The sequence below is a fragment of the Sphingopyxis italica genome, assembly GCF_011926545.1.
Lineage (GTDB): Bacteria > Pseudomonadota > Alphaproteobacteria > Sphingomonadales > Sphingomonadaceae > Sphingopyxis > Sphingopyxis italica.
Map to the genome: position 1 here is coordinate 622783 of NZ_JAATIT010000002.1, position 56929 is coordinate 679711.

The 56929-nt window shown below is 64.3% G+C and carries 52 protein-coding genes, 1 tRNA gene and 1 pseudogene (1 of these 54 cut by a window edge); 26 read left to right on the forward strand and 28 right to left on the reverse strand.

Going from position 1 to position 56929, the window contains the following annotated elements:
* Positions 1-16: 16 nt before the first annotated feature.
* The gene (locus tag GGR90_RS10680; RefSeq protein ID WP_167921408.1) at positions 17-289 is read right to left on the reverse strand and encodes a hypothetical protein; all 273 of its coding nucleotides are present in this window, start codon (positions 287-289) and stop codon (positions 17-19) included.
* Between the two features lie 191 nt (positions 290-480).
* On the opposite strand from GGR90_RS10680, the gene GGR90_RS10685 reads away from it, so the two are divergent.
* The 5 genes from GGR90_RS10685 to GGR90_RS10705 all read left to right on the forward strand — a co-directional run bounded on the left by GGR90_RS10685 (position 481) and on the right by GGR90_RS10705 (position 4571).
* Positions 481-1122: a 50S ribosomal protein L25/general stress protein Ctc gene (locus tag GGR90_RS10685; protein WP_167921409.1), complete on the forward strand. Its 642-nt coding sequence runs from the start codon at positions 481-483 to the stop codon at positions 1120-1122.
* Positions 1123-1186: 64 nt separating this feature from the next.
* Entirely contained in the window at positions 1187-1756 is a 570-nt protein-coding gene (gene pth, locus GGR90_RS10690; protein ID WP_167921410.1) for an aminoacyl-tRNA hydrolase, read from the forward strand.
* Between the two features lie 85 nt (positions 1757-1841).
* Positions 1842-2198 (forward strand): hypothetical protein, encoded by a 357-nt coding sequence (locus tag GGR90_RS10695; protein WP_167921411.1) that lies wholly within the window; start codon positions 1842-1844, stop codon positions 2196-2198.
* 71 nt (positions 2199-2269) lie between these two features.
* Positions 2270-2533: a hypothetical protein gene (locus GGR90_RS10700; RefSeq protein WP_167921412.1), complete on the forward strand. Its 264-nt coding sequence runs from the start codon at positions 2270-2272 to the stop codon at positions 2531-2533.
* 163 nt (positions 2534-2696) lie between these two features.
* Entirely contained in the window at positions 2697-4571 is a 1875-nt protein-coding gene (locus tag GGR90_RS10705) for a PhoX family protein (RefSeq protein ID WP_167921413.1), read from the forward strand.
* Between the two features lie 147 nt (positions 4572-4718).
* Here GGR90_RS10705 and GGR90_RS10710 read toward each other — a convergent pair whose 3' ends face one another.
* Complete coding sequence (locus GGR90_RS10710; protein WP_167921414.1) at positions 4719-5366, reverse strand: CAP domain-containing protein; 648 nt, start codon at positions 5364-5366, stop codon at positions 4719-4721.
* 129 nt (positions 5367-5495) lie between these two features.
* On the opposite strand from GGR90_RS10710, the gene ychF reads away from it, so the two are divergent.
* Entirely contained in the window at positions 5496-6593 is a 1098-nt protein-coding gene (gene ychF / locus GGR90_RS10715) for a redox-regulated ATPase YchF (protein WP_167921415.1), read from the forward strand.
* Between the two features lie 119 nt (positions 6594-6712).
* Here ychF and GGR90_RS10720 read toward each other — a convergent pair whose 3' ends face one another.
* Positions 6713-7117, reverse strand: a complete 405-nt coding sequence (locus GGR90_RS10720; RefSeq protein WP_167921416.1) for a MerR family DNA-binding protein — start codon at positions 7115-7117, stop codon at positions 6713-6715.
* A 41-nt stretch (positions 7118-7158) separates the two neighbouring features.
* Between GGR90_RS10720 and GGR90_RS10725 the strand changes: the two genes are divergently transcribed.
* From GGR90_RS10725 to GGR90_RS10735, 3 genes are all read left to right on the forward strand, one after another.
* On the forward strand, positions 7159-7896 hold the full coding sequence (locus GGR90_RS10725) for a MauE/DoxX family redox-associated membrane protein (RefSeq protein ID WP_209023677.1): 738 nt from the start codon (positions 7159-7161) through the stop codon (positions 7894-7896).
* A 78-nt stretch (positions 7897-7974) separates the two neighbouring features.
* Complete coding sequence (locus GGR90_RS10730) at positions 7975-9543, forward strand: alkaline phosphatase D family protein (RefSeq protein WP_167921418.1); 1569 nt, start codon at positions 7975-7977, stop codon at positions 9541-9543.
* A gap of 42 nt (positions 9544-9585) precedes the next feature.
* A complete protein-coding gene (locus tag GGR90_RS10735; RefSeq protein WP_167921419.1) occupies positions 9586-10785 on the forward strand; it encodes an alkaline phosphatase family protein in 1200 nt (399 codons plus the stop codon).
* On the opposite strand, the gene GGR90_RS10740 is transcribed toward GGR90_RS10735, so the two are convergent.
* The gene (locus tag GGR90_RS10740; protein WP_167921420.1) at positions 10786-11298 is read right to left on the reverse strand and encodes a hypothetical protein; all 513 of its coding nucleotides are present in this window, start codon (positions 11296-11298) and stop codon (positions 10786-10788) included.
* A gap of 1 nt (position 11299) precedes the next feature.
* Positions 11300-13102 (reverse strand): DNA mismatch repair endonuclease MutL, encoded by a 1803-nt coding sequence (gene mutL, locus GGR90_RS10745; protein ID WP_167921421.1) that lies wholly within the window; start codon positions 13100-13102, stop codon positions 11300-11302.
* A gap of 194 nt (positions 13103-13296) precedes the next feature.
* Between mutL and GGR90_RS10750 the strand changes: the two genes are divergently transcribed.
* From GGR90_RS10750 to GGR90_RS10775, 6 genes are all read left to right on the forward strand, one after another.
* Entirely contained in the window at positions 13297-14343 is a 1047-nt protein-coding gene (locus tag GGR90_RS10750; RefSeq protein WP_167921422.1) for a rod shape-determining protein, read from the forward strand.
* Positions 14344-14360: 17 nt separating this feature from the next.
* Complete coding sequence (gene mreC, locus GGR90_RS10755) at positions 14361-15266, forward strand: rod shape-determining protein MreC (RefSeq protein ID WP_167921423.1); 906 nt, start codon at positions 14361-14363, stop codon at positions 15264-15266.
* A complete protein-coding gene (locus GGR90_RS10760) occupies positions 15263-15784 on the forward strand; it encodes a rod shape-determining protein MreD (protein WP_167921424.1) in 522 nt (173 codons plus the stop codon). The genes mreC and GGR90_RS10760 overlap by 4 nt, the downstream gene beginning before the upstream one ends.
* A gap of 18 nt (positions 15785-15802) precedes the next feature.
* Positions 15803-17710, forward strand: a complete 1908-nt coding sequence (mrdA, locus tag GGR90_RS10765) for a penicillin-binding protein 2 (RefSeq protein ID WP_167921425.1) — start codon at positions 15803-15805, stop codon at positions 17708-17710.
* Positions 17707-18813 (forward strand): rod shape-determining protein RodA, encoded by a 1107-nt coding sequence (rodA, locus tag GGR90_RS10770; RefSeq protein ID WP_167921426.1) that lies wholly within the window; start codon positions 17707-17709, stop codon positions 18811-18813. Before mrdA ends, rodA begins: the two co-directional genes overlap by 4 nt.
* Before the next feature lie 110 nt (positions 18814-18923).
* Positions 18924-18999, forward strand: a tRNA-Lys gene (locus GGR90_RS10775).
* Positions 19000-19420: 421 nt separating this feature from the next.
* Here the strand turns inward: GGR90_RS10775 and GGR90_RS19765 are convergent.
* The 3 genes from GGR90_RS19765 to GGR90_RS19480 all read right to left on the reverse strand — a co-directional run bounded on the left by GGR90_RS19765 (position 19421) and on the right by GGR90_RS19480 (position 20142).
* On the reverse strand, positions 19421-19651 hold the full coding sequence (locus GGR90_RS19765; RefSeq protein WP_167921427.1) for a DUF2274 domain-containing protein: 231 nt from the start codon (positions 19649-19651) through the stop codon (positions 19421-19423).
* A 96-nt stretch (positions 19652-19747) separates the two neighbouring features.
* Positions 19748-19903, reverse strand: coding sequence for a ribbon-helix-helix domain-containing protein (locus tag GGR90_RS19475; RefSeq protein WP_245198573.1), 156 nt, complete (start codon positions 19901-19903; stop codon positions 19748-19750).
* Positions 19900-20142, reverse strand: coding sequence for a hypothetical protein (locus tag GGR90_RS19480; protein ID WP_245198575.1), 243 nt, complete (start codon positions 20140-20142; stop codon positions 19900-19902). The genes GGR90_RS19475 and GGR90_RS19480 overlap by 4 nt, the downstream gene beginning before the upstream one ends.
* Before the next feature lie 328 nt (positions 20143-20470).
* Here GGR90_RS19480 and sciP point away from each other — a divergent pair, with 328 nt between their 5' ends.
* Entirely contained in the window at positions 20471-20749 is a 279-nt protein-coding gene (sciP, locus tag GGR90_RS10790; RefSeq protein ID WP_167921429.1) for a CtrA inhibitor SciP, read from the forward strand.
* Positions 20750-20835: 86 nt separating this feature from the next.
* Here sciP and GGR90_RS10795 read toward each other — a convergent pair whose 3' ends face one another.
* The 3 genes from GGR90_RS10795 to chrA all read right to left on the reverse strand — a co-directional run bounded on the left by GGR90_RS10795 (position 20836) and on the right by chrA (position 23939).
* A complete protein-coding gene (locus tag GGR90_RS10795) occupies positions 20836-21210 on the reverse strand; it encodes a glycine zipper 2TM domain-containing protein (RefSeq protein ID WP_167921430.1) in 375 nt (124 codons plus the stop codon).
* A gap of 100 nt (positions 21211-21310) precedes the next feature.
* On the reverse strand, positions 21311-22693 hold the full coding sequence (locus GGR90_RS10800) for an alkaline phosphatase PhoX (RefSeq protein WP_167921431.1): 1383 nt from the start codon (positions 22691-22693) through the stop codon (positions 21311-21313).
* A 34-nt stretch (positions 22694-22727) separates the two neighbouring features.
* On the reverse strand, positions 22728-23939 hold the full coding sequence (gene chrA / locus GGR90_RS10805; protein ID WP_167921432.1) for a chromate efflux transporter: 1212 nt from the start codon (positions 23937-23939) through the stop codon (positions 22728-22730).
* A 222-nt stretch (positions 23940-24161) separates the two neighbouring features.
* On the opposite strand from chrA, the gene GGR90_RS10810 reads away from it, so the two are divergent.
* The 4 genes from GGR90_RS10810 to arsH are packed head-to-tail and all read left to right on the forward strand — an operon-like array spanning position 24162 to position 26760.
* The gene (locus tag GGR90_RS10810) at positions 24162-24491 is read left to right on the forward strand and encodes an ArsR/SmtB family transcription factor (RefSeq protein WP_167921433.1); all 330 of its coding nucleotides are present in this window, start codon (positions 24162-24164) and stop codon (positions 24489-24491) included.
* Positions 24492-24504: 13 nt separating this feature from the next.
* Positions 24505-24933 carry an arsenate reductase (glutaredoxin) gene (arsC, locus tag GGR90_RS10815; RefSeq protein ID WP_167921434.1) on the forward strand — a complete coding sequence of 143 codons (429 nt, stop codon included), beginning with the start codon at positions 24505-24507 and terminating at the stop codon, positions 24931-24933.
* A gap of 3 nt (positions 24934-24936) precedes the next feature.
* Positions 24937-26001, forward strand: coding sequence for an ACR3 family arsenite efflux transporter (arsB, locus tag GGR90_RS10820; RefSeq protein WP_167921435.1), 1065 nt, complete (start codon positions 24937-24939; stop codon positions 25999-26001).
* Between the two features lie 3 nt (positions 26002-26004).
* Entirely contained in the window at positions 26005-26760 is a 756-nt protein-coding gene (arsH, locus tag GGR90_RS10825) for an arsenical resistance protein ArsH (RefSeq protein ID WP_167921436.1), read from the forward strand.
* A 309-nt stretch (positions 26761-27069) separates the two neighbouring features.
* Here the strand turns inward: arsH and GGR90_RS10830 are convergent, their stop codons facing one another.
* The 9 genes from GGR90_RS10830 to GGR90_RS10870 all read right to left on the reverse strand — a co-directional run bounded on the left by GGR90_RS10830 (position 27070) and on the right by GGR90_RS10870 (position 38757).
* Positions 27070-27720, reverse strand: coding sequence for a glutathione S-transferase (locus tag GGR90_RS10830; protein ID WP_167921437.1), 651 nt, complete (start codon positions 27718-27720; stop codon positions 27070-27072).
* Between the two features lie 168 nt (positions 27721-27888).
* Positions 27889-28887, reverse strand: coding sequence for a ribosome small subunit-dependent GTPase A (rsgA, locus tag GGR90_RS10835; RefSeq protein WP_167921438.1), 999 nt, complete (start codon positions 28885-28887; stop codon positions 27889-27891).
* Between the two features lie 355 nt (positions 28888-29242).
* Positions 29243-30913, reverse strand: a complete 1671-nt coding sequence (locus tag GGR90_RS10840; RefSeq protein WP_167921439.1) for a flavin-containing monooxygenase — start codon at positions 30911-30913, stop codon at positions 29243-29245.
* A gap of 31 nt (positions 30914-30944) precedes the next feature.
* A complete protein-coding gene (locus GGR90_RS10845; RefSeq protein ID WP_209023679.1) occupies positions 30945-32102 on the reverse strand; it encodes a CaiB/BaiF CoA transferase family protein in 1158 nt (385 codons plus the stop codon).
* A 295-nt stretch (positions 32103-32397) separates the two neighbouring features.
* Positions 32398-33102, reverse strand: coding sequence for a TetR/AcrR family transcriptional regulator (locus GGR90_RS10850; RefSeq protein WP_209023680.1), 705 nt, complete (start codon positions 33100-33102; stop codon positions 32398-32400).
* Positions 33099-34730 (reverse strand): long-chain-fatty-acid--CoA ligase, encoded by a 1632-nt coding sequence (locus GGR90_RS10855; RefSeq protein WP_167921440.1) that lies wholly within the window; start codon positions 34728-34730, stop codon positions 33099-33101. Before GGR90_RS10855 ends, GGR90_RS10850 begins: the two co-directional genes overlap by 4 nt.
* Positions 34730-35761, reverse strand: coding sequence for a phosphotransferase family protein (locus GGR90_RS10860; RefSeq protein WP_167921441.1), 1032 nt, complete (start codon positions 35759-35761; stop codon positions 34730-34732). Before GGR90_RS10860 ends, GGR90_RS10855 begins: the two co-directional genes overlap by 1 nt.
* A complete protein-coding gene (locus tag GGR90_RS10865) occupies positions 35749-36483 on the reverse strand; it encodes an SDR family NAD(P)-dependent oxidoreductase (protein WP_167921442.1) in 735 nt (244 codons plus the stop codon). The genes GGR90_RS10860 and GGR90_RS10865 overlap by 13 nt, the downstream gene beginning before the upstream one ends.
* A 12-nt stretch (positions 36484-36495) precedes the next feature.
* Complete coding sequence (locus tag GGR90_RS10870) at positions 36496-38757, reverse strand: TonB-dependent receptor (protein ID WP_167921443.1); 2262 nt, start codon at positions 38755-38757, stop codon at positions 36496-36498.
* Between the two features lie 275 nt (positions 38758-39032).
* Between GGR90_RS10870 and GGR90_RS10875 the strand changes: the two genes are divergently transcribed.
* The 5 genes from GGR90_RS10875 to GGR90_RS10895 are packed head-to-tail and all read left to right on the forward strand — an operon-like array spanning position 39033 to position 43552.
* Entirely contained in the window at positions 39033-39785 is a 753-nt protein-coding gene (locus GGR90_RS10875) for a glucose 1-dehydrogenase (RefSeq protein WP_167921444.1), read from the forward strand.
* A 31-nt stretch (positions 39786-39816) separates the two neighbouring features.
* Positions 39817-41109, forward strand: coding sequence for an acyl-CoA dehydrogenase family protein (locus GGR90_RS10880; protein ID WP_167921445.1), 1293 nt, complete (start codon positions 39817-39819; stop codon positions 41107-41109).
* 24 nt (positions 41110-41133) lie between these two features.
* Positions 41134-41595, forward strand: a complete 462-nt coding sequence (locus tag GGR90_RS10885) for a nuclear transport factor 2 family protein (protein WP_167921446.1) — start codon at positions 41134-41136, stop codon at positions 41593-41595.
* 8 nt (positions 41596-41603) lie between these two features.
* Positions 41604-42407, forward strand: coding sequence for an alpha/beta fold hydrolase (locus GGR90_RS10890; protein WP_167921447.1), 804 nt, complete (start codon positions 41604-41606; stop codon positions 42405-42407).
* Positions 42407-43552 carry an oxidoreductase gene (locus GGR90_RS10895; protein WP_167921448.1) on the forward strand — a complete coding sequence of 382 codons (1146 nt, stop codon included), beginning with the start codon at positions 42407-42409 and terminating at the stop codon, positions 43550-43552. Before GGR90_RS10890 ends, GGR90_RS10895 begins: the two co-directional genes overlap by 1 nt.
* Before the next feature lie 125 nt (positions 43553-43677).
* On the opposite strand, the pseudogene GGR90_RS10900 reads toward GGR90_RS10895, so the two are convergent.
* The 4 genes and pseudogenes from GGR90_RS10900 to GGR90_RS10915 all read right to left on the reverse strand — a co-directional run.
* Positions 43678-44031 (reverse strand): annotated as a pseudogene (locus tag GGR90_RS10900) (IS3 family transposase); the annotation flags it as partial.
* A gap of 291 nt (positions 44032-44322) precedes the next feature.
* Entirely contained in the window at positions 44323-45483 is a 1161-nt protein-coding gene (locus GGR90_RS10905) for a pyridoxal phosphate-dependent aminotransferase (protein WP_245198576.1), read from the reverse strand.
* Between the two features lie 72 nt (positions 45484-45555).
* Complete coding sequence (locus GGR90_RS10910) at positions 45556-47760, reverse strand: TonB-dependent receptor (RefSeq protein ID WP_167921450.1); 2205 nt, start codon at positions 47758-47760, stop codon at positions 45556-45558.
* A gap of 217 nt (positions 47761-47977) precedes the next feature.
* Complete coding sequence (locus GGR90_RS10915) at positions 47978-49312, reverse strand: D-serine ammonia-lyase (protein WP_209023681.1); 1335 nt, start codon at positions 49310-49312, stop codon at positions 47978-47980.
* Between the two features lie 5 nt (positions 49313-49317).
* On the opposite strand from GGR90_RS10915, the gene GGR90_RS10920 reads away from it, so the two are divergent.
* The gene (locus tag GGR90_RS10920; protein WP_167921451.1) at positions 49318-51303 is read left to right on the forward strand and encodes a DUF885 domain-containing protein; all 1986 of its coding nucleotides are present in this window, start codon (positions 49318-49320) and stop codon (positions 51301-51303) included.
* Here GGR90_RS10920 and GGR90_RS10925 read toward each other — a convergent pair.
* The 4 genes from GGR90_RS10925 to GGR90_RS10940 form a co-directional block, all read right to left on the reverse strand.
* Positions 51300-52652 (reverse strand): MFS transporter, encoded by a 1353-nt coding sequence (locus GGR90_RS10925; RefSeq protein WP_167921452.1) that lies wholly within the window; start codon positions 52650-52652, stop codon positions 51300-51302. The genes GGR90_RS10920 and GGR90_RS10925 overlap by 4 nt on opposite strands.
* A gap of 26 nt (positions 52653-52678) precedes the next feature.
* Entirely contained in the window at positions 52679-54676 is a 1998-nt protein-coding gene (locus GGR90_RS10930) for a prolyl oligopeptidase family serine peptidase (RefSeq protein ID WP_167921453.1), read from the reverse strand.
* A gap of 107 nt (positions 54677-54783) precedes the next feature.
* A complete protein-coding gene (locus GGR90_RS10935; RefSeq protein ID WP_167921454.1) occupies positions 54784-56310 on the reverse strand; it encodes a serine hydrolase in 1527 nt (508 codons plus the stop codon).
* Positions 56310-56929: the 3' portion of an amidohydrolase family protein gene (locus GGR90_RS10940; RefSeq protein ID WP_167921455.1), read on the reverse strand. It continues 349 nt past the right edge of the window; the window shows 620 of its 969 coding nt (coding positions 350-969); the start codon falls outside the window, past its right edge — the gene reads right to left on this strand; the stop codon is at positions 56310-56312. The genes GGR90_RS10935 and GGR90_RS10940 overlap by 1 nt, the downstream gene beginning before the upstream one ends.

A 56929-nucleotide genomic window follows, 5' to 3' on the forward strand; every position in this document is an offset into this window, starting at 1 on the left:
GGGTGGGGAGCGGACGTTATGGACGAGCGCGTTGCTCCATCCAACGCTCAAGATAGTGGACGATAACAGAGCCGAAAAATAGTTGAGCTGCGGGAGCAAAAGACAAGTTCAAGATCGCCAGCGAGGCAGCGGCCCACCCCGCCTGTTCCGAGAGCGACGGTCCGCTCATCCCAAAGTTGCCAAAAGCGTAGATCGCATAGACCACCCCCCACACGACCATCACCAAGGAAGCGGCGAATAACAGTCTTGATGCGACGCCAATAGCTCTCTGAAATATCCGTTCGAACATGTTGCGCTTCCCCCTGATGCCACAGGTTACCGCCTCCGACGAATGTCCGCAATCGGTCGAAACCCGTCGCCTCCCCTACCCGCCGACCAACGCTTGCAATTCCGCCGCTTCCCGGCTAAGCGCCGCGGCTTCCGTCATGGTCATCCCTGGAGGCGTGGCGGAACTGTGTAACTGTTTCTCGGAGAAATATTATGAGCGATCAGCTGGTGCTGACGGCCGAGACGCGTGAACGGGGAGGCAAGGGAGCCTCGCGTGAACTGCGTCGCAATGGCCGCGTCCCCGCCGTTGTCTATGGCGGCAAAGAAGAACCCCTGATGATCCATGTCGAAGAAAAGCTGCTGATGAAGCAGCTGATGTCGGGTCACTTCATGAACTCGATCGTGATGGTCGAGGTCGATGGCAAGCAGGTGCGGACCCTGCCGAAGGACGTCGCTTTCCACCCGGTCAAGGATCGCCCGATCCACGCCGACTTCCTGCGCATCAGCAAGGATGCCAAGGTCAACGTCGCAGTCCCCGTGGTGTTCATCAACGAAGAAGCCTCGCCGGGCCTGAAGCGCGGCGGCGTGCTGAACATCGTTCGCCACGAGCTTGAGCTGATCTGCGATTCGGACAAGATGCCCGACGACATCCAGATCGACGTCACCGGCTATGATGTCGGCGATTCGATCCACATCAGCAACGTCACCCTGCCCAAGGGCAGCGAAAGCGCGATCACCGATCGCGATTTCACCATCGCGACGATCGTCGCCCCCTCGGCGATGAAGTCGAGCGAAGGCGATACGACCGTCGATAGCGGCGAAGAAGCTGCCGCCGAAGGCGCAGAAGAAGCCTGAATATTCGGAATGCCCCTCCCCTTGCGGGAGGGGCGTTTCCATCAGACCCGGGAAAGGCAGTATCATGCAGCTCTGGGTCGGCCTCGGTAATCCCGGGCCCAAATATGCGATGAACCGTCACAATGTCGGCTTCATGGCCGCCGACGTCATCGCCGACTTTTACGACTTCCCCGCTCCGGCGAAGAAATTCCAGGGCTGGATCCAGGAAGGCCGCATCGGATCGCAGCGCATCCTGCTGCTCAAGCCCGGCACCTTTATGAACGAAAGCGGCCGCAGCGTGCGCGCCGCGCTCGATTTCTACAAATTGACGCCGCAGGACGTCACCGCCTTTTACGACGAGCTCGACCTCGCCCCGATGAAGGTGAAGGCGAAGCAGGGCGGCGGCGCGGCGGGCCACAACGGCATCCGCAGCATGATCAGCCACATCGGCGAGGATTTCCGCCGCATACGCATCGGCATCGGCCATCCCGGGCACAAGGACCGCGTGACGGGCCATGTCCTCGGCAATTATCACAAGAGCGAGATGGAGCCGCTGATCGACCTGCTCGGCGCGATCGCCGCGGAGGCGAAATGGCTGGCGGATGGCGACGAGGTGCGTTTTCAGAGTGACTTGGCGCTGCGCTTGCAGCCATAGCGGCGCGGCGCTCGGCGCGGCCGGCATTTATACAAAATCAATCCATGCTCCCCATACCGCCGAGGCTGCGGAATAAGGGGGCATCATGCGCGTATATTTCCTTCTGGCGATGGCCGGTTCGCTGGTCAGCTGCGCGCCACCAAAAAGCGAAGCCGCCGAGCGCGCTGAAATTCTCGCGGCCAGCGTGAATGCCATTACACCCAAGGATCTCGGCGACGGCGTGACCATGGCCTCGGCTGACGCCGACGGAGAGACGGTCAAGCTGACGTTCAGCGGCATCCCCGCCGCTGAGTTCGAATTACCCGATTTCGACCGGCAACTGGCGACCACCGTCTGCAACGACCCGGGATTTCGGAGCGTGATCGACAGGGACGTCGATCTCAGAATCGAATTCGCCGGTGCTGGCGGAGATGCGGGCGTGAGCATCAAGGATTGCCCGTGACACGCGTTCGATCGGCCATAGCGTTCCTCCTGTTCGCATCGCTGGCGGCTTGCAGCAGTCCCGAAGATCAGGTGGCGCGTACCGCCGAAATGATGGACAAGGTCAAGATCGGCACCGTCGATTCCGTGCGCGCCGAAGGCAACCGGCTGATCATCCGCCACAAGGATGTAAAGACGGGTGGCCTCACCGATAGTGAGCTGACGCGCATGATGACCGCCGGGTTGTGCAAAGCGCCCGGGATCGCGGACCTTGTTCGCGACGGAGCTGTTGTCAGCATCGAACTGCCCCGAAATTTCGACTATCTGACCATCGACATCGACCGCTGCAGTGCGTGACCATCAATACTCCACGCCCGACCGCCGTCACATGACCGTCACATAAGTCATTGCATACCGACGCGTTCGAGCAACGCGGCTGACATCATCCTCTGCAATCGGTGCGCCACCTCCCAACCGGGACAATCGAGTCCCGGGGCCAACCGAAAAACAGGGGAACTGCATGTCACATCTTACCGACAAAGCCCGCGCGCCTTATCGCGGCGAAGCCGGCGGCCTTCCCGGCCCCGACAGCCTCGAGGCGATCGTGGCCGAGAATCCGACGCGCCGCACGCTGCTGCGGAACGGCCTGTTCGGCCTGTCCGTTATCCCCGCGATGGCGCTCGCGGCGTGCGACGACGACGGCAACCCGATCGTGACGGTCCCGCCGACGCCGACGCCGTCGCCGACCCCCACCCCGACCCCGCCGCCAAGTTTCGCCATCAGCTTTGCTGCGGTCGCCGCGAACCAGGACGACCGGGTGACGGTGCCCGACGGCTATACCGCCGACGTGCTGCTGAAGGCCGGCGATTCGGTCGAAGCCGGGACGCCCTATTCGGGCAGTTTTCCCGCGAGCCCCGCGGTCGCCGAAAAATGGGCGGGCGGCGGCCATGACGGCATGGAATATTTCGCGCTCCCCGAGGTCGATGCCAACACGCGCGGCCTGCTGGCGATGAATTATGAATATCCCGATTTCAACATCCTGATGGCGGGCGATTACGATCCCGCGGCGGCAAGCGCCGACCAGAAGGCGATTGCGCTGTCGGCGGTCGGCATCGGCGTCGTCGAGATCGCCAAGGGCGGCGACGGCAAATGGACGGTCCAGGCGGGATCGACCTATAACCGCCGCTACACCGGCAACAGCAGTTATCGCGCCGGCGGTCCCGCCGCGGGCCTGCTCTCGGGAAGCATCAAGGGCATGCTCAACAATTGTTCGAGCGGGCGGACGCCGTGGAACACCTACCTCACCTGCGAAGAGACGATGGACAATTATCTCGATCCGGCGCAGCCCGAAACCAACTATGGTTGGGTGGTCGAGATCGACCCGCTGCGCGAACTCGCGGTTCCGACCAAGCGGACCGCGATGGGCCGCTTCAACCACGAGAATGTGGCCTTCATGGCGAGTACCGATCGCCGCGTCGCATTCTATATGGGCGACGATACGACGCCGGGGTGCATCTATAAATTCGTCCCCGACCGCGCCTATAGCGACACGAACCGCGCGGCGAACACCGACCTGCTCGACTACGGCACGCTCTATGTCGCGCGCTTCAACGGCGACGGCACGGGCGAATGGCGCGCGCTGGTCGTCGGCGAGAACGGGCTGACCGCGGGCGCGTTGGATCCGGGCAACACCAGCCAGAGCACGACGCCGCCGACGCCGACGACGGTCGACTTCAACAACCAGGCAGACGTGCTGATCAAATGCCAGCAGGCGGCGCGCGTCGCCGGCGGCACGGTGATGGACCGCCCCGAATGGCTGACCGTCGCGCCCGACAACAGCGCGATCTTCTGCACGCTGACCAACAACAGCGGCCGCCGCGTCGCCGATCCCGCCAACCCGCGGATCCGCAACCTGCACGGCCATATCCTGAAGTTCAGCGAAGAAGGCGATTCGCCGCTGGCGACCAAGTTCAGCTGGGAAATCTTCCTGAGCGCCGGCGATCCCGCGCTGGCGGCGGGCGGCAGCAATCTCGTCGGCGACATCGAAGGCGACACCTTCTCCAGCCCCGACGGGCTGCGCATCGACCCGCAGGGCCGCATGTGGGTGCAGACCGATCACAGCGTTCCGGGCAGTTCGGGCGTCGACGGCACGACGATCGACGGCACCTTCGGCCACAATGCGATGTTCTATGTCGATCAGCAGAACAAGCAGTCGAAACGCTTCCTCGTCGGGCCGCTCGGCTGCGAGATCACGGGTCTGGCCTATACGCCCGACCTCACGACCTTCTTCGTCAACATCCAGCACCCGACCGGCGACTGGCCGGTCGCGGGCGAAGCGCCGCGATCGTCGACGATCGTGGTGCGGCGGACCGACAGCCAGCCGGTCGGCAACTGATTGTCGGATCGAATATCTGGAGTGAAAAAGCCGTGTGCTTCCGCAAAGGCGGGAGCCCATCACCGGCCGGTGCCATTTCGGGCCGGCGGGTGATGGGTCCCCGCCTTCGCGGGGACACATGCTGGGAGCTAGCCTCGCGCTGACTTCCTATTTTCGCTTCGGCGGCGGTGGCGCGGAGCCATCGCGCGTCTGCGACATCAAAGTCACGCACATCGTCCGGTGCACCGGATGCCGGCCGCAGGCGATCCCGGCATAGCGGTGCGCCGGGCGCAGCAGGCTGTGGCGATGACCGCGCCCCGGGACGCCGTCGTCGATCAACAACTGGTCGACGACACCTTCGGGCGTGTGGTGGCCATAGGTGATGACTTCACTGACATAGGGGCCGCCGCCGCGGGCTTTCATCCGTTCGCCTGGGCCGCGCCCCTTGGTATAGTGACCCACCGCGCCCGAGCGCGACTGGACCGCGACATGATCCGCCGCGGCGCGGGCGAGCGGATTGCTCCAGGCGAGCGTCGGGAGCGGTTTTTCGCGGCGGAGGTCGCGGATCGCCTCGTCGACCGCCGCGACGCCTTCGCGCGTCATGATGTCGATCTCGCGATCGTCATTGCCGATGAGGAGCTTGCCCTCGAAACGCGGGCGATAATCGCTGAGATAGTCGGCGTAGCCTGCGGGGTCGCTGCGGAAGCGGTTGAGTTCGGCGAAGACGCCTTCCTCGAACCGGCTCTGCGCGGCAACGGCGGCGGTCACCCCGAAGGTCAGCAGGACGCCGGCGGCGAGAAGGCGGGCTTTGTTCATAGCTCGCGCGATAAAGCCGCAAGTCTGAACGGCGCGCAACGGCAAAGACTGGCATCGGGCGCGACTTGGCGCTAGGGGCGCTGCGACACCGGCGCTCTTTCAACCGCGGCCGGCCCTCACGGAGTATTTATGGGTTTCAAATGCGGGATCGTCGGCCTGCCCAACGTCGGCAAGTCCACCCTGTTCAACGCGCTGACCGAGACCGCGGCGGCGCAGGCGGCCAACTATCCCTTCTGCACGATCGAGCCGAATATCGGCAACGTCGCGGTGCCCGACGCGCGGCTCGAAAAGCTCGCCGCCATCGCGAGCAGCAAGAAGATCATCGCGACGCAGCTCGCCTTCGTCGACATCGCCGGCCTCGTGCGCGGCGCGTCGAAGGGCGAAGGGCTCGGAAACCAGTTCCTCGGCAACATCCGCGAGGTCGATGCGATCGTCCATGTGCTGCGCTGTTTCGAGGATGACGACATCCAGCATGTCGAGAACAAGGTCGATCCCGTCGCCGACGCCGAGACGGTCGAGACCGAATTGTTGCTCTCCGACCTCGAAAGCCTCGAAAAGCGCGTTCCCGCCTTCGCCAAGAAGGCGGCGCAGGGCGACAAGGAAGCGAAGATCGCTGCGTCGGTGCTCGGCCAGGCGCTCGACCTGCTCCGCGACGGCAAGCCCGCGCGCCTCGTCGAACCGAAGGATGACGAGGAAGCCCGCGTGCTGCGCACCGCGCAGCTGCTGACCTCGAAGCCCGTCCTCTATGTCTGCAACGTCGACGAAGGCAGCGCCGCGAACGGCAACGCCTTCTCCGAAAAGGTCTTCGCCAAGGCGGCGGCCGAAGGCGCGCAGGCGGTGGTCGTCTCGGCGGCGATCGAAAGCGAGCTGGTGACGATGGACATGGCCGACCGGCTCGAGTTCCTCGAAGAAATGGGCCTCCACGAAACCGGCCTCGCGCGCGTCATCCGCGCGGGTTACGAGTTGCTCCACCTGATCACCTTCTTCACCGTCGGCCCGCAAGAAGCGCGCGCGTGGACCGTCCACACCGGCGCCACCGCGCCCGAAGCCGCGGGCGAAATCCACAGCGATTTCCAGAAGGGCTTCATCCGCGCCGAAACGATCGCCTATGACGATTATGTCGCGCTCGGCGGCGAAGCGCGGGCGCGCGAAGCGGGCAAGCTGCGCGCGGAAGGCAAGGCCTATGTCGTCCATGACGGCGACGTGATGCACTTCCTGCATAGTTGAACCTCTCCCCTCCCGCTTGCGGGAGGGGTCGGGGGAGGGCCTGTGACGTCACCCCCTCCCCGCTGCGACTAGCGAGCAAGCTCGCAAGTCTCGCTGCCCCTCCCACAAGCGGAAGGGGTTCAGTTTGCCTCGAACGCCGCCAATATCGGGCACGGCCCCTTGTCGCTCGCCGCGCATTGGTCGGCGAGGCGCGCGAGAGCGGCGCGGGTTGCGGTCATCTGTGCGATCTTTTCGTCGAGAAGTTCGATCCGCTGACGCGCGAGATCGCGCACGCGGACGCGGTCGTCGCCGGCCTCGAGCGCGAGCAGTTCGCCGATCTCGTCGAGCGTGAAGCCCGCCCCCTGCGCCGCGCGGATGAATTTCAGGCGCCGAAGATCGTCCTCGTCATAGCGGCGCACACCACCGCCCCAGCCGTCACCGCCGCTGCGCGCGGGCGTGCCCATCAGGCCGCGGCGCTGGTAATAGCGCACCGTCTCGACCCCGACGTCACCCGCCGCCGCCAATTTTCCGATCGTCAATTGCATCGCTTGACTCCGTACTATGGTACGGAGCCTATATGGGGTGCATGACGAAACAGGCAATCCTCCATCGCATGGTCATGCCCGGGCACGTCTGCCCCTATGGCCTCAAGGCAAAACATCTGCTCGAAAGCCGCGGCTTTGCGGTCAACGACCGCTGGCTGACAACGCGCGAGGAAACCGACGCGTTCAAGGCCGAGCATGGCGTCAAGACAACGCCGCAGACCTTCATCGATGGTGCGCGCATCGGCGGCCATGACGATCTGCGCCGTCATTTCGGGCTGAAGGTCGCCGACCCCGACGCGACCAGCTATACGCCCGTCATCGCGCTGTTCGCGATGACCGCTCTGATGGCGCTCGCGGCGAGTTTCGCGGCCTATGGCAACGTCTTCACGCTGCACGCCGCCGAATGGTTCATCTCGTTCAGCATGATCGTGCTCGCGCTGCTGAAATTGCAGGACGTCGACAAATTCGCGACGATGTTCCTGAACTATGACCTGCTCGCAAAACGCTGGGTGCCCTATGCGAGCATCTATCCCTTTGCCGAAGGGCTCGCGGGCGTGTTGATGACCGCGCACGCGCTCGACTGGCTGTCGATCCCGGTCGCGCTGTTCATCGGCGGCATCGGCGCGGTATCGGTGTTCAAGGCGGTCTATATCGACAAGCGCGACATCAAATGCGCGTGCGTCGGCGGCAGCAGCAAGGTGCCCCTGGGCTTCGTCTCGCTCACCGAGAATGTGATGATGGTCGCGATGGCGCTGTGGATGGCGCGAATGTGGTTCTGAGGCGCGGCGCCATCGGCCATTGATGAAACATATAGCTGGTCTATCAGGGGCGGTGATTCGTCCCCGGGGAGCCCAGCCATGTTCGATCGCCGCCATTTCCTTGCCGGGGCAACCCTCGCCGGCCTTGCCGCCCCCGCGATCCTGCGCGCCGAGGGCGGCATCTTTCGCGAATTTCCGTTCAGCCTCGGCATCGCGGCGGGCGATCCGGCGAGCGACGGTTTCGTCATCTGGACGCGCCTCGCGCCCGAACCGATGGAGCGCCACGGCGGGATGCCGCTGGCGGCCTTCCCGGTCGACTGGGAGGTGTCCAGCGATACGGGCTTTCGCGACGTCGTCGCCAAGGGAACCGCACTCGCGCGCCCCGAACTCGCGCACAGCGTCCATGTCGAGGTCGCGGGGCTGCAACCCGACCGTCCCTATTATTACCGCTTCACCGCCGGCGGCGAGCGCAGCTTGCGCGGACGTGCACGCACCTTGCCCGCACCGGGAACCAAAACCGACGCGCTGAAATTCGGTGTCGCTGGCTGCCAGCATTTCGAAAGCGGATTTTTCGGCGCCTATCGCCACCTCGCGCGCGAAGACCTCGCCTTCGTCTATCATTATGGCGACTTCATCTATGAATATAGCCAGGATTATCTGTTCGACGCGGGCCTTCCAACCCGCCCGGTGCGTAAACACGCCTTCCGCAATCTGATCGACGTCAATGATTTCCGGCAGGCCTATGCGCAGCAGCTCGGCGACATCGACCTGCAGGCGGCGCGCTGCACCCACGCCTTTCTTTCGAGCTTCGACGATCACGAAATTCGCAACGACTGGGTTTCGGACATCGACAATTGGAAGCTCGGACTCGACGGCAACGACCCCGAAGCGGCCCCGCCCGAAGTCTTCATGCTCAAGAAGCAGGCGGCGATGCAGGCGTGGTACGAACATATGCCGGTGCGCCGCTCGATGCTGCCGCGCGGCGGGATGGTCGCGCTGAACCGCGAGCTTCGCTATGGCGACCTCATGGCGATGCAGTTGCTCGACACGCGCCAATATCGCGACGACCAGCCGTGCGAGGATGGTTTCAAACCCGCCTGCGCCGGCGTCTTCGCCAAAGACAAGCAGGTGCTCGGCAAGGCGCAGGAGGAATGGCTGAACCGCAATCTGGGCGAAGGCGGCGCGACCTGGAACGCGCTGGCGCAGCAGGTGACGATGATGTCGCTCGACCGGCGGCGGCGCCCCGACGAACCGGAGAAGATCCTCAACCTCGACAGCTGGGCGGGGTATGAAGCGCCGCGCGAACGCATGCTGTCGCGGCTCGGCGGGCTTGAGAATGTCGTCGTGCTGACCGGCGACGAGCATCAGAATTTCTGCGGCGATCTCGTCCTCAAGGACAAGGTCGTCGGTGCCGAATTCGTCGCGACCTCGATTTCGAGCGGCGGCGACGGCAGCGATCAGCGCAATGGCACCGACGTCTTCCTGCGCCAGAACCCCGAGCTTAAATTCGCCAACGACCAGCGCGGCTATGTCGTCTGCGAGGTCAATCGCGAAGCCTGGCAGACGCACTTCATGGTGGTCGACAAGGTGACGACGCCGGTGAACAGCCTGTCGAAGCGCGCGACAGGCGTCGTCGAACGCGACGTCGCCGGGATCAAGATGGCGTGATGTGTCGCCGGACGGTCACATAAGGCCCATAACGGAGCGCGCATGAACCGCTTTCTCTCGCTGCTGCTGCTCGCCCTGCTTATTCCGTTCGCCGCGCAGGCGCAGGAAGCCGGCAAACGCGAGCCCGTCACCGTCCTGATCTCGATCGACGGCTTTCGTGCCGACTATCTGGGTCGCGGCATCACGCCGAACCTGTCGCGGCTGGCGGACGAAGGCGCGCATGGCAAGCTGCGCCCATCCTTCCCGACCAAGACCTTTCCCAACCATTATGCGATGGTCACCGGCAAACGTCCCGACACCAACGGGATCGTCGGCAACAATATGATCGACCCGCGGCGCCCGGGGGTGAAATTCAGCCTCGGCGATCCGAAGCAGTCGCTCGATCCCTTCTGGTGGGATCAGGCCGAGCCGGCGTGGGCCACCGCGGGCAAGGCGGGCGTGCGGAGCGCGACCATGTTCTGGCCGGGAAGCGAAGTCGCGATCGGCGAGCAGCGCCCGCCCGACTGGCTGCGCTACGACAGGCATGTCGGCTATGCGCAGCGCGTCAACGCGGTCCTCGACTGGATGCGCCGCCCCGCCGATATCCGCCCGGCGTTCGTTACCCTCTATTTCGAGACGGTCGACGATGCGGGGCACCGGTTCGGCCCCGACAGCGCCGAAGTGAACGCCGCGATTTCCGAGGTCGATGCACGCATCGGTGAGCTGACGGCGGGCCTTGCTGCGATGGAGCAGCCCGCGCGCCTGCTGGTGGTCGCCGACCACGGGATGCGCGCGATCGACGAGAGCCGCGTGATCCAGCTGGCCGACCTGATCGATCTGCCGAGCATCATCGCGGTCGAGACCGGGCCCTATGCGGCGATCGAGCCCGCCGCGGGGACCGACGACCGCGTTTATGACGCGCTCTTGAAACCGCACGACCATATGAGTTGCAACCGCCGCGAGGAGCTGCCGAAGCGGCTGCACTATGGCCGCAATCCGCGCGTCGCGGCGATCATTTGTATTGCCGAGCCCGGCTGGTCGATCATTGCGGGAACGCCGGCATGGCCGGTCAAGGGCGGGGCACACGGCTACGACAATCAGGATCCCGAGATGCTCGCGCTGTTCGTCGCGAGCGGCACGGGGCTGAAGGGCGACGTCGGAACGATCGACAATATCGAGGTCTATCCGCTGCTGATGCGGCTGATCGGCGTCGCGCCGCTGCCCAGCGATGCCAGCGGCGTGCTGGTGAAACGCCTGCCCTGATCAGTCGCGCAGCACCGCCATCGCGTGGATCGAGGCGGTCGGCGCGTTGACGATCTGGAGCTGATAGCGCCCCGGCGCCACGTCATATTCGATCATCTTGCGGATGCCCGAGCAGGCGGGACCGTGGCCGTGCGCGACCGATTTCGCGACCGCGCCGTCGCGGACGAGGTCGATCCACGCGCCCGCGTCGAGCGCGACGATCAGCCGCCCCGCCTTCTTCACGTCGATCGGGATCATTCCGCCGAATTTATGGACGTCGGGCTTGCGTCCGGGCGCGACGCCGTAGCGCAGGCTTTCGAACCTGTGCAGCGGCAATTCGGTCCGCGCCGCGCCGAGCGGCGACCAGCCGGCGCCGAGGTCGTCGCCATAGGCGTAGATCGTCTTGCCGAACGCGTTGCGTGCCCAGCCGGCGAGTTCGGGCGGCAGGACCGGCGCTGCGGGACAGGCGGGCGCGGCGTAGACCGTCACGGGCAAGGCCGCGGCGAGCGACATGGCGACGATCCGGAACCCCATCCTATTTCCTCCCGAACAGTTTTTCGACATCGTCCATCGCGAGCTTCACCCATGTCGGCCGCCCGTGGTTGCACTGGCCCGAATGCGGCGTGACCTCCATCGTGCGGAGCAGCGCGTTCATTTCGGCGACGCTCAGCGTCCGCCCTGCCCGCACCGATCCATGGCACGCCATCGTCGCGGCGACCAGTTCGAGCCGTTCGTTGAGGCCGAGCGCCGCATCATAGCCCGCGAGATCGTCGGCGATGTCGGTGACGAGCTTGTGGCAATCGATCGCGCCCAGCATCGCCGGAGTCGCGCGCACCATCACCGCGGCGGGGCCGAAGCGTTCGAGTTCGACCCCGAGCGCGGCGAGCTGCGGCGCGGCGGCTTCGAGCCGGTCGCACGCGGGTTCGTCGAGTTCGACGACCTCGGGCAGCAGCAAGCCCTGCGACGGCACCGCCTGCCCGCCCATGCCGCGGCGGAGTTGCTCGAGCACCAGCCGTTCGTGCGCCGCATGCTGATCAACGATGACGAGGCCATCCTCGGCTTCGGCGACGATATAGGTCTTCGCAATCTGGCCGCGCGCGATGCCGAGCGGGTGCGCTTCGGCCCCCGGGACCGGCATGGTCGCGGGTTCGGCGCGTCCCATCGGCAGCGCATCGCGCGGCGGCGCGAAATCGACGATGCGGTCGTGCAGCAACGCGGTGGTCCCCGCGTCGACGGCGCCGAACATCGGCGCAGGCGGGCTTTGCGAATGCGCGAACAGGGTCGGCGGCGGCGGCGCGACGGGTTCCTGCTGCCATGCAGCGAGCGCGGCTTCGGCGGGTCGCTGGACGCTGCGGAAGCCATGTTCGTCGAGGGCGCGGCGGAGGCCCCCGACGATCATCCCGCGAATGAGCTGCGGATCGCGGAAGCGCACCTCGGTCTTCGCCGGATGGACGTTCACGTCGACCTCGCTCGTCGGCACGTCGAGGAACAGCGCGACGACCGGATGGCGATCGCGCGCGAGCAGGTCGGCATAGGCACCGCGCAGTGCCCCGACGAGCAGCCGGTCCTTCACCGGGCGCCCGTTGACGAACAGATATTGATGATCGGCGATGCCGCGATTGTAGGTCGGCAGGCTGATCACACCGCCGAGATGCACGTCAGCGCGGTCGATATCGATCCCGATGCTGTTCGCGGCGAGATCGCGCTGGGTCAGCGCCGCGACGCGCGTCAACTGGTCCTGCCCGCCCTGCACATCGAGCACGCGGCGCCCGTCATGCTCGACGGTGAAACCGATGTCGGGGCGCGCCATCGCCAGCCGCTTCACGACGTCGAGGCAGGCGGCATATTCGCTGCGCGGGCTGCGCAGGAATTTGCGCCGCGCCGGCACGCGCGCGAACAGATCCTCGACCATCACGCGCGTGCCGTTCGCCAGCGCCGCGGGCCCTTCGGCCGCCACCACGCCATTATCGACGACGCGTTTCCAGCCGTCGCCGCCCGCGACGCGGCTTTCGAGCGTCAGCCGTGCGACGCTCGCGATCGAGGGCAGCGCCTCGCCGCGAAAACCCATCGTTATGACGTCTTCGATGGCGTCGGTCGGCAGCTTCGACGTCGCGTGGCGTTCGAGCGCGAGCGCCATGTCGGCGGCGGTTATCCCGCACCCATCGTCCTCGACCTCGATCCGCGAAATCCCGCCCTCGGCGATTCGCACCGAAATGCGAGTCGAACCGGCGTCGATGGCGTTTTCAACCAGTTCCTTGAGCGCAGCGGCGGGTCTTTCAACCACTTCACCGGCCGCGATCCGATTTACGAGCTTTTCCGGCAGGCGACGTATTGACATGGCCGCTCTCCTAGCGCAGTCGAACGCAAATCGCGACCCATCCGCACAGCCCTGATCATTTTGTCCAGCCACCCCCTGTGGACGAGCCGGAATCTCCCCCTGATTGCAGCTGTCGCCGACCGGACGCGCGGGTGAAATCACGACAGGGGGCGTGGTCCGACGGGCCGCGGCTTCGATGACAGGAAGCAGTATCGATGTCCTTCTTTTCTCGCTGGCTTAAATTCAACTCCCAAGACATGGCTATCGACCTCGGCACCGCGAACACCGTGGTGTACGTGCGCGGCAAGGGTATCGTGCTGAACGAGCCCTCGGTCGTCGCGGTCGAGACGCTGAACGGGATCAAGCGGGTGAAGGCGGTCGGCGACGACGCCAAGCTGATGATGGGCAAGACCCCCGACAGCATCGAGGCGATCCGCCCGCTGCGCGACGGCGTCATCGCCGACATCGACGTCGCCGAACAGATGATCAAGCACTTCATCACCAAGGTCCACGGCGGCAAGCCCAACGCGTTCCGCAGCCCCGAAATCGTGATCTGCGTCCCCTCGGGCTCGACCAGCGTCGAACGCCGCGCGATCCGCGACGCCGCGTCGAACGCCGGCGCGAGCGAAGTGTGGCTGATCGAGGAGCCGATGGCTGCCGCGATCGGCGCCGACATGCCCGTCACCGAACCGATCGGTTCGATGGTCGTCGACATCGGCGGCGGCACCACCGAAGTCGCGGTGCTCAGCTTACGCGGTCTCGCCTACACCACGTCGGTTCGCGCCGGCGGCGACAAGATGGACGAAGCGATCGTCTCTTACGTTCGCCGGCACCATAATCTGCTGATCGGCGAAGCCACGGCCGAACGGATCAAGAAGGATTTCGGGATCGCGCGCATCCCCGCCGACGGCGTTGGATTGACGATCCACATCAAGGGCCGCGACCTCGTCAACGGCGTGCCCAAGGAAATTTCGATCAACCAGGCGCAGATTGCCGAGGCGCTGTCCGAACCGATCGGCACGATCGTCGAGGGCGTCCGCATCGCACTGGAAAACACCGCCCCCGAACTCGCCGCCGACATCGTCGACCAGGGCATCGTCCTGACCGGCGGCGGCGCGCTGATCGCCGAGCTCGACGAGCTGCTCAAGGATGCGACCGGCCTGCCGGTCACGGTCGCGGACGACCCGCTGACCTGCGTCGCGATCGGCACCGGCCGCGCGATGGAAGACCCCGCCTTCCGCGGCGTGTTGCAGCAAGCCTGATACCAAGGCGCTGAACCATGGTCCGCCCGGCACATCGGCGTCCGGGGCAATCCCGAAAGGCCCAATATGGCCTGTTCGCTGCCTATGTCATTGCGGTGACGGGGGCGGTGGCGGGTCTGTTGTTGGCGATCCTGTCGGTCGTTGACCCCATCGGCTTCGCCCAGCTGCGTGTGGCGAGCCAGGAAATCACCGCGCCGATCGCGCGCGTGACGCGTTCGGTGACCGGATCGCTCTCGGGCATCGACGACACGGTAGGCGCCTATGTCGGCGCGGGCACGCAAAACCGGCGGCTGCGCAAGGAACTCGCCGATACGCGCCGCCAGCTGGTCGCGACCAGCTCGCTGCAAGAAGAAAATCGCCAGCTCAAAGCACTGCTCAAATTGCAGGAAACCGACAAGACCGCGCTCGCCAACGGCTATCTGCTCACCTCGACCTCGACGAGCGCCAAGCGCATCGCGCTACTCAGCATCGGACGCAATCTGGGCGTCGCCGCGGGCCAGCCGGTGCGCGGCGCCGACGGGCTGATCGGTCGCATATTGTCGAGCGGACCGTCGGTGTCGCAGGTGCTGCTGCTCACCGACGTCGACAATATCGTGCCCGTCCGGCGCGCGCGCGACGGCCTGCCCGCGCTCGCCAGCGGGCGCGGCAACGGCGACCTCGACGTCCGCACGCTCAACATCGCGAACAACCCGTTCAAGCCGGGCGACATCCTCGTGACGTCGGGCACCGGCGGGCTTTATCCGCCGAATATCCCCGTCGCGATCGTCGTGCGTCGCCAGCACGACGGCGCGCTCGCGCGCCCGCTCGCCGATCCGGGCAAGGTCGATGCGGTGGCGGTGCTGCGCCCCTATACCCCCGACAATATCGAGGCCCAGGGACGCCCGGCGCCCGCACCCCTCCCTGCCCCCACCGGCGCGCCATGAACCAGAAGGGGCCGCGCCTCGGCGAACCGGCATCGCTGTGGCGGATGCGCGTCATACCGATCGCGAGCGTGATGTTCGCTTCGGCCTTGCCGCTGATGCTGCCGCTCATCGCCAACTCGCCGGTGCTGCCGCCGCTCGGCCTGCTGTTTTTCCTGTGCTGGCAGTTGCTCCGCTCCGAAATGTGGCCGGTGTGGATCGGCCTGCCGCTCGGCCTGTGGGACGATCTGTTCAGCGGCGCGCCGATCGGCACCGCGGTCGGGCTGTGGACGCTCGCGAGTATCGCGATCGCCTATTCGTCGCAGCGCATCTATTGGCGCGGCTTTTTCCACGATTGGGCGATCGCCGCGCTGCTGGTCGCGATCATCCAGTCGCTCGCCGCGCTGATCACCCATCCGCAGGCGGAGCCCGGCAAAGTGCTCGCCCTCGTTCTGCCGCAGATCATCATCTCGGCGCTGCTCGTGCCGCTGTTCATGCGCCTGACCGGCAAGTTTGACAATTTCCGCCTGAAACGCCGATAAACTGGTCCCAATCCCCTGATGCCGAAGAAGAAGAGTCCGCCGATCACCGAAGCCTGGAGGGGCATAACCTTCACCCGCCGTGCGCTCGTCGTCGGCGGGGCGCAGGCGGCGGTCGGCGTCGCGCTCGCGGCGCGCATGGCCTATATTTCGGTGGTCGACAATGATCGCTACGTCCTCGAATCGGAAAGCAACCGCGTCAATCTGACGCTCGTGCCCCCGCGCCGCGGCTGGATCGTCGACCGCCATGGCAAGGCGCTCGCGAACAATCGCGTTTCGCTTCGCATCGACCTCATTCCCGACCGGCTGCACAACAAGGAAATGATACTCGGGCAGCTCCAGACGCTGCTCCGGCTCGATGGCGACGCGATGGAGCGGATCAACCGCGACCTGAAGGCGGCATCGGGATTCCAGCCGGTCGCGGTCAAGGAAGACATGACCGAGGCCGAATATAGCTCGATCCTCGTCCGCCTGCCCGAACTGCCCGGCATCGCGCCGCAGCGCGGCTTTGCGCGCAACTATCCGACCGGCGCGGCGGTCGGCCATTTGATCGGCTATGTCGGCGCCCCGAACGCAGAGGAATATCAGAAGGTCAAGGATCCGCTGTACATCACGCCCGGCTACAAGATCGGCAAGGACGGGCTGGAGAAATATTTCCAGGAGATGCTGAAAGGCGAGCCCGGCGCGCGGCGCGTCGAGGTGACCGCACGCGGCAAGGTCGTTCGCGATCTTTCCACCCAGCCCGACATGCAGGGCAAAACCGTTCATCTGACGATCGACGCCGGCCTGCAGGAATATGTCGCGCGGCGCATGGGGCGCGAATCGGGCGCGGCGGTGGTCATCGACTGCCACAATGGCGACATCCTCGCCTTTGTATCGATGCCGAGCTTCGACCCGAACAGCTTCTCCGACGGCATCAGCACCAGCGAATATGCCTGGCTGCGCGCCGACGATCACCAGCCGCTGATCAACAAGGCGACGCGCGGCCTCTATCCGCCCGGATCGACGCTGAAACCGATGGCGGCGATCGCGGCGATCGAGCATGGCGTCGATCCGAGCGAGCGCCATACCTGCATCGGGGGCTATCGCCTCGGCAATCGCTTTTTCCGCTGCCTCGGCACCCATGGCAGCCTCGACATGCCGTCGGCGATCATGAAAAGCTGCAACAGCTATTTCTACTGGCTCGCGCACCGGCTCGGCTATGACGCGATGGCTCCCACCGCCCGGCTCCTCGGGCTCGGCGAGGAATTCCGGCTGGCGGGGAGCAACCAACGCTATGGGACCATCCCCGACAGCGCGTGGAAGATGCGGAAATACGACCAGCGATGGACCGCGTCGGACTCGCTTAACGCGGTCATCGGACAGGGCTATGTCAGCGTCAATCCGCTCCAGCTCGCGGTGATGGCGGCGCGGATCGCCTCGGGGCGCAGCCTCTATCCGCGCCTCGTCAACCGCCAATTCCGGAACGAACCGCTGCCCTTCTCGCCCGAAGCCCTCGCCGTCGCGCGCCAGGGCATGGACCTCGTCGTCAATGGCGCGGGCACCGCGGTGCGCAGCCGCCTGCCGCTCGACGGCATCACCATGGCGGGCAAGACGGGGACCGCGCAGGTGCGCGGGCTCCGCACCGGCAACGGTCAAAGCGGAACATGGAAATTTCGCGATCACGGGCTGTTCGTCGGCTTCGCGCCGGTCGTGAACCCGCGCTACGCCACCGGAATCGTCATCGAGCATGGCATGGGGGGCAGCCGCGCCGCGGCGCCCGTCGCCCGCGATTTCATGACCTATTTGTTCGACCGCGAAAAGGGCATGGAGGCGCTCGAAACGCTCGAGGCCGGGTGGGGCGGCTCGATCAAGGAACGCATGGACCGCGACTATGCCGCGTGGAAATCGGGCGCGTCGAGCGACCCCGACCCCGGAGTGCCGCAATGATCCCCGTCCCCCCCGCGATCCAGCGCATCCCGTGGAAACTGATCGCCATCCTCGCCGGGATCACCGGCTTTGGCCTGCTCGTCCTCTATTCTGCCGCGGGCGGCAGCTGGTCGCCCTGGGCGTGGCAACAGGGCGTGCGCTTCCTCGTCTTCCTCGGCGTCGCGCTGGTGATCGGGCGCTTCCCGATCCGCATCTTCGAGGATTTCGCCTATATCGCCTATATCGGCGTACTGGTCCTGCTCCTCGCGGTCGAACTGCTGGGCTTCGTCGGCGGGGGGAGCCAGCGATGGCTGAATCTGGGCATCATCAACCTCCAGCCGTCCGAACTGATGAAGGTCACGATCGTCATCGCCCTGGCGCGTTTCTACGCCCAGTTGCCGCCCGGAAACACGCGGACTTTCACGGCGCTCTGGCCCGCACTGGTGATGATCGGGCTGCCCGCCGGGCTCGTGATGCTGCAACCCGACCTCGGCACCGCGCTTGCCATCTCGATCGGCGGGGTGGTGGTGATGTTCGTCGCGGGCCTGCCCTTCTGGTGGTTCGGCAGCACCGCGGCGGCGGGCATCGCCGCCTTGCCCATCTTCTTCTCCTTCCTGCACGATTATCAGCAGAAACGCGTGCTGATCTTCCTCGACCCCGAAAGCGATCCCTTGGGCGCCGGCTATCACATCAGCCAGTCGAAGATCGCGATCGGGTCGGGCGGCATCGGCGGCAAGGGCTTCCTCAACGGTTCGCAAAGCCACCTCGATTATCTGCCCGAAGGCCACACCGACTTCATCTTCGCGACGATGGCGGAGGAATGGGGGCTGATCGGCGGGCTCGCGCTCCTGTTCGGCTTTTTCCTGCTGCTACGCTGGTCGACGCGCGTCGCGCTCAAGGCCCGGACGCGCTTTGGTCAGCTGACCGCCGCAGGGCTCACGATGACGATCTTCTTCTATATCGCGATCAACCTGATGATGGTGATGGGGCTGGCGCCCGTCGTCGGCATTCCGCTGCCGCTCTTCTCCTATGGCGGCTCGTCGATGCTGACGATCATGACGTGCGTCGGGATCATTCTCGCGATCGAAAACGACAGCAAAACGGGCAGCCGCCGCTTTCATTGATAAAAAATTCGGCAAGACCATTGCCAAGGGTTCCGCACCATGATAGCGGGCCGCTCTCTTCACGACGCGGGGGACTTTCCCCGGTTTCGTGAGTGCCGGAAACCGGCAGTGGACGCATAGCTCAGTTGGTAGAGCAGCTGACTCTTAATCAGCGGGTCCTAGGTTCGAGCCCTAGTGCGTCCACCACACTTCCCCGTGAAATCACTGACAAATTCCCAAACCCGGTCCGTCGTACCGTTCTAAAATCCGAATCAGAACGGTAATTAGAACGGTAAAAGAAATCACTCGGTCTGAATTTGCCGTAGCACGCTACGGCACGCTTTGATGAGATTCGTTCGGTCCGGCACACGCTGGTGAGCTTCAGCTTCCAAAGCCCTTCGCATGAACGTCTCTGCACAGGCCATTCGCCCGAGCAGCGTTCGGACGATCGCAAGCAGGCGGACGTCCCTCCTGCGATTGCTGAAGCCTTGTGCTTTGGATCGGGCTCGGCCAATCGAACAACCGCCTGCCGAGCGAAGATCGATTCTTCCCTCGCCACACGGCAATGGTCCCGCCCAGGGATTGCTCCTCTCCAAGGCGGGACCATTTTTAGACAATGCTCTGGCAATCAGGATCGGCGTCGAAGCTTTGCAAACTCTCGATCGGTTGCCATGAAGCGTTCGACCATCGGGCACACGAGCTTCTCGGGCGGCATGGGGTCCCCGCGCAGCCCATCGAGCACGATGCGGATATTGTCCTCGGCCGAGAAGTGCCGACGCGTCGCTCGCCGGATATCCTTCACCACCCGCTCTGCACGGGCCTTCAGCGGCGAATTTTTCAAGGAGGGTTTGGGCTTCATCTTCGTTCCTTCGTCACTACGACGAAGCCCAAACCCTCCTTAATTTACAACCTCAAATCTGTGCCATTGGCGCTGACGGGGAACATGAAACATCACTCAGGTTCGCCGCACGTCGGCCAACGCTTCATCGAGAAGCAATTCCATGTCGGCTTCGGACAGGCCGGAGAATCCGGCGTAGGCCTGCTCCAGCGTCAGATCGAGCAGGCGCAATTTCACGGCATCCTCGACGAAGCGCGATAAATTGCCTTTCATGCCGCGCCGCGCGAGACAGGCGCGGACCTCGACCCACCCGCAAGCTGGATGCGCGCCATCAGCTTCAGCGCGGCGACATTGTCCGGATGCGTCTTCAGAAAATTCATCAATTCGACGCGCGCGTCGCCCCATCGCCCGTCGGCATAATGGCGCTGCGCCTCGGCGAGGCCCCCTCGCTCCGGCTGGCATCCAGCGAGAAGCGCGAACGCGGGCAAAACCAGCAAAAATGGACGGCGCATTTCGGCAGAAGCTCCCAACAGTGGCGAGTGAATCTAATGGCGAAAAATCACCGGTGCGTTAAGGGCTTGCACAGGGCGGTAGGTAGTCCGTTCCTGCAATCGATAGCTGAGATCAGCAAAGAGGGGCCACACCATTTCAGCTCGGAACTTGTAAAGCAGGTGATGCTTCGCGGGCGCCGGGCTGGCAGCAGGGCCCGGGAACGGAATGTTGCGCGAGCAGGCCCGGAACAGGATCGGGTGCGAGCGCAAGCTTTTGTTAACCTGATTCGGGCAGATTTGCTTTGGGGGGCACATGGCGGCTTAGGCCCATGCGAATGGAGTATTCGCGGTGCTCGAAACGACAAGACCAAGGTCGGTCATGGGGCCGTTGGGTCCGCTGACAATGGAAGATTTGCCGGCTTCGGCAACCACCTATTGGGTGAGCCGGCGCAAGGCCGAGGTGCTGGCTGCGATCGACGGCGGGCTGCTAAGCGTCGATGACGCCTGCGAGCGATATCGGTTGAGCCTCGAAGAACTTGGCGCCTGGCGCCGATCGGTCGATCGCGCCGGGATTGCGGGGCTTCGGATCACCAAGGTCCAGCGCTACCGCGACCATGTGACAGGCTGACAAAATGTGACCGTGCCACCCCCACAGGGCATGGTCTCGCCAGGACGGCGCGAGATAATTGGTCCTTCTCGCGCCGTCCGTTTCTTCTAGCGGCATTTAAGCTCGCCGCGGTCGATGGCGCGGCCAAGAAGACCGCCACCTGCGGCACCGATGATCGTTCCCACCGTCCGGTCGCGGCCACCATCGAGCTCACGGCCGACGAGCGCACCGACCGCCGCGCCGATGATGAGACCTGTGGTGCCGTTATCGCGGCGGCAATAATAGCGGCCGTCCTTGGCACGCCAGATACGGTCGTTATGCGAGAGGCGCCGCGGTTCATAATAGCGGCCGTAGCTGTCGTAGAGGCCGCGATCCTTTGCACGCTTGCCATGCGCCGGAGCCCAGGGCGGCGGATCGGCAAGCGCCGGTGCAGCGGGTATCGCGAGAGCCGCAAAAAGCGCGGCGGCAAGAAGTTTCTTCACGACCGATCTCCTCCAATGTGAGCAGAAGGTAAACCGGTCTGTCCGAACAACCGATGAACGAAGATACCCCCGCGTTTGTGCAGCGAATAGCCGCGCAGGGCTACGTTCGCACCCTCCCCCACGGGCCCGAAATCGCCAGCGTCTTCGCGGGACTATAAATGTTCACGAACATCGTCCGGCCGTCCGGGGAGAAGCATGCGCCGGCAAGTTCCGTCTGCGCGTGCAAGCGGGCAAAGGCATAGACCTGCCCGTCAGGCGTGATTCCGCGCAGATGATTGTCGACGGTCTCGGTATATTGATCCTCGCAAATGATCAGATGCCCTGTCGGCGCGATGGTGATGTTGTCGCCGAAATTGAGCATCGCCTTATCGGTGGATTCGACGAATAGCTGAAGCCGGCCCGGGCTCGTGGTCTCGCCTTCCTGGCCCTCGTGCGGCGAGGGACGGTAGCGCATGACCTGGCTGAGCTTCGCGGCACCGCCCGATGTGCAGCAGAAATAGAGTTCCCTGTCGCCGAAGTGGATGCCCTCGCCGCGTGCGAACCGCACCGCTCCGTGCGCATGGCCGCGATGACGCAGGTCGTCGTTCGCGCTGTCGACGCCATCGAGATCGATCCACCGCGCCGCGATCCACTCGCCTGTGGCGAGATCCGGGGCCATCCAGTTGCGGCTGTCGGTGCCGCGATCCCGATCGGCGAAGGCGAGCGCCTGGAGCCGGCCGCCGCGTACAAGTTCGCCGTGCCGCTCGGGAAGGAAACGGTAAAAGAGGCTGTCGTCGCGGTCCTCGGTCAGATAGACGATACCGGTTCGCGGATCGACGGCGGCGGCTTCATGGTTGAAGCGGCCCATGGCGCGCAGCGGCACAGCGTCGACGAGGCCGGGATGGGCCGCCGGAACCTCGAAGACCCAGCCATGATCCTGCGTCAGCCCATTACCCGCGCGCGAGACATCCTCCTCGCAGCTGAGCCAGCTCCCCCACGGCGTGACGCCGCCCGCGCAATTGCGGATCGTGCCGACGAGACTGAGATGCTGCCGCTCGACCCGTCCGCTGCGCTGATCATAGACCAGGGTCGTCGTGCCGCCGGGCAACCAGCCGCCATCGGCTCCCCGGCCGAACCCGCGGCCCGTCCGCGAAGGCGACGCGAAAGGGCCGACCCCCGCATGTTTCGGTTGCAGCTCATGGTTGCGGACGAGCGCGACCCGATGCCTGTCGATATAGAATGCCCCCATGCCGTCGGCACGGTCGGGAACGCGCAGGCCATCGTCCATCCGTTCACCAAGCTGCGAAATGACCCGGTAAGAAAAACCGCGCGGCAAGTCGAGCAGTCCGCCGGAGTCCGGCTCGAGCGCGCCATAACCCGGCGCCCTTGCCGAGCGCGGTGCGCCCGACGTCGCGCAGCCGCTCAATGCCAGTCCCGAGAAAGCCAGCGAGGTGAGACCGAAGGTGAAGGCCCGTCGATCGACGGCAGCGGATAATTTCAGCATCGGCGGCCCCTAGCCCGGAAAAAGGACATTCCTGTTACGGTCCCGCAAGCACGGCAGCGCCGATCGAGGCTGCCACGGATCCGAGGACGACCGCAAGCGGCGGCACTTGGAGCCGGACGAGCAGCCCAAACCCTGCAATCGCGATCATCGCATCGGGAGGCGACAATATGCCGCTCGTCCATAAGGGGTCGTAGAGCGCGGCCGCCAGGATCCCGACGACTGCGGCGTTCACGCCGGAGATCGCGGCGCGCGCCGTCGCGCTCTGGGCGATCGCGGCGCGGAACGGCATCGCGCCTGCGGTCAGCAGCAGTCCCGGCAGGAAGATCATCGTAAGAGCTGTCAGCGCACCTGCTACCGGAGCATCGGGCTCGGCGAGCGCGCCGAGATAGGCCGAAAGCGTGAAGAGCGGTCCCGGCACAGCCTGCGCTGCGCCATAGCCCGCGAGGAACTGGCCATCGTTCATCCAGCCGGGCACCAGTCCCTCCCGCAACAAGGGCAGAACCACATGCCCGCCGCCGAATACGAGCGCGCCGGCGCGATAGAAGATGTCGGCGAGCGCGAACGATCCTTGCCAGCTCGACGCCAGCGGCAAGAGCGACAGGAGGCCTGCGAACAGCGCAAGGCAGGCGAAGCCGGTCCGCCGGCGCGGAGCCCAACCGATCGGTGCTTGCAGCTCGACCTTACCGGCCTTGCCGAAGCCGACGCCCGCGAGCGCGCCGACAAGGATGACCGCGATCTGCGCCGCCGGAGCTGCGGCGATCAACATCGCGACCATGGCCGCGGCGGCGAGCGAAAGCCGGGGAAGATCGGGTGTGAGCGTGCGCGCCATTCCGACGAGCGCCTGCGCGACGACCGCGACTGCGGCGATCTTGAGGCCGTGGATTGCGGCAGCGGCGAGAGGACCCGAGAGATCGGCTGCGACTAGCGCGAAGCCGAACATCAGGATCGCCGATGGCAGGGTGAACGCCGTCCAGGCTGCTAAGCCGCCGAGCGGCCCCGCCCGCATCAGCCCAAGCGCAAAGCCGGCCTGACTCGACGCAGGACCCGGGAGAAACTGGCAAAGCCCGACGAGTTCGGCATAGGCGTGGTCGTCGAGCCATCGCCGCCGCGCGACCAGTTCGTCGCGGAAATAGCCGAGATGCGCGATCGGGCCCCCGAACGACGTGCAGCCAAGCTTCAGGAACGCACCGAATACCTCGCCGGCTGTCCCCGTCTCTGCGTCGTCGTGCTTGCTCGTACAGGCCATCTCATCCTTTCAAGCTAGTGCGGAAGGAGGTTGCCCAAATGCCATAATGTCTCCGATTCCGCGCCGAGCCATTCTTCAACAGCCGGATACGCGGATATCGACTGAGCGGGCAGCCCATGATTGTGGCGGTTATATATTTTGAAGCGGCGACGAAACAGTTACTTCCATCGGGAATATGCGATGCGTATTGACGGGAGCCCATGCATCGAATAATCCCGATGCATGACCAATGACGCTGCCCTGCTCGCCCTCGCCGCGCTCGCGCACCCGACCAGGCTCGATGCCTTCCGGCAACTCGTCCAGCATGAGCCCGAGGGGCTTTCGACAGGGCAGCTCGTGGACCTTTCGGGCCTGACGCAGAGCACCTTCTCCACGCATCTGGCGGTGCTCGCCAAGGCGGGGCTCTTGCAGACGGAAAAGCGTGGGCGCCGATTCATCCAGCGCGCCGACATCGATGCGCTTCGAGCCCTGATGCTCTTCCTCGCCAGGGATTGCTGCCAGGGCCGCGCCGAACTCTGCGAGCCGCTGCTCGCCGAACTCGCCTGCTGTTGATCGGAGCGAAGCCGTGACCGACATCATCATCTACCACAACCCCGCCTGCGCCACCTCGCGCAATACGCTTGGCCTCATCCGCAACGCGGGGATCGAACCACATGTCGTCGAATATCTGAAGACGCCGCCTTCGCGCCCGCTGCTCGAACAGTTGATCGCGCGCGCCGGGATAATTCCGCGCGATCTCCTCCGCGAAAAAGGCACCCCCTATGCCGAACTCGGCCTCGACGATCCCGCGCTTGGCGATGCGGAGCTCGTCGACACGATGATGGCGCATCCCATTCTGATCAACCGCCCGCTCGTCGTATCGCCGCTCGGGGTGAGGCTCTGCCGCCCCTCCGAAGCCGTACTCGACATCCTTCCGGCGAGGCAGCTCGGCGCCTTCGCCAAGGAGGACGGCGAGCTCGTCGTCGATGCCGCCGGCAATCGCAAAAGCGACTGAGCGATGTCCGCGACCAAGCCCGAACGGCTGTCGTTCCTCGACCGCTACCTGACGCTCTGGATCTTCCTCGCGATGGCGTTCGGCGTCTTTCTCGGAAGCATCTTCGAAGGCCTGCCAGGCGCAATCGACGACCTGTCGATCGGCACCACCAACATCCCGATCGCGATCGGCCTCATATTGATGATGTACCCGCCGCTGGCGCGTGTCCGCTATGACGAGCTACCGCGCGTGTTCGACGACAAGCGCGTGCTTGCGATCTCGCTCATCCAGAACTGGATCATCGGCCCCGTGCTGATGTTTGCGCTCGCGGTCATTTTCCTGGCCGACAAGCCCGAATATATGACCGGCCTGATCCTAATCGGCCTCGCCCGCTGTATCGCGATGGTGATCGTCTGGAACCAGCTCGCCAAGGGCGACAATCAATATGTCGCGGCGCTCGTCGCGTTCAACTCGATCTTCCAGATCCTCTTATTCAGCGTCTACGCTTGGCTTTTCCTCGCCGTCCTGCCGCCGCTGTTCGGGCTCGAAGGCAGCGTCATCGACGTGAGCTTCACGACAATTGCCGAGGCGGTGCTCGTCTATCTGGGCATCCCGTTCCTCGCAGGGTTTCTCACCCGCAAGATACTCACCCGCGCGAAGGGCAATGACTGGTACGAGACGCGCTTTCTGCCGCGCATCGCGCCGATCACCCTCGTCGCGCTGCTCTTCACCATCGTCGCCATGTTCAGCCTGAAGGGCGGCGAGATCGTCACCATTCCCGGCGACGTGATCCGCATCGCCATCCCGCTCAGCATCTACTTCGTCGTACAGTTCCTGATCAGCTTCTGGATGGGCAAGCTCATCGACGCCGACTATCCGCGCACGACCGCGGTCGCCTTCACCGCCGCAGGCAATAATTTCGAACTCGCGATCGCGGTCGCGATTGCCGCCTTCGGCCTCGCCTCACCCGTCGCCTTCGCGGCGGTGATCGGCCCGCTCGTCGAGGTGCCCGTCCTCATCCTTCTCGTCGGCGTCGCGTTTCGCCTCGGACGCCGCTGGTTCCCCGAAAGCACTCCCACGGCAGGATAGGTAATGACAGACCCAGCTTTCACACGCCTCCGCCCGCTCACCAATGCAAACCATCTTCCGGCGCTCAGCCCCGAATATCTGCGCGCCCAGCCGGCGCTCGGTCTCGGCCCGGTCGAGCCGCCGCCGCGTATCCTGCTCCTTTACGGTTCACTGCGCGAGCGCTCCTACTCACGCCTCGTCGTCGAAGAGACTGCGCGCCTGCTCCAGCTCTTCGGGTGCGAGACACGCATTTTCGATCCCTCCGACCTGCCGCTGCCCGATCAGGTGGCCGATGACGATCATCCGGCGGTCGAGGAACTGCGCCAGCATTCACTCTGGTCCGAAGGCCAGGTCTGGTGCAGCCCCGAGCGTCATGGCCAGATCACCGGAATCATGAAGGCGCAGATCGACCATTTGCCCCTCGCCTACAAGGGCCTCCGTCCGACGCAAGGCCGTACGCTGGCGGTGATGCAGGTATCCGCGGGATCGCAATCGTTCAACAGCGTCAACACGCTGCGCATCCTCGGCCGCTGGATGCGGATGATCACCATCCCCAACCAGTCGAGCGTCGCCAAGGCGTATCAGGAGTTCGACGAGGCCGGCCGTATGCTGCCGTCGAGCTATTATGACCGGATCGTCGATGTCGCCGAGGAACTTGTGCGCTTCACCGTGCTCATGCGCGGCCATGCCGAACAGCTCGTCGACCGCTATTCGGAGCGCAAGGACCGGAACGAACCGGTTGTCACGCCTGCACAGCTCGCGGGAATTCCGGGCGCGTAATATGGAGTGGCCGATCGCGGACTGGCATCTGTGGATGGCTCCCGCGTTGCAAGTGTAAAGTGATGATCTGGCCGTTGGCCGGGTGCAGTCGTCTGTCCGGCCTGTTGATGCAGTCGGTGTATGGGTGCCCGCGATGCCGATTGTAAGGGCTCGCCCCCTCCGCACACGGCCAGCACGTCCACGGCATATGGTCCTTATCCGGCATATTACCCGCATTTATTTTTCAGTCGACGCCGAGAGAAGCTCCCCGAGTGAGCGCTGAGGTGGCACGTAAATGGCCGTTTAGAGACTATCCGCTGCTCCGTAAACCTAGCGAGAAGCCGACGTCGGCATGAGATCTTCGTCGGCTCCATCTTGGTCCTGAACCCAAGTTGGGAATCGAACCATCGCCCGTTCAAACAGGGCTGACGTGACCAGTCTCCACAGCCAGTCGCGCAGGCTTGGGGACGCATGCTCTCCGAACCAATCCGCATCGACGGCGGCAAACTGCCGCACGAAGGGAAATATCGCGACATCGGTGAAACCTCTCTCCGTTCCGCCGAGATATTTCCGGCGGGTCAGCCGCGCTCCAAGATCCGCCAGGATCGCCAGTCCTGCGGCGCAGTGAACAAACGGATCGACATCATATCTTTCGGCATATTTATACCGGTCGAGATGATGTTTGAACGGGCCATCGAATTCCGCGACCAATGCTTCGTCATGGCGTGCGAGCCAGTTCTCGGGGTCGTGCTGCGCCAGTCCCCAGTGCATTATGTCGATGCTTTCGTCGATCACCGTCCCGCCCGGCAGAACGAGCACCGGCACGGTCCCCTTGAGCGAAACATCCAGCATAGCGCGGGGCTTGTCGCGCAGCACGATCTCACGATGCACATAGGGGGTCCCGCTCGCCTGCAATGCCATGCGTGCACGCATTGCATAAGGGCAACGGCGGAAGCTGTAGAGGATCGGGGCATCGCACATGGCTCAGTCATAGCCCGCGGCACATGTACTGCCAAATCGAGGCAATGCCCCGATGGGCGCCAATGCTCGGCTGCCCGGCTGAACCATTTGCGGTTCGCAGAGCTTCCGACGCGGCTCCATTCAAGCCTCCCGCGATATCAGTGCTGAGGCCGGCCATAGGATCGGCCGTCATCCGCCTCTTCGCCTCATAGGATATGCGGCTTTGGCGGTCTCGTCGGCTGCCAGCTTGCGCCAGCGATCAAACCGCACCGATGTCAACGTGCCCGCGGCAATCGCGGCTCGAACAGCGCAGCCCGGTTCGTTGCCATGCGCGCAGTCGGAGAAGCGGCACCCATGCGCCGCGATAATGAAGTCGTCGAAGACCTCTGATATTCCATCGCCGGCGTTGGACAGTTGCAGTTCGCGCATTCCGGGCGTGTCCAGCAACCAGCCCCCCTGATCGAGCCGATGCATTTCTCGCACGGTGGTCGTGTGACGCCCCGTATCATCGCGCGCCCGGATCGCTTGGGTCGCGATGCTGTCCGATCCTCGCAAGGTGTTGACGAGCGTCGATTTGCCAACGCCCGACGATCCTAATAGTGCAACGGTCTCACCTTTGCCGCACCATCGCGCAAGCCCAGCGACGCTGGCGGGATCTTTGCCGTTGACGGTTTCGACACGCAATCCCGGCGCGATTGCGCGTGCGGCCGTCTCGAATTTCTCCGAGGTGTCTGTCAAATCGGTCTTAGTCAGCACCACGACCGGATTCACCGCCACCTCGCGCGCCAGAACCAGATATCGCTCCAGCCGCGCGACGCTGAAATCCTGATTGCACGAGGCAACGATGAACAGCGTATCGACATTCGCGGCGATCATTTGCTCTTTGCGCGGATCACCGGGCGCGCGACGTTTGAACAGGTTCATGCGAGGAAGGACGCGCAACGGCTGCAGCGTTTGGCAGTCGACAAGCAGCCAGTCACCGACCGTCGGATGGTCATCGGACGGCGCAGCGCCTTGAATATAGGGAGTGATGAAGCGCGGCGGCCCCGCGCCCGCAACGGCGATCTTGCCGCGATGCACGGCCGTCACCCGGACCGGATAATACTGCCCGACTTCGTCGCTCGTCATATGCTCGCTGAAAAATTCCCTCCAGCCCAGCTCTTCCAAAGTCTCATTGGTGGATGTCATAAAGCCGCAGACGGATCTTTCCTTTTGACTGACAGCGCTGCTTCCCTGCGCCGGGCCAGCATATCGCCCTCGGTGATCTCGGTATCACATAGTTATCCGGAACATAAAATATAACGACCGCAAGGGGGCTGGCGCCCGACGATCTTACCAAGGACGCCTGACAACAGAACCGAGGTGCGCGATTATCTTGAACCATATGGTTCCACTGGCTGGTTTGAGACAGTCAGCTTGGGAGCATGAATCGTGAAAAGCGGACAATGTCGCGCCGATCAATTGGCTGGCGGGTTGACGAACGCGGCGCGGATCATTGTGTTAGCGAAACCGCCGCACGGCCAATGGATATGATCGCGATGACTCAACTCGCTGCGACAGCGCATATGTCGGCTGACAACTTCTTGAACTCCAGTTCTGGAAAGCCTTCGGCCGCCGATTTGTCGAGCGCGTCATAATAGAGATTGGCGCCGCCGAAATAGATCAGGACGCGCGCGCCCTTGTCGTCGCGGTTGGCACCCATCATCCACGAGTTGACCTTGTCGCCTTCGTTCATCAGCGTCTGGCCGTGGATGTCCGCGGTCGCGGCGGTCCATTCGCGCTCGGCCTCTTCGCGCGGTTCGAAAATATCCATCCCCTCGCGTTCCATCTTGCCGATGCAGCGCGAGATCCAGATGGCGTTCTGTTCGATCGAGGTCGGCAGGTTGGCGAAGGGCGCCTGCGGCCCGGTGACGGTGAACATATTGGGGAAGCCCGCGACGCAGACCCCCATGATGCACGCTGATTGCTCCTGCCATTTTTCGCGGAGCGCCTGCCCGCCGTTGCCACGGATCGGAAAGGCTTCGAGCGCGCCGGTATAGGCCTTGAAGCCGGTCGCCAGCACGATGATGTCGAACTCATGGTCGGCTTGCGTCGTGCGCACCCCGGTTTCGGTGATCTCGACCAGCGGCTCCTGCTTCCTGATGTCGACAAGATGCACATTGTCACGGTTGAAGGCTTCAAAATAACCGTGGTCGAGCGGCGGGCGCTTGGCGAACAACGGATAGTCATCGAAGCTTGGCGTCAGCAGGTCGGCGAGTGCGGGGTCGTTAACGCGCTCGCGCATCTTGGCAGCGATGAAGTCGCCCGCGATCCGGTTGGCCTCGGGGCTGGCGAGCAGATCGTCGAACGTCTCGAACACCCAGCGGAAGCTCCCGGTCCAGTTTTCCTCGAAGATGCGCTGCCGCTCCTCGGGCGGCGTGTCCATCACATTGCGGCCCACCGGGCTGTCGAAGGCCATGCCGAAAACATGGTTGCGGCACTTCGCGACGATCGCGGGGTAATTGTTCTTGATCTCCTTCTCCCACTCCGGGGTCATCTCTTTCTGCATCGCGGGCAGGACATAATTGGGCGTGCGCTGGAACACCGTCACGCTGCCTGCGGTTTCGGCGACGACGGGCAGCATCTGCACCGTGGTCGCGCCGGCGCCGATGATGCCGACCTTCTTGCCAGCATAGTCCAACCCTTCGTGCGGCCAGCGCGAGGAATGGAAGATGGGTCCCTTGAAACGATCCATGCCGGGGATCTTCGGGATCATCGGCTCCGAAATCATGCCCATGCCGCTGATGAAATATTTGCTGGTAAAGATGTCGCCGTCGCCCGTCGTGACCTGCCAGCATCCGCGCTCCGCCAGATATTCCGCCTCGACGATCTCGGTATCGAGCTGGATGTGCGGCCACATGTCGCACTTGTCGGCGACGAAGCGCATGTAATTCTGGGTTTCCTCGCGGCCGGGATAGCGCTTCGTCCACGACCATTCCTGCAGCAGCTCGGGCGAGAAGGTAAGGCAATAATAATAGCTCTCGCTGTCGGTCGCGGCGCCCGGGTAGCGGTTCCAGGTCCACGTGCCGCCGATATCCGACGCCCGGTCGAATACGCGGACGGAGAGGCCCAACTCGCGGATATAATGGATCAGCGCAAGGCCCGCAAAACCGGCCCCGATCACGATCGCGTCATAGTCCCCAGCGGTCCCGCTCGCCTTGTCGTTCGTAGTCATCTGTCACACTCTCCACAAATCCGACGGCGCCTTATCCGGCGCTCGTCCTGTTCTTCCAAAGTTCTTGTCCCGCCGCCACGCGATCGGGGTCCACCGCTCCGATCTCGGCGAGGATCGCCGCGCGATCGGAATCGCGTCGCCACATTTTGGGCGCGACGATGTCGGTGTCCGCGAAGCGCGGCGCGGGGCGCGGCTGCGTCCAGCCGTCGGCCTCGACATAGCTGCCCCGCGCGCGACTGTGTTCGTGCGCCGGCGCGTCGTCCATCGTCAGCACTTCGCTGTAACAACAATCGCGCTGTTGCAGCCGCGCGGTCCAGGTCGCGCGGGGTCCGCTGGCGAAAATCCCGGCGAGCCGCGCCTTCATCGCGGGCCATTGCGACTGGTCGTGCTGCGCGACGAAGAGTGGATCGCCAGCCAGCCCCAGCGCGTCAACGAGCCGCGCATAGAATTGCGCCTCGATCGCGCCGATCGCGATAAAGCGGCCGTCGGCGCAGGCATAGCAGGCGTAAAAGGGGGCGCCGCCGTCGAGCAGATTCCGGCCACGTCCGTGGCTCCACATGCCATTGTGCCGCAGCGACCACATGCCCGCCATCAACGCCGCAGCGCCGTCGGCCATGCTGCAATCTATCACACGCCCCGCGCCGCTCCGCCGCGCCGCGAGCAGCGCCGACACAAATCCGAATGCCAGCATCATCCCGCCGCCGCCATAATCACCGATCAGGTTGAGCGGTGGTATCGGCGGCTGGTCTTCAGCGCCAAGCGCCGCAAGGCAGCCACTGATCGATATATAATTGAGGTCATGCCCTGCCTTGTCGGCGAGCGGGCCGTCCTGTCCCCAACCGGTCATCCGGCCGTAGACCAGTGCCGGGTTACGCGCCATCAGGACGTCGGGGCCAATCCCCAGTCGCTCGGCCACTCCGGGCCGAAACCCCTCGATCAGGCCGTCGGCGGTCTCGACCAGCCGGGCGACGATCTCGACCGCCTCGGGCCGCTTCAGATCGAGCGTGATCGACCGCCGCGAACGGAGCAGGACATCGCGCCCCTGATCCTGCGATAATGGATCGCTGCCGCCCGGCCGGTCGATGCGGATCACCTCGGCGCCATGGTCGGCCAGCATCATGCCGCAGAAGGGTGCCGGACCGATCCCGGCGAGTTCGATGACGCGCACGCCTTCAAGCACCGGCCGCATCAAACTCCCGTCGATGCGAGCCGCGCAGCTCATCCGATGGACTTTTCTGCGACGGCGCAATGGCACACGCACAGGCCGGTACGCCTTGGCGCCGTCCTGTCGGCCGAATGGGCTAACGCGCTCCGCAACGGCAGCGGTTCGACAGCCTTGGCCAAGCCAGCTCTCCCAATATCTCCGATGCCTTCATTAGCATCTCTTGATTTATTTGTTAGCGTCTAGCAAATGAAAAATCAAGCGCAAACGAGATCGTTTAAACCACTGTCTTTATTGCTCTAAACAGGAATAGTCGAAAGAATCAGTAGGCGATCCCGAAGGCCTTCGCGGTCGAGCGGCGATAGGCTTCGAACTGCTTCGGCAGATCGACATTGTCGGGGGCGACGAGCCATTGATAGATCGTCCCGAAGATGAAGCTGCAAAAGCCGAAGGCATAACATTCGGCATCGACCGACGCGTCGATCTCGCCACCGACGATCCCCTCTTCGACCCAGTGGGCGACGTCGCTGCGATAAATCTCGTGGTAGGCGGCGAGATGATCGCGCACCTCATTGTGCGAACTGATCGATTCAAACCACAGGATATACATCGCCTGCATATAACCCGAGTGGCTCGCCAGGAATCCCTCGACCGCGCGCAAGGCGGCAAGGCAGGCCTGCGCGCCGCCGCGCGTACCGACCTTGTTCGCCAGTTCGCGCGTCCAGCTCGTGTTGAAGTGCAACACCAATTGCCCAAACAGCGCATCCTTCGATCCGAAGCGGCTCGATGCGAGCCCGCGCGAATAGCCGGCGCGTTCGCCGACCTCCTTCAGCGTCGTCGCGTGCGTCCCCTGTTCGACGATCAACTGCATCGCCGCGTCGAACATGCGGGCGTCGGACAGCGCGGTGCGTTCCGCCTGCGTGCGGCGAACGGCGCGCGGCTTGGCGCGCACCTTGGCGGGAGCCGGCGGGACCTCTGTTACCTCGCGCAGCGAGGCCTTGCCCTTCATCGACGACGGTGCGTTCATGAAGATTCATCAATCCTTTCAAAGGCCATTTTGCCCGTCGCGACGGCCTCGCGTAGCGCCTGCTTGTCAATCTTGCCGACGCTGGTCAACGGCAGAGTGTCGGCGTGCGCCCAGTATTCGGGTATCCAGAAACGTGCGACGCGGTCCTGCAATGCGCGGCGCAGGCCCGCGAAATCGGGGCGCGCACCGTCCGTGGTCGTAACGATGGCGAGCGGCCGCTCCTCCCAGCGCGGATCGGCGACGCCGATCACCGCGGCCAGGTCGACACCCGCAAGGCTGGCGACATGGTTCTCGAGCTCGGCCGACGGAATCCATTCGCCGCCCGACTTGATCAGATCCTTCATACGGTCGGTGACCTGGACATAGCCGCGTTCGTCGATCGTCCCCGCATCGCCGGTATCGAGCCAGCCGTCGGCGGTCAGCACATCAGCGCCCGCGCCGCGGTGATAGCCGCGCGCGACCCACGCCCCGCGCAACTGCAATCGGCCGACGCTCTTGCCGTCCTCGGCGACCCGTCTGCCCGCATCGTCGACCAGCCGCACCGACACGCCGGCGACCGGGCGCCCGCTTTTCGCGCGCAGGTGCCGCGCCGCCTCGCCCGTGGTATCGGCGGCCGGATGCGACAGCACGCACAATGGGCTCGTTTCGGTCATTCCCCACCCTTGGATAAGAGGTACATTCCAGCGGCTCCCGACCTCCGCGATCAGCCCCTCCGAAACCGCCGAGCCACCGGCAACGATGACGCGAAAGCTCGTCATGTCGACCGGGTCGGCTCCATCGGCGCGGAGCAGGTCGTTGAGGATCGTCGGCACCGTGGCGGTAAAGGTCGGCGCGGTGGCGCGGATCATCCGGCGGATCGCCTCGGGCTGCAGATGCGGCCCCGGCAGCACGAAATCGGCGCCCGCGAGCCAGCCCGAATAGGGGAGCCCCCACGCATTGGCATGGAACATCGGCGGCAGCAGCAGGATCGTGTCGTGATCGCTGAGCGCAAAGGCATTGGCCGCCATTGACGCCAGGCTGTGCAGGAAGATCGTGCGATGCGAATAGACGACGCCCTTGGGATTGCCGGTCGTCCCCGAGGTGTAGCAGGTTGCCGCCGCGGCCATTTCGTCGGGCACCGGAAATTCGGCGAGTGGCGCATGGCCGGCAATAAAATCCTCATAGCGCGTCCAGGGCTTTTCCAGTCCGGCGAGCCCGACGGTATCGCCCGTGATGATGACGTGCCTCAGCGCGTCGAGCGAATTGACCTGCGGCAAAAGCCCGGCGAGCAACGGACCATCGGCGATCAGCAGCGCGCCTTCGGCATCGGCCATGATGAAACGGATCTGGTCGGGGTGCAGCCGCAGGTTGAGCGTATGGAGCACCGCCCCCATCGCCGGCACCGCGAGATAGGCCTCGAAATGGGCAAAATCATTCCAGCTGAGCGTCGCGACGCGCGTGTTCGGCCCCACGCCCGCGGCGCGCAGCGCTGCCGCAAGGCGGCGAGCGCGTTCGGCGATCTCCGCAACGCTGCGCCAAATCACCTGCTCGCCGTCGAACAGGCCGATGCGACTGGTCGCGTGGATGCGTTCGCCGTGCGCGAAGATCGTCGCGGTACCCAGCGGCTCGTGCATCATCGTGGCGTCCATCACGCCATCCCCTCGCCGCGCACGATCCGCTTCGCCGCATCGAGCAACGCCGGTACATCATGTTCGAGGCCGCGTTCATACGGACCGTCAACCTGCCCTTCGCGAAACAGGACATAAGCGCCCTCGACGATCGCGGCGAGGCGCCAGAGCGCAAAGGCCTGAAAATATCCGAGATGCTCGATCGACAGCCCGGTCGCGTCAGCCCAGCGCCGCGCGAGGTCGGCGCCGCCGACCACCCCCGCGACGTTCGACACCCGCTGAACAAAGGCGAAGCCGAGCGGCAGGCTGTCGTCGCGGTTCCACATCGCGGTGACCAGCCCGACATCGACCAGAGGATCGGCCAGCGTCGCCATCTCCCAGTCGAGGATGGCCCGGACCTTGGGTTCCGCCAGATCCATCAGCACATTGTCGAGATGATAGTCGCAGTGCACGATCCGCACCGCTTCGGGCGCCGGTGCATTATCGGCGAGCCATGCACCGAGCGTTTCGATCAACGGCAGGTTGCGGACCGCATGCGCCGCCCGCACGCCGCGCCATCGCTCGATCTGGCGGACGACGAAGTTTCGTGCCTTGTCTGCATCGCCTAGCCCCGCGGGAATCGGCTTGATCGCATGGACGCTGGCGATGGCGTCGATCAACGCATGGCCAAGGGCGTCGCGCGTCGCGACATCGTGCGCATAACCATCCGGCAGCGTCTCGGTGATCGCGGCGCCGCGCACAAAGCGCGTCAGCGAAAAGGGCACGCCGAGTACGTCCGGATCGTCGCAGAACAAGATGGGTTCGGCGACCGGCGCCTTTCCCGCAATCGCCGAAATGAAGCGAAATTCGCGCGCGATGCCGGCGCCCGCCAAATCGGACACCGTATCACCCGGTGGATGCCGCAGCACCATCGGGCCGCTCGCGCTTTCGACCAGGCTTGTGACATTGGCGTTGCCGCCGGTCAGAGGGCGGACGATCCGCGCATCGGCAATCCCCGCCTCATCCTCCAGCCAGCGGGCGAACCGCTCGGCCGGATCGCTCACAATCTGCATAGCAGGCCGCCGTCGTTGGAGATGATCGAGCCGGTCATATAGGGCGACCCCGCCACCCACCAGACGACGTCGGCCAACTCCTCGGCAGTGCCTTCGCGGCCCAGCGGAATGGCTGCCACGAGCTTGGCCTTCGCACGCGCCGATATGCCCGCCGTCATTTCGGTCGATGTCATGCCCGGAATGACCAGATTGACGCGGATACCGCGACGCGCCAGTTCGACCGCCAGCACCTGGGTAAGGCCCGCGAGCCCGGCCTTTGACGCGCCATAAGCCGCGTCGCCGGAAAAGCCGCGCAAACCCACGATCGCGCCGATATTCACGACCGCCCCGCCCTCGCCCAGATAGGGCAGAGCCGCCCGCACGAAGTTGAGCGGGCCCGACAGGTTGGTATCGAGCACCGCCTGCCAATCGTCCAGCGCGAGCGAGCCGATCAATCCGCCGCGATGCAGCCCGGCATTGTTGACGAGCACATCGATGCCCCCCCAACGCTCCGCGACCTCCGCGCAGGCGCGCGTCACGGACGCCGGATCGGTCACGTCCGCCACAAGACCGATCGCATTCTCTCCGATCGTCTTCGCCTGCGCGTCGATATCCTTGCCACGCGCAACAAGCGCGACCTTGTCCCCTTTGCTCGCGGCCAGGCGGGCGATCGCGAGGCCAAGGCCTCGCGATGCGCCCGTGACCACCCAACGGCGCTGTTCGGACTCCGGCGTCTTGGCCATGCCGCGTCCCGCTCAGAAGGCCTGGGTCACGGCGACGCCCCACGTCCGCCGGGGTCGCGGCGCGGCATAGCTCCACACGCCCTGGACGTCGTAACCGATCGTCCAGCCCTTTTCGTTGGCCAGATTCTTGCCGAACAGGCTGACCGTGGTCTTGTTGAAACGGGCGTTGATCGACGCGTCGACCAGATACTGCCCGCTGTTGCGCAGGTTCGGGTTGTTGAGGAAGGTGATCTCGTGCCCGCCGACATAATGGACGTCGCCGGAGATCCACGCCGAAGCGTTGCTGCCGATATCGGCCTCATAGGTTCCGCCGAGGCTCCACGTCCATTTCGGGGCCCGGCGGATCTTGAGGAAGCTCGCGTCGATCGGCGTCCCGGTGCTGTAAATGTCGCCGACGAAATCCTTATATTTCGCATCGAGATAGCCGAGATTGCCGTTGAGCGTGAAACCATCGGCGACGCGCGCGGTCAGGTCGAGCTCGAACCCCTTGAGTTCCGCCGATGCCGCGTTGATCGTGCGGTTTTCGCGCCCGGTCGAAGTCCCCGGCGCTGGCACGTCGAGATCCTGCTGCATATCGTTATATTTCATCAGGAACGCCGCGCCGTTCAGGCGCACGCGCCCGTTCGCGAACTCGGTCTTGAAACCCGCTTCATAGTTATCGAGCGTTTCGGGATCATAGGGAATCGTCGCTGCGCCGATCGTCGACGGCCGCCCGTTGAAGCCACCGCCACGATAGCCACGCGACCAGAGGGCATAAATCATCGCCTCGTCGGTGATTTCATAACGAACCGAAACGCGCGGCGTGAACTTCGACCAGCTCTTCTTGACCGGATCGGCCATGACGATGACGCCCGGCGCGCTTCCTGTCGGATTTTCCTCGACCGTCGTGCCATAAAAGAAGATCGGCAGGTCGTTGACGATGCTCGACTTCTTGTCCTTCGTGTAGCGCGCGCCGACCGTCAGCGTCAGCCGGTCGACGATCTCGTAATCGGCTTCGCCATAGATCGCCCACGACTTGTTGGTTTGCCTGACGTCCTGTGCGCTGGTGAGCAGCGGCGGGCCCGCGAAACCGATATAATTCTTGAGATTGATCGTGTAGCGCGAATCCCAGAGGTAACCGCCGAGGACGAAGGTCAGCGGCCCCGATCCGCCCTTGGTCAGGCGCAGTTCGTTCGTCGTCTGGCGCCAGCGCGCGGGCCGGTCGGTGTGATAAAGCGTCTCCGGTCCGGCATCGAAATCCTGATTGATTTCCTCATCGGTTTTCAGCCAGCCGAAGATATAGTCGACCTGCATGTCGGATCCGAGGTCATAGGTCGCCTTGGCGATCGCCATGTCGAGCTTGAACCTCGCATTCTTCTCGAGCCGGCCGTCGGATACGCTGTCATAATGATCGCCCGAGGTCGGCACGCCCGGCGCGGGCGAGCATTGGTTATAGGCCGTGCAGAACAGGTCGGTCGGGCGGTTGACCGCGAGCAGCTGCGGCGGATCCTGCTCCGTCTTCTGATGATCATAGCTGAGCTGGATGTCGAGATTGTCGGTCGGCTCGAACAGCAGCGCCCCGGAGATGGCGTAAAATTCGGACCGCTGCCCGTCCTGGTTCTGGAAGCTGTTGAAGATATAGCCGTCGGACTTCTCGTACGCCCCGCTGACCTTGACCGCGACATTGTCGGCGAGGCCGGTGCTGGCAACGCCTTCGACCTTCCAGCTGTCGAAGCGGCCATAAGTCACGCGCGCCTTGCCGGTCAGGTCATAGGTCGGGCGCGAGCGCGCGAGGTTGATGACCCCGCCCGTTGCGTTGCGTCCGAACAATGTGCCCTGCGGCCCGCGCAGCACTTCGACACGGTCGATGTCGATTGCCTTGAGCAGGCTGCCCGAGCTCTGGCCGATATAGACATCGTCAAACACGACACCGACTGCGGGGTCGACCGACTTTTCGACGTCGGCGACGCCGATGCCGCGGATATAGACCGCAGCTACGCCGCCGGGTCCCTGCTGCGTATCGTCAATAACGATGTTGGGTGACGAGTCGGCAAAGTCGCGAACGTCGGAATCGAAACGTCGATCGAGATCACCCGCCGACAGCGCGCTGATCGACGCAGGCACGTCCTGCATACTCTCCTCGCGCTTGCGCGCGGTGACGACGATTTCTTCGAGCCCTCCGGACGATGCCACCCGCGTTTCGCCGGCGGCTTCCTGCGCGCTGGCGATCGATGCCGGACATAAAATGACTGCTGCGGTGGCCAGAAGGCGCACGGATTTCACGCGATCGATCATGATCATTTCTCTCCCATCGACGGGCGCATTGGTCGCTCACGGCCGCTTGTGCGGTTCTCGTGAGGCACGCGCCGATCGAAGCATGCCTCACTTGCTTGTTATCGACAAGCAAATTTTATTTTCAACGATATAATCTCAGAACGAATATAGATTATCTATCTGATATTTATATATCTTTTTTCACAAAATGGATCATGAAAATATTCTTGCTTGTTCTCATCTAGTAAGTGTGCAAGAAGATTCCCCAACGATAAACACCTGATGGGAGAGTGAATATGGCAGACCGGCTAGCCGGCAAGTCGGCCTTGATCTCGGGCGGCGCGAGCGGCCTGGGCGAGGCGCAGGCGATCCTCTACGCCCGCGAAGGCGCCGCGGTGCTCATCGGCGATGTGCAGGCGGAAAAGGGTCACGCCGTCGTCGCCGCGATCGAAAGCGAAGGCGGCAAGGCGGCCTTCATCCATCTCGATGTTTCCGATGCAGGCAATTGGGATGCGGCAGTCGCCGATGCCGTCGCCCGTTTCGGCAAGCTCACGACACTGGTCAACAATGCCGGCATCTTTCACCCCGGCGGCATAACCCAAGAAACCCGGCAAGGCTGGGACCGCATGATCGCGATCAACCAGACTGCCGTTTTCCTGGGCATGAAGGCGGCCGCCCCTGCCCTGCTCGCGTCAGGCAACGCGTCGATCGTCAACATCAGCTCGCTCTATGGCCTTATCGGCAGCCCGAACGCCATTTCCTACCACGCTTCAAAGGCGGCAGTGCGCGTGATGGGCAAGGCCGGCGCGCTCGAGTTTGCCAAGCAGGGCATAAGGGTCAACACGATCTTCCCTGGCCAGATCAAAACGCCGATCCTCGGCGAAATCACCCCCGAACAGGATGCCGCGATCAAGGCGTCGATCCCGATGGGCATCGTCGGCGACCCGATGGATATAGCCTACGCCAGCCTCTACCTCGCCTCGGACGAGGCGAAATATGTGTCAGGCGCCGAACTCTGGGTCGATGGTGCCTGGTACGCGGGGCAATGAGCGTGACTCCAAGCGGAAGGACCTCTCGCTGATGGCCTGGGATTTTTCGACCGACCCCGAATTCGAACGGCAGCTCGAATGGATGCGCGGTTTCGTGGCCGAGGAGATCGAACCGCTCGACCTCGTTTTCCGCGACCCCGCCGCGCATGTCGATCCGCGCTCGCCCGCCGCGCGCGCGATGGCGCCGCTCAAGGAAGAAGTGAAGAAGCGGGGCCTGTGGGCCCTCCACCTCGGCCCCGAACTCGGCGGTCAGGGCCTCGGCCAGCTCAAACTGGGTTTGATGAACGAGATTCTCGGGCGCAGCCGTTTCGCACCGACGGTGTTCGGGACGCAGGCGCCCGATACCGGCAACGCCGAAATCCTCGCGCGCTTCGGCACCGTCGAACAGAAGGCGAAATATCTCCAGCCGTTGCTGAATGGCGAAATCGTCTCCTGTTACTCGATGACCGAGCCGCAGGCTGGCGCCGACCCCGGCGAATTCACCTGCAAGGCGCACCTCGACGGCGACGAATGGGTGATCGACGGCGAAAAATGGTTCGCGAGCCACGCCTGCATCGCCGAATTCCTGATCGTCATGGTCATCACCGATCCAGATGTGCCGGTGCACGAGGGTTCGACGATGCTGATCGTTCCGCACGACACGCCCGGGCTCGAGATCGTGCGCAACACCGCGGTCGGGCCGAAGGACGAGATCGGCAGCGGGGTCCATGGCTATCTCCGTTTCACCGACTGCCGCGTGCCCGAGGCAAGCCGGCTCGGTCCGGTCGGCGAAGGCTTCAAGGTCGCCCAGTCGCGGCTCGGCGGCGGCCGCATCCATCATGCGATGCGCACCGTGGGCATGCTGAACAAGGCGATGGACTATATGACGGAACGCGTCGTCAGCCGCACCACCAAGGGCGAACGGCTGGCCGACAAGCAGATGGTCCAGGAAAAGATCGCCGACAGCTATACGCAGATCCTGCAGTTCCGGCTGCACGTCCTCTACGCCGCCTGGCTGCTCGACCGCGACAAGACCTATACGCGCCCGGTGCGGCGCGAGATCAGCGCGATCAAGGCGGCGATGCCGGGCGTGCTCAAGGACGTCGTCTATCGCGCGCTCCATCTCCACGGTTCGCTCGGCATGTCGAACGAAACCCCGCTGATGGATATGTGGCAATATGTGCCCGAAATGGGGATCGTCGACGGACCGACGGAGGTTCACAAGATCGGCGTCGCCAAGGACATCTTGCGCGACGTGGCGCCGTCGGACGGCCCCTTCCCGACCTATCATGTGCCGACGCGCCTCGCCGCCGCCCGCGAGAAGTTCGCCGCCCACCTCGACTGAAGCCCCTATCCGTAGGAGTCCGGAATGACCGAAGACATCGAACACCGCCTCGACCGCGTCGAAAGCCGGTTCGCGATGCACGACCTCGTCAGCGATTATTGCCACGGCTTCGACAAGCGCGACTGGGACCGCTTCGCCGCGATCTGGTGGCCCGACGCCGTCTGGGATATCGGCCCGCCCTTCGGCACCTTCGAGGGCAGCGACGGCATCGCGCATGTCACCAAGGATATCCTGTGGGACGCCTGGCTCGCGTCAAGCCACTACACCACAAACCTTGTGATCACCTTCGAAGGGAAAGACCGCGCAACGGGGGTATGCGACGTCGATTGCATCGGCACGACGTCGGACGGGCAGGCGCAGACGGTCGCCGCCAGCTATTTCGACATTTTCGAACGGCGCGGCGGGGTCTGGAAGATCGCGCATCGCAAGGTGAAGATGTATCACTTCAACCCGCTGTCCGGCGTCACGCTGTCGCCGCCGGCATAGGAGCTGACATGGCCTATCTCGACACCGAAGACGGCGGACGCGTCTATTATGCGCACCACCGCGCGCCCGAGTTGCCGGTCGTGCTGATCCACGGTTGGGGCATGTCGGGCGACTATTGGGCGTCGGCGGTCGAGGCTCTCCTCGCCGACGGTCATGGCGCAATCACCGTCGATCACCGCGGCTGCGGCCGCTCCGACCGCGATTTCACCGACATGTCGATCGACGCGATCACCCGCGACGTCACGGCGATCGTCGAGCACTGCGGCGCCCCCCGCGTCGCGCTCAACGGCTGGTCGCTCGGCGGCGCCGTTGCGGTCGCGGCCGCCGGGCTGCTCGGCGAACGCGTCGCGGGGCTTGTCCTGACCTGCGGCGCATCGCCGCGCTATGTCCAGGGCGAGGGCTTCGCGCACGGCGGCACCGCCGAGGATGTCCTCGGCATCGGCGCCGCGATCACCGCCGACCGCCCCGGCTTCTTCCGCGCCCTTGCCGAGGGCGCGTCGGGTGAAGGCGCGAGCGAGGCGATGATCGGCTGGGTCGAACGCGGCTTCATCGCCACGGGTCCGCGCGCGAGCGACACTCTCGCCGGTCTCGCGACGCTCGACCAGCGCGACCTGCTGGCATCCTTCGACTTCCCGGTGCTGTCGATCGGCGGCGCCAGGGACAGCATCGCCGACCCCGCCATCGCGGGGTTCGCTGCCAACTGCGCGCGAAACGGTACGCTGCTCACCCTGGACACCGGCCATTCGCCCCAGCTCGAAGCGCCCTCGGCCTATAACGAGGCGTTCCTCGACTTCGTGAGGAAACTCGCTTGATGACCACCACGCCGTCCGACGATCTGGCCGCCCTGCTCGCCCCGCTGCACGCCCCCTTCACGTGCAAGTCGCTGAAGGCGCCCAACCGCTTCTGCATGGCGCCGATGTCGCGTTATTTCGCGCCTGGCGGCGTACTGACCGATGATGGCGCCGAATATTATCGCCGCCGCGCCGCCGCGGGGATCGGCACGATCATCACGGAGGGCACCGGCGTCGCCATCGACCACACCGTCGCCGCCGACACCGTGCCGATCTTCGCCGGCGAGTCTCCCCTTGCCGCGTGGAAGGGTGCGGTCGACGCCGTCCATGCCGAGGGTGGCATGTTCGTCCCGCAATTGTGGCACGTCGGCGGCTGCATCGACTTCAATTTTCCCGACTCCCCCCATGCGGAGCTGGTAAGCCCGTCGGGTTTTGCCGGGCCCGACGTGCCGGGCGGCCGCGCGATGACCGAGAAGGACATCGCCGACACCGCCGCCGCCTTCGCCGAATCCGCACGCGAAGCGAAACGCATCGGCTGCGACGCGATCGAGCTTCATGGCGCGCACGGCTATATCTTCGACCAGTTCTTCTGGGACCGGACGAACCTGCGCGGCGATCGCTACGGCGGCCCCGACATCGCCGACCGCGCGACCTTCGCGGCCGAGGTCGTCGCCGCCTGCCGCGAAGCCGTCGGCGAGGACTTCGCGATCATCATGCGCGTGTCGCAATGGAAGACCTATGATTATGACGTGAAACTGGCGCGCGACCCCGACGAGATGCACCGCTGGCTCGATCCGATGGTCCGCGCCGGCGTCGATATTTTCCACGCCTCGCAGCGGCGCTTCTGGGAACCCGAATATGAAGGCGATCCCAAAAACCTCGGCGGCTGGATCAAGGAAGTCACCGCCAAACCCGTGATCACCGTCGGGTCGATCGGCATGGACCGCGACCTGATGCAGGATTTCGTCGAGGGCATTTCCTCGCCGATGCTCGCCCGGCTTGAGGACCTCGTGGAGATGTTCGAACGTGGCGAGTTCGATCTCGTTGCTCTTGGCCGCGTCCTTCTTGCCGATCCGAATTGGCTGGAAAAGGTCGAACAGCAACGCATAGACGAACTGACGCCGTACGACCGTGCAAGAGCGCTCCAGCAATATGAGCATGATTGACGCGGGCGCGGAATTTTGCGGGTCCAGGGCTGAAAAAATCGCACGCCGTTCTCCGCCTCACGGTGCTGTTGGCCGGTGCCCGGACCGCCGACCTGATCTTCCCCCGGTTCGGCGGACACACTGGGTTAGCCGGCCATGCTCTGCTCGGCTTGCTCGGGGGTTAGATACCCGAGGGCCGAGTGCATGCGGTGCCGGTTGTAATAGGCTTCGATGTATCCGAACAGGGCCTGCCGCGCTTCAGCTTGCGTCGCCCATCGGCACTGATGGACGAGTTCGACCTTGAGGGTGTGGAAGAAGCTTTCCATCGGGGCATTATCGTAACAATTGCCAGTGCGGCTTATCGAGGGCGTGGCACCGATCGCGGCCAAGTGATCGACAAAGGCGCCCGCTGCGTATTGCGATCCGCGATCCGAGTGACAGATGAGACCGCGGTCGGGTCTTTGCCGCTGGGCAGCCATCATCAATGATGGCTTTTCCAGGCAGCGTGGTCGAGAAAGCCATAATAACAAGCCATATCCCGGCGCGGCGCAACGATCGCGCCCTTGTTGACGGCGCACGTTGTACGGTCTCCGATCTAATCGACGTACGAACGGGCCAATTACTCGGACTTCATAATCACTGCGAATAGACGGTCGAGGTTCGACAGGAGGTCCTGCACATCGGGGTTTCCGGCAAATTTTGGCAGTCCAAGCAGCAGACTCATGCTCTGGGACATGACCGAAACCTCGGCTTCGTTCAGAGGCTCTCGCTTACGCAGGATTTAGCGAGGTTTATCCGATCATCTGCAATGGCTGCTGTGGAAGCCATTTTATCAGCCTCTTGCATGCTTCGGCGGTCATCTCGGTCGTTACCGCGTAGCTGAAGCGGATGAATTGGTGGCCATTGTCCGGATCGAAATCGATACCCGGCGCGGTCGCAACGCCCGTTTCGGCGAGGAGCTTCTTGCAGAATGTTACGCTGTCGTCGGTCAGGTGGGCGATTGAGGCATAGACGTAAAAGGCCCCGTCGGACGGTGCGATGCCGGTGATGCCGAGTTGCGACAGGGCGTCGATGAGCAGCGCCCGGTTCTGGCGATAGACCTCGACCCTCGCATCGAGTTCCTCGGTGCAGTCGAAGGCGGCCAGGGCGGCATGCTGGCTCAACGCCGGCGGCGACAGGAAGAGATTGCCCGCGCGCGCGCGCGCTGCTCCGACGAATTTCTGCGGGCATATCAGCCAGCCGAGGCGCCAGCCGGGCATCCCGTAATATTTCGAAAAGCTGTTGATGACGAAGGCGTCGGGATCGTGGTTCAGCATCGACTGGGTCTCGATGCCGTAGCTCAGACGGTGGTAGATTTCGTCCGAGATGATCTGAATATTCCTTTCGCGGCACACTGCGGCAATTTCAGCGAGTTCGGCCGGGGGAATGATCGTGCCGGTCGGATTAGCGGGGCTTGCGACAATGAGTCCGTCGGGGGTGACGGCAGCATCGCGAATGTGGCGGGCGTTGATCTGAAAACGATCGGCGGCGCTACATGGCACCTCGACGGGGGTCATATGGAGAGCCCGCAGCGAGTTCCGATAGGCCACATAGCCGGGCCTTGCCGTCATCACCCGGCTGCCCGCGGAAAAGGCCGTCAGAAGCGAGAGGACGAGCGCAGGAGACGCCCCGCATGTTAGAATGATCTGCTGCGGCGCGACATCGACACCATATTGTTCGCCGTAATGGCGCGCGATGCGCTCACGCAATGGCGTGCTTTCCCAGTAGCCCATGTCGCCGCCGCTCATGGCGCCGTGCGCCGCGTCGAGCGCGCCCTGCGGCGCACCTTCGGAGGGCTGGCCGAATTCCATATGAATGATCGAATCGCCGCGCGCGCGCATCTTCTGCGCCAGCTGGCTCACCTCGATGGCACGAAAAGGTTCGATATCATCGGCTTGGCTGGTCATTGTCATTATCGGCGTCCGGATAAGATGATCGGGGAGCGGCCCAGTATTCGGACCGCTCCCCCACTTGGGCATTAAGGGTCAGAATTTCTGCGCAAGGGAAATGCCGAAGGTGCGCGGCTGGATGACGGCGACCCGAAAATCCGAACCGAGCGTGTACGCCGCGACCTGCCCATGGCCGTTGGTCAGATTCTTGACAAAAGCGGTCGCCGAAAATCCTTCGTTGCGCACGCCGAGGCGGAGGTCGACGACATGATAATCGTCAAGCTCGAAGCGGGGCTGCGTAACTGTGCCGAAATAGCCGTCACGCTTGCCGACATAGCGCCAGGACCCGCCAAGGACGCCCGTCCATTCATTTGAAATCGGCGTTTCATAGCTGATACCGAACTGGCTCGCCCATTTCGGGACAGACGGTAGCTTGTCGCCATCGAAACCGACCGTCGGTGGCGCCGCAGGAAGATCCTGGGTCAACTCGGCATCGGTATAGGCAATATTGCCGTCAAGGGTCAGACCATCGATGGGCGCCCAGGTCAGCGCCGCTTCGATGCCGCGGCTCCGCGCCTTGCCGCCATTGCCGTTGAAATTGAGACCGAGGCTGTTGCGCTGGTTGAGCTGGATATCGTCCCACGCAATCCAGAACGCAGCGATATCGAAGCTCAGCGTCCGGTCGAGCGACACGGTCTTGAAGCCGATTTCATAGTTGGTCGTGCGATCGGGACCATAGGATGCTGGCGTGCCCGCGACCGGATTGTTCGGCCCGCCCGGTCGATAGCCTGTCGCGAAACGCGCATAGGCCATGGTATCCTTACTGAAGTGATAGCTCGCGCTCAGTAAGTAAGTCGTCGATTCATCGGTCGACTTGCCGTTGAAGGTCGCATCGCCGCCGAGGAAGGGGCCGACGTTGGTCTGGAGACGCGTCTGCTTGTTGTGGCTATAACGGATCCCGCCCATCACGTCGAAATTCGGAGCGATTTCGTATGAAAGATTGCCGAAGAGCGCGAATTCTTCGAAGCTCGACTTGACCCGTGCATCGAGAAGCGTCGGCAGGGGCGCAGGATAGACGTCGCCGGTGCTGAGTTCGAAGACGTCAAGATATTGGCGAAGATTTGCGTCCTCGTCGGTATAGAAAGTGCCGACTTGCCACGACAGCCCGCTTCCGCTCGCCGAGGTAAGACGGATTTCCTGAGTGATCTTGTCGAGATCGGCATCGGTAATGATTGTCGCGCCTGCATCCGGAATGCCGTTGTTGGCGAGCGTGGCGCTGTAGGAAGATGACACGTCGAGGTCGAAGCCGACCGTCTGGCGATCGATGCTGGTCGTCGAGGTCAGTACGGCAAAGCCCAGATCGCCCTCGACGCTGAGACTATAATCGCCGATGAACTGCGAGGTCGCGCCGGTACCGGGCGCGCGCGCCTGACGAAGTTCGCCATATTTTGGCAATTGGGTGGCGAGCGAGTGATCCTGCACGGCGCTGCCGTCGGCTTCCTGCTTCTGCACCACGGCGGAAAGGCGGATTTTCCAGTTCTCGCCGAGATCCACACCCAGCGCGGCGCGGCCACCATAGAAGCGCGCATCGTTGACGTCGGTCTCGCCGGTTGTGACATTGTCGATGAACCCGGGATCGCGCCGATAATATCCGCTCACGCGCAGCGCTGCGGTATCGCTGACCGGGAGGTTCGTCGCGCCGCGAACACCATAGCCGATACCGCCGGCGTCCACTTCCTGCGCGTCGACCTGCAAGCGGGCGGTAAAGCGGTCGGGATCGGGCGCCTTGGTGACATATTTGAATAGGCCACCGAGGCTGCCTGCCCCGTAAAGCGTGCCCTGCGGGCCGCGAAGCACTTCGACGCGCTCCAGATCCTGCGGATCGAGGTCGGGAACGGTGCTGCCGCCGAAGCTATTGTTGCTGCTGCCTCCGAATGGCGAGTCATCGATATAGATGCCAACGGTCGGATTGCCTCCGGTGCCGGTATTCAGGCCACGGATGGTGAGCTGGGTCGCCCCGTTGGAGAAGGACACGTTGTCGACGATCAGGCCGGGAACGCGCGCCACATAGTCGGACAATTGCGTCGCGTTGATCGCCTCGAGGGCCTCGCCGCTCACCGCGGATACGGCCGCCGGCACGTCGACAAGGCGCTGGGTGCGTTTGTTCGCGGTGACGACGATGTCGCCATCGGTGCTGTATGTCTCGGCGCCTGCGCCAGCCGCGTCCTGCGCCGCGGCGGGCTGCGCGATCGCGAGGCCCGAGCAACCTGCGATCAAGAGAAATTTAAAATGCAATGCCATGCGAATCCCCACCTTTGTTAAGCCGTCGGCCCGCGCATGCGCGTCACGCTGATGCACTGAGACGAGACACTGTCGATCACCTGTTCCTTGCGCTGTCGGCGCCGACGCTTTTGGCTGCGCCTTTACGTTTCGACGGTCATCAACCAAACATGTCGTCCGCGAAATGCCCATGCCGAAAAACTAGGGTAGCTATTAGCTGGAGCAATGACGGCGCTGCTCAGGGCCGTACATCGCCGCCGAGCATCGGATAAAATTCCTCGTCGGGCAGCAGAGACCCGCCGGTCGCCCACGCGACATGTGTCGCGTCGCGGAGATCCGGCCGCCGAGAAAGAAAGGGAATGACCGCCGCCAGGGCCGACGCCGCCGAAGGCTCCAGCCGCATCTGCGCCTCGCGCCACGCTCGCCGGACCCAGACGATCATTTCGTCGTCGGGAACCGCGACGACGGCGTCGATCGCGGACCCGACCGTATCCAGCACAAGCTGGGAGGCGAGCGGAACCGCGAGTCCGTCGGCGATCGTGCTGTTACGAAGCCCGAGGTCATAGACCGAAACCGGCCTGCCTTCGCCCGCCTCCAGCGCCGCGAACATGCAGGCCGAACTGGTGGGCTCGACAAAGACGCAGACCGCCGCCGGCCCCAGATGCGCCTTCAGACCGAAGGCGATGCCGCCGGGCGCGCCGCCCACACCGCACGGCAGGTAGACGACGACCGGCGCATCGGGCGTGGGCTCGATCCCGCGTTCGCGCAATTGCCCGATCAGTTCCTCCGCACCGACGGCATAGCCGACCAGGAGCTCGCGCGACGCCTCGTCGTCGATGAAATGATGCGACTGCAAGCGGGCGGCTTCCCGCCCGCGCCCGACGGTTTCGGTGTAATCACAGTCGTGCTCGATGACCTCTGCGCCAAGGGCGCGGAGGCGATCCTTCTTCCATTGCTTCGCATCGAACGACATGTGGATGATCGCCTCGAGCCCGAAGGCGCGCGCAACGATCCCGATACTGAACCCAAGATTGCCGGTGCTGGCCACGGCGACTGTATGACACGACAGTTTTTCCCGCGCCCCCGCCGACGCCAGTATCTCATAATCCCCGCCGTCCGAGACGAGGCCTTCGTCGACCGCCAGCCTTTCGATATGGCACAGCAGTTCATAGACCCCGCCGCGCGCCTTGATCGAGCCTGTCACCGGTAGCAGGCTGTCAGCCTTGACGAGGAGTGGCACCTCGCCAGGCGACAGCGGATAGAGATTGAGGGGGGACCAGATTTGCCCGTTCCAGCCGTCCGCCGGAAAAAGCGCTTGCAGCGCAGACCGGAAACGATCGAGCCGCTCGCGTGCGACGGCGACGTCCGCGAGCGAAACCTGCCCGCCTGCCGCGGCGATCATTTGGGGCGCAGGATTGAGCCAAACGGCGCCCGCGCCTTCTTGGAGGGGCGATGTGCCCCAGACTCCGGCCGCCGGCGCGCCGATCGCAGGTATGAATCGATCGTTGGTCATTCTTCTTCTTATTACCCCATTTGTATCGAGACCTGCCGATACCCGCAGCGTCGCGATCATCTCGAATGGCGGACATCGAACGCGTACTCCGGTCCGAAAGGCCTCCTCATCATCCGGTGACTTCCAGCCCGCGGCGACAACCGCAACGGAGGATATCTATTGCGCTCATTAGTCGGCTCGAACGCCCAAGTGATCAGGTCCTTTCCTGGTTCGCGTCCCCGGCTAATGGCGGCAATAGCATTGCTGATTTGCGACGCGGCTTGCCATCGCCTTGGAAGAGGATCGCCCCCCGTGCCCGCAACTTGAAAGTCCTTATGCCCAACGATCTTCCCAACGCAGGCTTGTTGCTCGAGAATATCGCCGAGGGCCTGCTGTCGGCCTATCCTGAGAACGCCACGCATCTCGGCCTCGACAATGGCACGAGGGCGAGCCTGAGGCGCCGGCTGGCGGATCGCTCTCCCGAAGGCGTAACGCAGATCGCCGGTCGGGCGACCGAATGGCTCGAAGCGCTCAATCGGCTGCCGCCCCACGCCCTTTCGCCCGCCGAGCGGAGCGACGTGGACGTCGCGCGCACGGCGCTTCAACTCGCCGTCGAGGGCTTTGCCTTCGGTTTCGGCGATATCTCGGCGCTCAGCGTCAATTTTTCCCATCGCAACACGCCCTATGTCGTGGCCCAGAATACCGGCGCGTTCGTCGAAACCCCTGAATTTCTCGCAAGCCAGCACCGGTTGGCCGGCGCCGACGATACTGATGCCTATCTCGACCGGCTCGCCGCTTATGGCGCCGCGCTGGACGGCGAAACGGAGCGCATCACCCGCGACGGCGCGCGCGGCGTGACCCTCCCCTCCTTCCTGATCGGGAAAACCATCGCGCAGCTGCGCGCGGGGCTCGCGCGCGACATCGACGAATGGCAGGTGGTGCGTTCGCTGGTGGAGAAGCTTGAAACGCCGGCCGCCCCGCAACTCGGCCATGCCCGTTCGATCGCCCGCGACCGCATCGCGCCGGCAGTCGCGCGGCAGATCTCCGCGCTCACCGCCCTGCAGCCGGACGCGACGGACGACGCCGGGGCGTGGAAGCTTCCCGATGGCGACGCATATTATGCCTGGTCGCTGCGCGCGTCGACGACCACCGCGATGTCCCCCGACGAGGTTCACCAGCTCGGGCTCGAGCAGGTCCGAGACCTTCACGGTCGCATGGACACGCTACTACGCCGCCAAGGCCTGTCCGGGGGCAGTGTCCCCGAGCGCATGGCGACACTCTCGCGTTCTCCCGACAATCTCTTTCCGAATACAGCCGCCGGGCGCGAGCAACTGCTCGTTTATCTCTCGCGGCTCACCGACGGAATTCGCGAACAGATGCCGCGCGCGTTTCGCACGCTGGTTCCAGGCCGGCTCGAAATCCGGCGAATCTCCCCCGATATCGAGCAGGGCGCGCCAGACGGCTATGCGGGGCCCGGCTCGATCGACGGCGCGATACCAGGTCACTATTTTATCAATCTTCGCGATACCGCGATCTGGCCTCGCTTCGCGCTGCCAACCCTTACCTATCATGAGGGCATTCCCGGCCATGTCTGGCAAGGCGAATATGCCAACCGGCTGCCGCTGTTGCGCTCGCTGCTTTCGTTCAGCGCCTATGCCGAGGGCTGGGCGCTCTATGCCGAACAGCTTGCCGATGAACTGGGCGCCTATGAGGACGACCCGCTTGGGCAGCTCGGCTATCTTCAGTCGCTCTGCTTTCGCGCCTGTCGCCTGGTGGTCGATACGGGCCTCCATGCGAAGCGCTGGTCACGGGAACGGGCGATCGGCTGGTTCGCCGAGCACAGCGGGTCTCCCGATTCTCAGATCGCCGGGGAGGTCGATCGCTATTGCGTCTGGCCGGCCCAATGCTGCAGCTACAAGATCGGCCATAACGAAATGAACCGGATCCGCGATGCGGCGCGCCGCGCGCAGGGAGCCGATTTCGACCTGCGCAGCTTCAATGATGCGCTGGTCCAGTGCGGCAATGTACCGCTGACGATGCTCGACGGGATTGTGGCAGGCAGCCTTGTCTAAACCGCGGCGGCGGGTTCCGGGCGCGTCTCGTCGGGCATGTCTGCGGTGTCCTGCCCCATGGGCAGGACGGTCCGGAAGAGGAAAAAGCTCCCGATCAGGGTCAGAATGCATGGCACCGCGGTATAACCGAGCCGGAGGCCAAAAAGCGCCGTTTCGGTCTGCGCCGCACCGCCGGACTGAAATCCGATCAACGCGAGAAACTGTCCCGACACGAGCGATCCCGCCGACCCGCCCAGCTTGATCGCCGCGACCATGATACCGAGGTAAAATCCGAGCGCGATGGTGAGCCCGACGTTCGTCGGCATGCGCGCGGCGGTAAGGATGGCGGTCTGAATGAGGACGCCGATGACCCCGGCACCGAAACCCATGATGCTGATTGCGGCGACGGTCATCCACACGGGGCCGTAGCTTGCGAAGAACATCGCGAGCAGCGCGGCGACCGAGAGCAGGTTGCAAGCGCGCATCGAGGGAATCGTCTGGTAGCGGCGGGCCAGGAAGGGGGATGCGAGCATGCCCGCGACAACCGACAGCCCCAGCGCGGCTTGGAGAAGCGACAAGGTCGCGGCCGAACCACCCAGAACATATTGGTTCGCGAAGGGAAGAAAGCCCATCTGGATGGTGATGCTGCCGTTGAGGCATACGACCAGGGCGACGAGACTGTAGAAGGCGCTATTGTTCCCGGTGGCCTTGAGCGACTCCCAAGTCGACAGGCCCTGGGTGTCCACCGTTGCCGCGCGAACGGGTACGCGCCGGGTCATCGCGATGAATGCCGCCAGGACCACGGCGGCGAAGGCTGCGATTTGTACCGACATCACCAGATAGGCGCCCTCGCCGCCACCCGCGTGATCGATGAGCAGCGGGATGAGCGCGCTGGCCGGAACGGTCAGGATCTGCGCGGTGATCGCCGCCATGGCGAGCAGCTTGCTGAGTTCCACCGGGTTCGAGGTCATCTCGGTCGCGAGCGCAAATTGCGAAATGCCGATACCGGTGTGGGCGATCGATGAGATGATCAGCAGAACGATGGCGAGACTGACGATCGCCGTCATCGACAGGCTGCTCGGGATCGCGAAGACGGCGACAAGGCTTCCGACATAAGCGAGCCCCGATATCACCAGTATCGGCCAGCGCCGGCGCATCCGCACCGCGAGCCGGTCGATCCAGCCGCCCAGCATCGGGTCGATCAAGGCATCCCAGACTTTGGGCAGCGCGACCGCCAGACCCGCCAGCGTCGCCCGGACGCCGAGTATTTCGGTCAGATAGTAGAGCAGGAAGAGGTTGATCGGTAACGAGCCGACCGACACTGCGACGTTGCACAGCGCATATCCGAACGAACGGAGCCGCATTGTCATCATCCGCTTCGTTGCATTTTCCTGAATCACGGCACTGTTCCATTCTGAGGTCGCGTCATTTCGCTAAGCGGCGGCCCGTCCGCGCCGCGCCGGTCAACGGTAACGGGTTCGATCGCGCGGCCCAACTTTCGTTCGAAGAAGTCGGCGATAGCGTCGAAGAGGGTAGCGCACGAACTCGCCAGCTGAAGGTCATGCTGTTCGCGTTCGATCAGCAACATCTCGATCGCGGCGTCACTCTCCCGCCGCAGCGCCTCGCGAAGATCGATCGTCTGCTGGAGCGGCACAACGCGATCGTCGGTGGCGTGGATGAGAAGCGCCGGAGAACGCCAGGACGCGGTATCCGAGACTGGCGACGCCGATCTCGCTAGCCTGGCCGGGGCGGAATCCTGTTCGGCTTCGGGAAAGAGCGCCGACCAGTCGGCAACGCCCGCGCAAACCACACCGGCGGCGTATAAATGCGAAGCGCGCGCCAGTCCTAGGGACACGAGCAGGCCGCCGTAACTGACGCCATAGGCCCCGACGCGGTTCGGGTCGACCTCCGCTCGGCCGCGCAGGAAATGCGCGGCGGCCTCGACGTCCAGATATTCGCTGGCGCCGCTCAGCCCGAAATCGGCAGGTTCTCGGAATGACAGTCCATAGCCCGTGCCGCCCCGATAATTCACGCTCAGCACCGCGAAACCGCGATCGACCAGCAGCTGGTTCAGCCCGTACTGCTGGTGATAGGTCTCGATGACATGCCAAGCGCCCAGCATCTGTCGTGCGGGGCCGCCGTGGAAATGAACAATCGCCGGGACAGGCTGCGCCGCGTCCGCGCCCTGGGGCAGGTAGAGCTGGGCGTGGATATCGGTACCGTCGCGTGCTTGAAAACACAGCTGCTCGGGCGGCGCGAGGTCGGCAAGCCAGCGCGGTAACGGAGAAGCCAGACAACGAAGGCGCCGGTCGCCATCGATTGCGACCGGCCGCAGAGGATTGGCCGAACTGGACTGCAGCGCGAAGACCCGGCCGTTCCGACACGCCACCGGGCGGTCCGTCACCGCGTCTGCGTTTGTCAAGGCAACGGGCGCGCCCTTGCCCGGCTCGAGCCGCCAAAGACGGCGGCCGTCTAGGTTGCCGTGGTTCGAGGAGAAAAGGAGCGACCGGCGATCAGGGCATGACGCGACGCTGAAGATTTCGCCTTGGCCCGGCGTCAGGTTTGCGACCGCGCCTGTCGCGACGTCGACCGAGTGGAGCTGGAGCCAGCCCGTTCGTTCCCAGCCGAAGATGATCGTCCCGTTGGTCCGCCAAAGCAGCGCGGGACCGTGCTCGAACGAACGGAAAACGCTGCCAGGGCCAGTATATGCGGTCCAGATGCAGCGGCTCGCGGAGTGGCCAACCCCTGCCGTCCGGATCGACCAGGGCAGACCCTCGGGCCGGCCCGAGTAGGTTTCGGCGTCCGGCTCGAGCAGGCGAATGAAGGCGACGCCCGCTCCGTCCGCCGACCATGCCGCCGCGATGTCGAACGCGCCGTCGTTGTCGATCCACGACAGGCTTCGCTCGGCCAGATCGAACACGCCGATCCGGCTTTGCCCGTCGTGCGCGCTGGCAAAGGCGATCTTATCGCCGCGCGGCGACCAGCTGAGACCAGAGATCGTCCCGGCTACGCTGCACGCCGTAAAGGGGGGATGCAGCGCGTCGATCCGCGCGATACGCAGATCTTGCGCATCGACGAAGGCGATGCTGTGCCCGGCAGGAGATACGAGAGGCGCATAGCCTGCCGCGATGGTGCGGGTATCCCCGCTTTCGATCACTGTGAGCCGGATCTCCGCAGGCGCAGCCCCCTCTCCGTCGCCCCTCAGATCGGGCGCGCGGCCGCCGGTCGTGATCGATCCTGCGACATAGAGAAGGGCGGCGCTCCCCAGCCCCCATTGCAGGTCGGCGAGGAGGAGGCCGTCATCGCGCGTATGGTCGGTAATTCGGCGGAGGCCGGTATCGCCATCGGCGGGGTTCGCGATCCAGATGTTCCGGCGGCCCGCGTCGTTCGCCACCCATGCCGCCTGCCGCCCGTCGGGCGTGGCGCAAAGATGGCTGGGGAACGGGAGAGACAGGATAGCACGCGTCGACAAGGACCGGCCGGACGAGAAGCCTGCACTTGTCATGCCGTCGGAACGAACCCGAGATGATGATAATCGAAGCTGAAATCGGCAAGCGGCGACAGTGCCTTCATCGTGACGGCGGAGACGGTCCCGCTCGACACGGCGAACGTCACGATCGCATCTTCGCCCACCCCATATGCAAAGCGCGTGCGGAAACTGTCGGTCCCGAACGGTTCGAGCTCGCTCACGAAAGCCGGCGTGGGAAGGAAATCGATGGCCAGCTTCCCGCCCGCTTCTGTGACGAGAATGTCTCCGTACCAGGAATCGCGATAGCGACCCGCATAGGCTTGAAGCGGAAGCGAGGCCGTGCCCTCCGGCGCGGGGAAGTCACCCTCCCCCAAGGCCCGCCTCACCTCGGCCTGTCCCTCGGCGATGGCGTGTCTTGCCGCCGCCAGCCAATCGAAAGGCGGCGCACCGAGCAGAATGTCGAGAATGGCGTAACGCAGTGCCGAGAGCGCGTCCGCCTCGGCGGAGTTGGTATACAGGCCGATCGCGATGCCGTCGTCGGGCAGCAGCGCGGTTCGTGTCACCTGGCCCGCTAGCTGCCCGCCATGGGTCAACATGCGGTGGCCGCGAAAATCGGCCACGCCCCAACCGAGCGCATAAGCCTCCATCACGGTCCGATGCGGGGCATCGGGCATCGGACCGGGGCCACTCGAAATGATCGTCTGCGGCGTCCACATCTCGTTCGCCTGCGTTTCACTCCATAGTCTGCGCCCGTCGGGCAGCGCACCGCGGCCTAGCTGGACATGAAGCCAGGCCAGCATTTCGGCCGGACTTGCCACGATGCCGCCCGCCGGCCCGTTGACGCTCGTCTCATCGGCAGCCACCGGCACGACCGGTCCCATGCCGATCACCGGTGGACCGAGCCGCGAATGACGACCGGCGACGTTACCTCCTTGTACGAGGGTCGGATCGCCGACCGCGCCGGTCATGCCGAGCGGCGCAAAGACACGCTGGGCGACGAAGTCGCTCCATGCGAGGCCTGTCACCGCCTTGAGCACCAGACCCGCGACGATGTAGAGGCAATTGTCATATGCGTAGCCCGATCGGAAGCCGCGCTCGGGCTTGAAGTGGCGCAGCGAGCGGAGCACGTCTTCGGCCGTGAAATGGCTGCGCCGCACCTGGGCCAGGTCGCCGGCGCCGAGCGGCAGTCCGCTGCGATGGACGAGCAGGTCGCGTATCGTCATCGCGTGCGTGGCGACCGGATCGTGCATCTCGAAATCGGGGAGATAGCGGATGACGGGATCGTCCCAGCCTATGCGGCCCTCGTCGACCAGGATCGCGAGACAGGCGGCCAGAAACGCCTTGCTGTTCGAGGCGATGGCGAAGCGGGTATCTAGGTCGACTCGCTCGGACTTGCCCGCGACACGATATCCGAATGCCCTGAGGAAATCGGGTTGGTCCGGCCGCACGACGACGATTGCCGCGCCCGGTATCTCAAATGCGTCCATGAAGCTTTCGACGCATTCGCCGATCGCCGCCTCGACCGCCTGTGGCTCGACTAAGGAAAAACTGCTTGGCATCAATCGAGATAATCCGCGCGGTTGCGCGCTAGAACAAGCCATTCATCGTCGTCAAACGGCATCTGCGACAGCAGCAATGCAGTGTGTTCAAGCGGTGAACAAAGCGTCGGCCAGTCGGAACCAATCAGAAAGCGGTCCAGCCCGATGGACCGTGCGACGGCGACAAAGCGCGCGAGGCGCTCGACATTGGCGCTGTCGCCCACGTCGCGGACAAGAACGGCGGCCAGATCGAACAAAAGCCCGCGCGTTCCCGGCCGCTGCTCGGCGATGGCGCCGCAAAACCGTTCCAGCGCAAGGAGCGTGGGATCGTCGAGGCCCCCGCCGCCGCCGGCGTGCGCAAGTTGGATCACCACGTCAGGTGCTTGCGATAGAACGTCTTCGATGATCCGGTCGATATGCCCCTCATTGTAGGTTCCCGCGGGTCGCAGATGAACGAGCAGCGCAAAGCCGAGCCGGTTGGCCTCCCGGAAAACCGAAGCGAGCCGGCCAATATGCTCCTCCAGATCAGGCTCGAAACCGCTATTGGCAAGGTGCAGCTTGATGCCGGCGGCACCACCGCGCTCGCCCCAGTAGCGAATCTCGTCGAGGGCGAAGTCGCAGAAGGGGTTAACACCGATAA

Coding starts and splice junctions, on each gene's coding strand:
- GGR90_RS10680 (WP_167921408.1), bottom strand. CDS start 289: ATGTTCGAACGGATATTTCAGAGAGCTATTGGCGTCGCATCAAGACTG.
- GGR90_RS10685 (WP_167921409.1), top strand. CDS start 481: ATGAGCGATCAGCTGGTGCTGACGGCCGAGACGCGTGAACGGGGAGGC.
- pth (WP_167921410.1), top strand. CDS start 1,187: ATGCAGCTCTGGGTCGGCCTCGGTAATCCCGGGCCCAAATATGCGATG.
- GGR90_RS10695 (WP_167921411.1), top strand. CDS start 1,842: ATGCGCGTATATTTCCTTCTGGCGATGGCCGGTTCGCTGGTCAGCTGC.
- GGR90_RS10705 (WP_167921413.1), top strand. CDS start 2,697: ATGTCACATCTTACCGACAAAGCCCGCGCGCCTTATCGCGGCGAAGCC.
- GGR90_RS10710 (WP_167921414.1), bottom strand. CDS start 5,366: ATGAACAAAGCCCGCCTTCTCGCCGCCGGCGTCCTGCTGACCTTCGGG.
- ychF (WP_167921415.1), top strand. CDS start 5,496: ATGGGTTTCAAATGCGGGATCGTCGGCCTGCCCAACGTCGGCAAGTCC.
- GGR90_RS10720 (WP_167921416.1), bottom strand. CDS start 7,117: ATGCAATTGACGATCGGAAAATTGGCGGCGGCGGGTGACGTCGGGGTC.
- GGR90_RS10725 (WP_209023677.1), top strand. CDS start 7,159: ATGACGAAACAGGCAATCCTCCATCGCATGGTCATGCCCGGGCACGTC.
- GGR90_RS10730 (WP_167921418.1), top strand. CDS start 7,975: ATGTTCGATCGCCGCCATTTCCTTGCCGGGGCAACCCTCGCCGGCCTT.
- GGR90_RS10735 (WP_167921419.1), top strand. CDS start 9,586: ATGAACCGCTTTCTCTCGCTGCTGCTGCTCGCCCTGCTTATTCCGTTC.
- GGR90_RS10740 (WP_167921420.1), bottom strand. CDS start 11,298: ATGGGGTTCCGGATCGTCGCCATGTCGCTCGCCGCGGCCTTGCCCGTG.
- mutL (WP_167921421.1), bottom strand. CDS start 13,102: ATGTCAATACGTCGCCTGCCGGAAAAGCTCGTAAATCGGATCGCGGCC.
- GGR90_RS10750 (WP_167921422.1), top strand. CDS start 13,297: ATGTCCTTCTTTTCTCGCTGGCTTAAATTCAACTCCCAAGACATGGCT.
- mreC (WP_167921423.1), top strand. CDS start 14,361: ATGGTCCGCCCGGCACATCGGCGTCCGGGGCAATCCCGAAAGGCCCAA.
- GGR90_RS10760 (WP_167921424.1), top strand. CDS start 15,263: ATGAACCAGAAGGGGCCGCGCCTCGGCGAACCGGCATCGCTGTGGCGG.
- mrdA (WP_167921425.1), top strand. CDS start 15,803: ATGCCGAAGAAGAAGAGTCCGCCGATCACCGAAGCCTGGAGGGGCATA.
- rodA (WP_167921426.1), top strand. CDS start 17,707: ATGATCCCCGTCCCCCCCGCGATCCAGCGCATCCCGTGGAAACTGATC.
- GGR90_RS19765 (WP_167921427.1), bottom strand. CDS start 19,651: ATGAAGCCCAAACCCTCCTTGAAAAATTCGCCGCTGAAGGCCCGTGCA.
- GGR90_RS19475 (WP_245198573.1), bottom strand. CDS start 19,903: ATGAAAGGCAATTTATCGCGCTTCGTCGAGGATGCCGTGAAATTGCGC.
- GGR90_RS19480 (WP_245198575.1), bottom strand. CDS start 20,142: ATGCGCCGTCCATTTTTGCTGGTTTTGCCCGCGTTCGCGCTTCTCGCT.
- GGR90_RS10800 (WP_167921431.1), bottom strand. CDS start 22,693: ATGCTGAAATTATCCGCTGCCGTCGATCGACGGGCCTTCACCTTCGGT.
- chrA (WP_167921432.1), bottom strand. CDS start 23,939: ATGGCCTGTACGAGCAAGCACGACGACGCAGAGACGGGGACAGCCGGC.
- GGR90_RS10810 (WP_167921433.1), top strand. CDS start 24,162: ATGACCAATGACGCTGCCCTGCTCGCCCTCGCCGCGCTCGCGCACCCG.
- arsB (WP_167921435.1), top strand. CDS start 24,937: ATGTCCGCGACCAAGCCCGAACGGCTGTCGTTCCTCGACCGCTACCTG.
- arsH (WP_167921436.1), top strand. CDS start 26,005: ATGACAGACCCAGCTTTCACACGCCTCCGCCCGCTCACCAATGCAAAC.
- GGR90_RS10830 (WP_167921437.1), bottom strand. CDS start 27,720: ATGTGCGATGCCCCGATCCTCTACAGCTTCCGCCGTTGCCCTTATGCA.
- rsgA (WP_167921438.1), bottom strand. CDS start 28,887: ATGACATCCACCAATGAGACTTTGGAAGAGCTGGGCTGGAGGGAATTT.
- GGR90_RS10840 (WP_167921439.1), bottom strand. CDS start 30,913: ATGACTACGAACGACAAGGCGAGCGGGACCGCTGGGGACTATGACGCG.
- GGR90_RS10845 (WP_209023679.1), bottom strand. CDS start 32,102: ATGCGGCCGGTGCTTGAAGGCGTGCGCGTCATCGAACTCGCCGGGATC.
- GGR90_RS10850 (WP_209023680.1), bottom strand. CDS start 33,102: ATGAACGCACCGTCGTCGATGAAGGGCAAGGCCTCGCTGCGCGAGGTA.
- GGR90_RS10855 (WP_167921440.1), bottom strand. CDS start 34,730: ATGGACGCCACGATGATGCACGAGCCGCTGGGTACCGCGACGATCTTC.
- GGR90_RS10860 (WP_167921441.1), bottom strand. CDS start 35,761: ATGCAGATTGTGAGCGATCCGGCCGAGCGGTTCGCCCGCTGGCTGGAG.
- GGR90_RS10865 (WP_167921442.1), bottom strand. CDS start 36,483: ATGGCCAAGACGCCGGAGTCCGAACAGCGCCGTTGGGTGGTCACGGGC.
- GGR90_RS10870 (WP_167921443.1), bottom strand. CDS start 38,757: ATGATCGATCGCGTGAAATCCGTGCGCCTTCTGGCCACCGCAGCAGTC.
- GGR90_RS10875 (WP_167921444.1), top strand. CDS start 39,033: ATGGCAGACCGGCTAGCCGGCAAGTCGGCCTTGATCTCGGGCGGCGCG.
- GGR90_RS10880 (WP_167921445.1), top strand. CDS start 39,817: ATGGCCTGGGATTTTTCGACCGACCCCGAATTCGAACGGCAGCTCGAA.
- GGR90_RS10885 (WP_167921446.1), top strand. CDS start 41,134: ATGACCGAAGACATCGAACACCGCCTCGACCGCGTCGAAAGCCGGTTC.
- GGR90_RS10890 (WP_167921447.1), top strand. CDS start 41,604: ATGGCCTATCTCGACACCGAAGACGGCGGACGCGTCTATTATGCGCAC.
- GGR90_RS10895 (WP_167921448.1), top strand. CDS start 42,407: ATGACCACCACGCCGTCCGACGATCTGGCCGCCCTGCTCGCCCCGCTG.
- GGR90_RS10905 (WP_245198576.1), bottom strand. CDS start 45,483: ATGACAATGACCAGCCAAGCCGATGATATCGAACCTTTTCGTGCCATC.
- GGR90_RS10910 (WP_167921450.1), bottom strand. CDS start 47,760: ATGGCATTGCATTTTAAATTTCTCTTGATCGCAGGTTGCTCGGGCCTC.
- GGR90_RS10915 (WP_209023681.1), bottom strand. CDS start 49,312: ATGATCGCGACGCTGCGGGTATCGGCAGGTCTCGATACAAATGGGGTA.
- GGR90_RS10920 (WP_167921451.1), top strand. CDS start 49,318: ATGGCGGACATCGAACGCGTACTCCGGTCCGAAAGGCCTCCTCATCAT.
- GGR90_RS10925 (WP_167921452.1), bottom strand. CDS start 52,652: ATGACAATGCGGCTCCGTTCGTTCGGATATGCGCTGTGCAACGTCGCA.
- GGR90_RS10935 (WP_167921454.1), bottom strand. CDS start 56,310: ATGCCAAGCAGTTTTTCCTTAGTCGAGCCACAGGCGGTCGAGGCGGCG.